The organism is Streptococcus sp. CSL10205-OR2 (assembly GCF_025660655.1).
In the GTDB taxonomy this organism is placed as follows: Bacteria; Bacillota; Bacilli; order Lactobacillales; family Streptococcaceae; genus Streptococcus.
The window spans coordinates 1-57,671 of sequence record NZ_JAOTIN010000002.1; the positions used below are offsets into that span (position 1 = coordinate 1).

Genomic DNA, 57,671 nt, shown 5'->3' on the forward strand with positions numbered 1-57,671 from the left:
TTTTAGCCTTTGGAAAGAGTTGCTTGATGAGTGGGATATAGCTTCCCGACATATCTACAGTCACTACCTTGACTAATTCCCGGACCTTTCTAGAGTATTTGTAGAAATAGTTCTTGATAGTTGTTTGCCTATTGTTTTCAAGAATAGTGACAATTTTTTTAGTGTTATAGTCCTGAGCAATAAAAGCTAGTTTGCCTTTATTTCGAGCAAATTCGTCCCAAGATAAGACTTGAGGCAGATGGTGATATCTTTCTTTGAAAGTAAACTGGTTCAACTTTCTTTGTACAGTAGAGACAGAGATGTGAAGTTGATTAGCGATATCAGAATTGGTTAGTTTTTGGGTATGAGCATGAGTTATTTTTTTCCAGACCGGTTCAGAAATTTGACAGTTTTTCTTAACGAGAGATGTCCTAGCCACTGATACTTTATGACAGTCTTTACATTGAAACCGTCTCTTTTTTAATTTAAGAAGAGTAGGCATTCCTTGGACATCAAGGATAGGGATAGTGGAAACTCTTTGGAAATCATACTTGATAGTCTTTCCATGACAATGAGGACACAAAGGAGGCTTATGATCGAGTTTAGCTCTTATTTCAATATGAGCTTGGTGTTTGAGAACAAGTAAAATAATGATATTTGGGTCTTTTATTCCTAATAAATTTGTGGTATTCTTAAGATGTTCCATATGATTCTTTCTAATGAGTGGTTTTGTCGCTTTTCATTATAAGTCATGTGGGACTTTTTGTCTGCATTGAAAAAGCCCTATAACTTCTGTGGCGGAGTTACCCACTACAGATATTATAGAGCCAAAAAATGATATAAAGAATATAAAAAACAGGATTCCAGAGAATCCTGTTTTTTATATTCTAATAGTTTACTTAACGTGAGACGCGTCTGCGAGCTGCTTTTTTACGATTTTCTTCAATGAAGGCAGCTTTCTTTTCTTCAGGCTCAGTAATCGTTTTTTTAACTGCAAATACTGCACTAGCAACGGTTACTAAAGTACCAACAACACCAGTTGCCAACCCTTTTAAGAAACTATAATTTTTAGACATAGGGATTCTCCTTTTTCTTATGTTATAATATATACTAACGAAAAAAGCCTAAAAATTCAAGGAAAAGGTATGAAAACAAAAATTATTGTTATCCTCGGTCCGACAGCGATTGGAAAAACAGCTCTAGGAATTCATCTTGCTAAAAAATACGATGGTGAAATCATTAGTGGTGATAGCCAACAAGTTTATCGTCATCTTAATATCGGAACAGCAAAAGTTACTAAAGAAGAACAAGAAGAGGCTCCTCATCATCTAATTGATATGGTTGATGTCACAGATAATTATTCTGTTTTTGATTTTGTTTCTGAGGCTAAAAAAGCCATTGATATTATTGTCGAAAAAGGAAAAGTTCCAATCATTGTAGGTGGCACTGGTCTTTATCTTCAAAGTTTATTAGAGGGCTATCATCTTGGTGGAGATATGAATCAAAAAGAAGTTAATGACTATCGTAAGTACTTAGAAGACTTGAGTGATGAGCTTCTCTTTTCATTAGTTGAAAAGGAAAAATTGCAGATTCGTGAATTAAATCGCAGAAGAGCGATTAGAAGTTTAGAAATTGCTAAATTTGGCAAAGATCTAAAAAATCAACCACCTCAATATGATACTTTGATTATTGGTTTAAATGATGATAGAGAAAAACTCTATGAACGTATTAATTATCGCGTTGATAAGATGATGTCAGAAGGAATACTAGAAGAAGCAAGATGGCTTTATGATAACTATCCAAATAGCCAAGCCACAAAAGGAATTGGCTACAAGGAATTTTTTCCTTATTTTGAAGGCAAGATATCACTAGAAGAAGCTATCAATCAATTAAAACAAAACACTCGACGTTTTGCAAAAAGACAGTTAACTTGGTTTAAAAATAGAATGGGTATTACCTTTTTTCAAGTGGATGAAGACAGTGTGTTTGACATTATTGACCAAAACGTTAAAACTTTTCTAAGTCAAAAAGAGGCCAAATAAGGCCTCTTTTTAGTTAGATTTAAACTGTGATTTTATGGTATAATAAAAAGATGATTAAAAGAGAGGAGACAACTAATGTTTGAAACCAAAAAAGAGCAAGAACGGGTTATTTTATTAGGTGTATCCTTGCCAAGTGATGCTAATATTTTAATGTCAATGCTTGAGTTAGAACAATTAGCTCAAACTGCTGGTGCTTTGGTTATTGATAGTCTTTTACAAAACAGAGAAAGATATGACAGTACCACTTTTATCGGAAAAGGTAAACTAGAAGAGATTAAACAACTCATTGATGCGCAAGAAATCGATACTGTCATTGTTAATAATCGTTTAACACCTAGACAAAATATTAATCTTGAAACAAAACTTGGTGTTAAAGTTATTGATCGCATGCAGTTAATTCTTGATATTTTTGCAATGAGAGCAAGAAGTCATGAAGGAAAACTACAAGTACAACTGGCTCAATTAAAGTATCTTTTACCTAGATTAGTTGGACAAGGCATTATGCTAAGCCGCCAAGCTGGTGGTATTGGAAGTCGAGGACCAGGAGAAAGTCAACTCGAATTGAATAGACGTTCCATCAGAAATCAAATTAATGATATTGAAAGAAAATTAAAAATTGTTTCTAAAAATAGAGAAACGATTAGAGAAAAAAGAGTAGCTTCATCTTCATTTAACATAGGACTGATTGGCTATACCAATGCTGGTAAATCCACTATCATGAATCTTTTGACTGACAACAGTCATTATGAAGCCAATGAACTATTTGCAACTCTTGACGCTTCAACAAAACAAATTTATCTAAAAGATAGATTCCAAGCAACACTAACAGATACTGTTGGTTTCATTCAAGATTTACCAACAGAGCTGGTTGCTGCTTTCAAATCAACCCTTGAAGAAAGTCGTCAAGTAGATTTATTACTCCACGTGATTGATGCTAGCGACCCCAATCATCTAGAACAAGAAAAGATTGTACTAGATTTATTAAAAGAGCTTGATATGGCTAAAATACCTCGCTTAGCTGTTTACAACAAAATGGATTTGGTAGAAAATTTTGTACCAAATCTTCATCCAAGAGTGATGATTTCTGCCAAATCACCTAACGCTTCAACTACAATTCGTTCGATTATTATTGATGACATTAAAAAGCAATTTCAATCTTTTGATATGACCATTAAACCAGAAAATAGTTACCAATTATTTGAGTTGAGTCAACTAGCTCTTTTAGAAGAGAAAGATTTAGAAGATGGCACAAAAGCTGTTAAAGGCTATATTTCTCCAAAAAACAAATGGAAACTAGAGGAATTCTATCATGGATTATCTTAAATTGGCAATGACTTATGGTGGTTTTACCAGTCTTGATCGTAATTACTTGACCCATCTTTTTAACACGATAGATGAAAAAGAAGTCATGCGCTTTATTACACCACCTCCGAGTGTTATCAACGCTTACTTTGCTGAGATTTATCAAAAACAATCCCCTAAAGCAGCAACCGATTATTATTTTCAACTGAGTTTAGCGCTTCAATTATTTGATGATAAGCCAAGCTTTGTCGAAAACAATCCCTTTGTTAGATTGAACTTAAAAGGTAAAGCTTATGGGTTTGCCTATGAAAATGACCAAGAAATAGCCCGAGTTTTTAGCGAAAAACCTGCTGAAATTACTGAAAAATTATTATTAGAAATAGCACAACTTTTTCCTCACTATAAAGTATTTGTAGAAAATAATCAGATTAAAATGATGGCAAAAGAATTTGATGAAACAGATCCTGAAATCATCTCTCAAGCAAGGTTTTTAGTGACAGATATTAAACAACTTAAAAACAATATCATCCAAATGTCAAGTTTTAATGAAGATGAATTATTAGAAGCAGCAAATGATTATTTAGGAAAAAAATATTATCAATTTAAGCAAAGACAAGTGATTATTTATATCGAACAAGAATAGTTAGAGATTAGAAAGTATAGAAAACGTATGGAAATTCAATTTTTAGGCACTAGTGCCGGACAACCTTCAAAATCAAGAAATGTATCAAGTCTCGTTTTAAAATTGCTTGATGAAATTAATGAGATTTGGATGTTTGATTGTGGTGAAGGTACCCAAAGACAAATTTTAGAAACAACCATCAAACCTAGAAAAGTGCGAAAAATATTTATTAGTCACCTACATGGTGACCATGTGCTTGGTCTTCCTGGTTTTTTATCAAGTCGATCCTTTCAGGCAAATGATGAACAAACTGATATTGATATTTTTGGTCCTGTTGGAATTAGAAGTTATGTCTTATCTAGTTTACGCGTGACTGGTTCACGCCTACCCTACCGAATTCACTTTCATGAATTAGAAGAAAAGCAACTAGGAAAGATTTTTGAATCTGATAAGTTTATCGTTTTTGCTGAAAAGCTCGATCACAGCATTCTTAGTATTGGCTATCGTGTTATGCAAAAAGATTTAGAAGGGACATTGGATGCTGAAGGTTTAAAAAAAGCAGGGGTTCCTTTTGGTCCCTTGTTTGGTCAATTAAAAAATGGTCAAGATGTCACCTTGTCAGATGGTCGAATAATTCATGCGAAAGACTATTTATCTGCTCCTAAAAAAGGAAAAATTATCACTATTTTAGGAGATACAAGAAAAACAGATGCTAGTGTTCGTTTAGCCTTGGGGGCTGATGTTCTTGTTCATGAGTCAACCTATGGTAAAGGTGATGAAAAAATTGCAAAAAATCATGCTCATTCTACTAATATGCAAGCCGCACAGGTTGCAAAAGAAGCAGGAGCAAAACAATTATTATTGAATCACGTGAGTGCACGATTCTTATCAAAAGATATTCGCCAATTAGAAAAAGATGCCAAAACGATTTTTGAAAACACACATGTGGTGAAAGATTTAGAAGAGATTATTATCAAATGAATACAACAAAAAGAGTGATTGTTATCACAGGTGCCAGTGGTGGTTTGGCACAATCAATCGTTAAACAACTACCAACTAACGATCAGTTGATTTTACTAAGTCGCCAAAAAGGGAAATTACAAACCATTTATGGGTCATCAGAAAATTACTTTTTTAAGTCACTTGATATACGTGACGACAAGGCAATTAGTGATATGGTGGATGACATATACAACCAGTTTGGTCGAATTGATATCATGATAAATAATGCTGGTTTTGGTGAATTTAAGGATTTTACCGATTTTACTGCTGATGAAATGCGTGAAATGTTTGATGTCAATACTTTTGCTACCATTCAATTTTCAAAATTAGTTGGACAAAGAATGGCTCAAAAAAAGCATGGACATATTATTAATATCGCAAGTATGGCAGGGCTTATTGCTTCAAACAAGTCAAGTATTTATTCTGCAACAAAGTTTGCTGTGATTGGTTTTTCAAATGCCCTTCGTCTAGAACTCGCTAAAGACAAAGTTTATGTCACAACGGTTAATCCTGGACCAATTGAAACCAATTTCTTTGATAGAGCAGATCCTTCAGGAAGTTATTTAAAAACAGTAGAAAAATTTACCCTAAAGCCTGATGTGGTTGCTCAAAAAATCATTAAGAACATGGGAAAAAATAAACGTGACATCAATCTCCCTCTACTTTTAAATATAGCCCATAAATGCTATGTTTTATTCCCAAAACTATCTGATATGTTAGCAAGGAAGGTTTTTAATTTTAAATGATTGCACCAAAATATAATTGGCTATTACCCAAAAAAGAGCTTGATTTTGATAATAGTGACCTTCTAAAAAAAGAAGGCATTGATGAGATTACTGGTCAAATTCTTTATCGTAGAGGGATTCAAACGAAAGAACAGCTTGATGATTTTCTATCGACTGATATATCACAATTGCACGATCCCTTTTTATTAAATGATATGAAAAAAGCAGTCGATAGGATTCGACAGGCTGTTGAAATTAATGAAAAAATACTTGTTTACGGAGATTATGATGCCGATGGTATGACTGCGGCTTCTATTTTAAAAGAAACCTTTGAAGCATTGGGAGCAGAGAGTATTATCTATCTGCCAAACCGTTTTGTCGACGGATATGGACCAAATAAAAGTGTTTATCAATATTATATTGAACAAGAAAAGGTTAATCTCATTGTTACGGTTGATAATGGTGTTTCAGGCCATGAGGCAATTACCTATGCTAATGAAATGGGTGTTGACGTCATCGTTACCGATCACCATAGTATGCCACCTGAATTACCAGATGCCTATGCTATTATTCACCCAGAACATCAAGGAGCAGATTATCCCTTTAAATATCTAGCAGGTTGTGGGGTGGCTTTTAAACTAGCCTGTGCTCTTTTAGAAACAATTCCTGCTGAATTACTTGATTTAGTGGCGATTGGTACTATTGCTGATATGGTTAGTTTAACGGGTGAAAATAGAACACTTGTTAAAATGGGATTAAAAGTCTTAAAAGATACCGAGCGTTTAGGCCTATTAGATTTATTAAACCTTGCAAATGTCGAAAAAGAGAGTATCAACGAAGAAACAATTGGTTTTATCTTAGCACCACAACTTAATGCTCTTGGAAGATTAGATGACCCAAATCCAGCTATTGAATTACTAACTGGCTTTGATGAAGAAGAAACTCACCAAATCGCTTTAATGATTCAAGCTAAAAATGAAGAAAGAAAAACATTGGTTCAATCTATCTATGATGAAGCAATGCTTATGGTTGATAACTCTCAACCTATTCAAATTTTGGCTAAAGAAGGATGGCATCCAGGTGTTTTAGGTATTGTTGCTGGTCGCATCTTGGAACAAATTAGTCAGCCTGTTATTGTCTTAACCATTGATGGTGATTATGCAAAAGGTAGTGGTAGAAGTCCAGATAGTTTTAACTTGTTTGAAGCTCTCAATAAAAATCGTGAATTATTTGTTGCTTTTGGAGGACACAGTGGTGCTGCTGGTATGACCATTGAAACAAGTCAAATAGCTACCCTTTCAAAAGCTGTTCGAGATGATATGATTGCCAATCATCTTGAAGGCTCTCAAAAAAACAATCTTTTTATTGATGGCTTTCTTAGTCTTTCTGATATTGATTTTTCACTTTTAAAAAGCTTTGATAAACTGGCTCCTTTTGGGATGGATAATAAGAAACCCTGTTTCATACTAAAAGATTTTGCTGTTAAAACAGCAAGGACAATGGGGGCAACTAATAGTCATCTTAAATTAAGAGTCACTCAAGATGGTGTTGAATGTGATGTCGTCGCTTTTCATTTAGGACATTTAGTTCAAGAATTTCAACAGTTACAAAACATTGAATTAGTGACCACTTTATCTGTTAATAAATGGAATGGCAACACCTCAATTCAACTCATGTTTGTTGATGCTAGAGTAAATGGTGTCCAACTGATTGATATCAGAGCAAAAAATACCTATTTCCCTGAAAATATTCCAACGATTGATGAAGACAAAAAAAGTTCTGTTGTCCTTATTGCTGATATTCCAGAAAATGAAGCAAGATTAAAAACTCTTTTTACTAACAGAGAATTTGAAGCGATATATTTCAAAAATACGATTAAACATCCTTACTATCTAACAGGATTTGGTACAAGAGAGCAGTTTGCCCACCTTTACAAAACGATTTTCCAATTTGAAAGTTTTGATATTCGTCATAAATTAAATCAGCTTTCTGACTACTTAACGATTCCAAAATTACTACTCATTAAGATGATACAAATTTTTGAAGAACTTGGATTTGTCACTATCGATGATGGCGTAATGACTGTCAATAAAACGGCTCAAAAGAGGGATATTTCTGAAAGTCACATTTATCAAGACTTGAAAAAAACAGTAGCATTTCAATCATTGATGGCACTAGGAACTCCGGAAGAAATCTATCACTATTTGAAAGGAGATTAAAATGAGATTATGGCATGAATCCTTGATTGAAAAATTACCACGACAACAACTTTTGGGGCAACATAGAGAATGTGCAGCCTTACGTGGTTCTGGCTGGGGTAAAAAACATGCAACGGTCAATTATGTTTTTAGTCACAGTCCTTACAAATTGTTTCAATACCATCAACTTATCATGAATGAAATGATTAAAAGAGGCTATAAACCTGACAAACTATGGCTTAATCCTCTATACAGAGGTAAGAATACACAAGCGTATAAGAGTTTAGAAGAAGTGCTTCTTACACAACCAATTTATCCTGAGCATGATGACACCTATCTTCATGAATGCTTAACTAACTTAGCAAAGAAAGAAATCATTTTATAAAGTGATAAATTTACCATTTACTTATTTCATGATATAATATAATGTAAACTATTTTTTGGCAGATGCCCTAGAAAGATTAAAAATGAATTTAAAAGATTATATTGCAACGATTAAAGATTACCCTAAAGAAGGAATAGAATTTAGAGATATTAGTCCTCTAATGGCTGACGGAAATGCATATAGCTATGCTATACGTGATATCGTTCAGTATGCGACTGATAAAAAAATCGATATGATTGTTGGTCCAGAAGCACGTGGTTTTATTGTTGGCTGTCCAGTCGCTTTTGAACTTGGTATTGGTTTTGCACCAGTTCGTAAACCAGGTAAATTACCACGCGAAGTTGTTTCTGCAGATTATGAAAAAGAATATGGTATTGATACTCTAACCATGCATGCAGATGCGATTAAACCAGGGCAAAGAGTATTAATTGTTGATGATTTATTAGCCACTGGTGGAACAGTTAAAGCAACTATCGAGTTAATAGAAAAAATGGGTGGTATTGTTGCCGGTTGTGCCTTTTTAATCGAATTAGATGATTTAAAAGGAAGAGAAGCTATTGGCGATTATGATTACAAGGTCTTGATGCATTTTTAATCATCATAACAATATTATTTGCTAATAAGAGTAAAGGATTGAGATATCATGAGTTTTTCAAAAGCCTTTGATTCAGGAATTTTGGTTCTACCAAGTGATTTATTATTTCACTTTCATCACATTTTCGAAAATGTTGATGATTATTTGGTTTGGCAATTTTTCTATCTGCAAAACACATCAAAAATTGAAGAAATAGCTCCAAGTCATATCGCTAAAGCGATTGGTAAAACTGTTGCTGATGTTAATCGGTCTATTTCTAATTTGAAAAAAGCTGAATTATTAGAAATTAGAACCATCGAATTAGCAAGTGATAGCGAGATTATGTTTGATGCAACGCCAGCTTTAAAAAAATTAGATGATCTCTTTCAAACACATGAAAGTTTTTCGAATAAACCTCAAGAACAAGAATCGGTTAACGTTATTAAACCTTTAGTAGAGAGCTTTGAACAAGAACTTGGTCGCTTGCTTAGTCCTTTTGAACTGGAAGATTTAACTAAATTAGTTAATGATGATAATACTGATCCAGACATTATTCTTGCAGCCTTAAAGGAGGCTGTGTTTAATGGTAAAACCAACTGGAAATACATTCAAGCAATTCTTAGAAATTGGCGTAGAGAAGGTATCACAACAGTGCGTCAAGTGGAAGAAAGAAGAAAAGCAAGAGAAGAAGCAGATCCTAAAAACGTTGCCATCTCAGATGATTTTAAGACAGCTTTAAATTTATGGAGTGATTGATGAGAATTGGTAAAGAACGCTTAAAAAAAGTTCTAGCTATTATTGGTGACCTTTTTCCAGATGCCCACGGTGAATTAACCTATAATACACCTTTTCAGTTATTAGTTGCTGTTATTTTATCAGCTCAAACAACTGATAAAGCGGTTAATAAAGTTACACCAAATTTGTGGCAACGCTATCCTCAAATTGAAGATTTAGCTAGTGCTGAGGTTAGTGAGGTTGAAAGTTACATCAAACATATCGGCCTTTATAAAACAAAGGCAAAAAATATTATTAAAACAGCGCAATTGATTCTTGAGAAATTTGATGGTCAACTACCAAAAACTCATAAAGAATTAGAAAGTTTACCCGGTGTAGGTCGAAAAACAGCTAATGTCACCTTGGCAGAAATTTACAAAATACCGGCTATTGCTGTTGATACGCATGTTGCAAGAATAGCAAAAAGGTTAAATATTTCCTCACCAACGGCAGATGTTGTGGAAATTGAACAAGATTTAATGAAAAAAGTTCCTAAAAAAGATTGGATTGTGACTCATCATCGTTTAATCTTCTTTGGTCGCTATCATTGTCTGGCTAAAAATCCTAAATGTGACATTTGTCCTGTTCAAAGTTATTGCAAATATTATAAGGAAACTTATGGAAGAACTTAATCTATCACAACGTTTAAAAGAAGTCGCAAGCTTGGTACCATTAGGTAGCAAGCTTCTTGATGTTGGAAGCGACCATGCTTATCTACCGATTTATCTTTTGCAACATAAAAAAATTAGTAGTGCAATAGCTGGTGAAGTCGTTCATGGTCCATATCAATCAGCCTTATCAAATGTTAAAGCACATCAACTCGACAAACAAATCACTGTTAGATTGGCTGATGGACTTGAAGCCTTAGAAGATAATGATTATGTCTCAGTAATCACCATTTGTGGAATGGGCGGGCGCTTGATTTCAACTATTTTAGAAAATGGGAAAGAAAAATTATCCACTATTTCACAGTTAATATTACAACCTAATAATCGTGAAGAGGAACTTAGAGATTGGTTGGTAGCAAATCAGTTTACGATTACAGCTGAGAAAATTCTTGAAGAAAATGATAAAATTTATGAAATTATTGTTGTAAAACCAGGCATATCAAACATCACACAAAAAGAAAAACAATTTGGCCCTTTTCTTTCTAAGGAAAAATCATCTATTTTTGTAAAAAAATGGCAAAAAGAGCAAAAAAAATTATTAACCGCTTTGAAACAAATTCCAGAAAATTATCAAAATGAAAGAGAACAATTGTCTAGAAAAATAGAAATGATTAAGGAGATTCTAAATGAAAGCTGAAGCTATTATTGAGCGTTATGAAGCGTTTTGTCCTCAAGACTTATCACTTGAAGGAGATATTTCTGGTCTTCAAATTGGTCGTTTAGATAAGGACGTCTCTAAAGTGATGATAGCACTTGATGTCAGAGAAGCTACTGTTAAAGAGGCTATTTCTAAAAATATTGACCTGTTAATTGTAAAACATGCTCCCATTTTTAAACCCTTAGTCAATCTTGTCGCTAATCCAAAAAATAATATTTATCTTGACCTGGTAAAACATGATATTGCCGTGTACGTTAGTCATACTAATATCGATGTGGTTGATGGTGGACTAAATGATTGGTTTTGTGAGTTATTAGACATCCATGAAACAAACTATTTAAGTGAGACCAAAGAAGGATTTGGCATCGGCCGTATTGGCACTATTTCGCCAATGCCTTTTGAGGACTTAGCTAAGAAAATTGCCAGTGTGTTTCATTTAGATAGTGTGCGTTTGATTAGCTATGGCAATGATAATCAAATGATATCTCGCCTTGCCATTTGCGGTGGCAGTGGTCAGAGCTTTTATCCTGAAGCTATTGCTAAGGGTGCTCAAGTTTATATTACTGGTGATATCTATTATCACACAGCACAAGAAATGTTAACAAATGGCCTTTTAGCAATTGATCCGGGACATCATATTGAAGTCTTATTTGTTAAAAAATTACATGAAAAATTTGAAGCTTGGAAGAAAGAAAACGATTGGGAAGTTGATTTTATTGAAAGTCAAGCTAATACTAATCCGTTTTATCATTTGTAGGAGTTCTAAGATGAAAATTGCCATTATTGGTGGTGGCATAGTTGGTTCAACTGCCGCCTATTATTTAGCCAAAGAAAAAGAAATGTCCGTTTTTTTGTTTGACGATGAAAAAGGTCAAGCAACAAAGGCTGCTGCAGGTATTATCAGTCCTTGGTTTTCTAAAAGACGTAATAAAGCTTGGTATAAAATGGCGCGTCTAGGTGCTGATTTCTACCAGAAATTACTTCAAGATTTAGAAAACGATGGGATTAAAAATGACTTCTATGAACAATCGGGAGTCTTTTTATTTAAGAAAAAAGAAGAAAAACTTGGGGAACTTTTTGAGTTGGCTAACATTCGAAAACAAGAAGCGCCTTTAATTGGAGAAATAACCTTAAAATCTTTTGGTGACTTAAAAGAAATCTACCCCAAATTATCAGGTTTCAAAAAAACCTTATTTGCTTCTGGTGGTGCTAGGGTTGATGGAGGAAAATTGGTAAAAACTTTTCAAAATACCCACAAAATTACAATTATCCATCAAAAGGTTAGTCTTGAGACAACAGAAAATCAGCAGTACATGATTAATGGTATCGTTTTTGACAAGGTTATTTTAGCTAGTGGGGCTTGGTTACCTTCTATTCTTGAACCGTTAGGGTATCAGGTTGATGTTAGACCTCAAAAAGGACAACTAAGAGATTATTATTTTTCAAAAAAGTCTTTTTATCATTACCCAGTTTTAATGCCTGAAGGTGAAGCTGATATTATTCCATTTTCTAATGGAAAAGTGAGTGTAGGTGCTAGTCATGAAAATGATATGGGTTATGATTTGTCAGAAAATCCAAGCATTCTTGATACAATCGAAAAAGAAGCTTTAATTTATTTTACAGCATTAAATCAAGCTGATAAAACTGAAATAAGAATTGGAACAAGAGCTTATACCAGTGATTTTTCTCCCTTTTTTGGTCAAGTTCCTCAGCTCCCAAATGTTTTTGCAGCTAGTGGTCTTGGGTCATCGGGGCTAACAACGGGCCCATTAATCGCCTATCAACTTGTTCAATTAATTTTAGAAAAAACTTTAGATCTGGAGCTGATTGATTATCCAATCGAAAAGTACATTCAAAAACAGAAAGAATAATGACAATAATACTAAATAATGGTAGAATATAGAATGAATAAACGACAAAGGAGTCTATTATGAAAGGTATTATCTTAGCAGGTGGATCAGGAACGCGTTTGTATCCACTAACAAGAGCTGCTTCAAAGCAACTCATGCCAATCTATGACAAACCAATGATTTACTATCCGCTATCTACTTTGATGTTAGCTGGAATAAAGGAAATTCTCATTATTTCAACACCAGTAGACCTTCCAAGATTTGAAGAATTATTAGGAGATGGCTCTGAGTTTGGTATCTCATTATCTTATGCTGTTCAGCCTAGTCCAGATGGACTTGCACAAGCCTTTATTATTGGTGAAGAGTTTATTGGTGATGATAATGTTGCCCTTATTTTGGGTGATAATATCTATCATGGAGCTGGTTTAACAAAAATGCTGCAAAGAGCTGCAACAAAAGAGACTGGCGCAACTGTTTTTGGTTATCACGTCAAAGATCCAGAAAGATTTGGTGTTGTTGAATTTGATGACAATATGAATGCCATTTCTATCGAAGAAAAACCAGAGAAACCAAGATCAAATTATGCTGTAACAGGTCTATACTTTTATGATAATGATGTTGTTGAAATTGCTAAAGGCATTAAACCATCTGAAAGAGGTGAGCTAGAAATTACCGATGTTAATAAAGCTTATCTAGAGCGTGGGGATTTGTCTGTGGAACTGATGGGACGTGGTTTTGCTTGGTTAGATACTGGTACTCACGAGAGTCTTTTAGAAGCTGCACAATATATTGAAACTGTACAACGTCTTCAAAATGTTCAAGTGGCTAATCTAGAAGAAATTGCTTATCGTATGGGTTATATTACAAAAGATCAAGTCCGTGAACTTGCTCAACCTCTTAAGAAAAATGAGTATGGCCAATACTTATTACGTTTGATTGGAGAAGCTTAATGTCAGAAAATTTTTTTGGTAAAACGTTATCTGCTCGTAAAATTGAGAGTATTCCAGGTCTTATTGAGTTTGATATTCCTGTACACGGGGATAACAGAGGCTGGTTTAAAGAGAATTTTCAAAAGGAAAAAATGCTACCTTTAGGTTTTCCTGACAGTTTTTTCCAAGAAGGAAAATTACAAAATAATGTTTCTTTTTCTAGAAAACATGTTCTTCGTGGTTTACATGCTGAACCATGGGATAAATACATTTCAGTAGCTGATGATGGAAAAGTTTTAGGCACTTGGGTTGATCTAAGAGAAGGTGATACCTTTGGTCATGTTTATCAGACAGTTATAGATGCTTCAAAAGGTATTTTTGTTCCACGAGGTGTTGCCAATGGTTTCCAAGTTCTATCTGATACCGTTTCTTATAGCTACCTAGTCAATGATTACTGGGCACTTGAATTAAAACCAAAATATGCTTTTGTCAATTACGCTGACCCAAGCCTTGCTATTTCTTGGGAAAATTTAGAAGAAGCAGAAGTGTCAGAAGCTGACAAAAATCATCCAATGCTTAAAGATGTTAAACCTTTGAAAAAAGAAGATTTACTTTAGTACGAAAAAAACCAAGGAGAATTTAAAAACATGTCAGAATTCAAAAATATCATTGTGACAGGTGGCGCAGGATTTATCGGCTCAAACTTTGTTCACTATGTTTATAACAATCATCCAGAGGTTCACATTACCGTTTTAGATAAATTAACTTATGCTGGAAATGAAAACAACATTAAATCGATTCTTGGAGACCGAGTTGAATTAGTTGTCGGAGATATTTCAGATGCCCAATTAGTTGATAAGTTAGCTAGTAAAGCTGATGCTATTGTTCACTATGCAGCTGAAAGCCACAATGACAATTCACTTAATGACCCAAGTCCATTTGTTTATACAAACTTTATTGGTACTTACACTCTTCTTGAAGCAGCTCGTAAATATGATATCCGTTTTCATCATGTGTCAACAGATGAAGTTTATGGTGACTTACCTCTTCGTGAAGACTTACCAGGTCATGGCGAAGGACCAGGTGAAAAATTCACTGCTGAAACCAACTACAATCCAAGTTCACCTTATTCATCAACCAAAGCAGCATCAGATTTGATTGTTAAAGCTTGGGTTCGCTCTTTTGGCGTTAAAGCAACTATTTCAAACTGCTCAAATAACTATGGGCCATACCAACATATTGAGAAATTTATTCCTCGTCAAATCACTAATATTTTAAGTGGCATTAAACCTAAACTATATGGCGAAGGAAAAAATGTTCGTGATTGGATTCATACCAACGACCACTCAACTGGTGTTTGGGCTATTTTAACCAAAGGTCGTATTGGCGAAACTTACTTGATTGGTGCTGACGGTGAAAAAAATAATAAGGAAGTTTTAGAATTAATTCTTGAAAAGATGGGACAACCTAAAGATGCTTATGAGCATGTCACTGACCGTGCAGGACACGACTTACGTTATGCCATTGATTCAACAAAATTACGTGAAGAACTTGGATGGACACCAGAATTTACCAATTTTAGTCAAGGACTAGAAGATACTATTAAGTGGTATACTGATAATGAAGACTGGTGGAAAGCTGAAAAAGAAGCAGTTGAAGCGAAATACGCTAAAACACAAAAAGTGATTAAATAACAAATAACTCATCAATCATTGATTGATGAGTTATTTTCTTTTAAAACTAGTATTTAAATTTTAAATTTTTGTTTTAAAACATAGGTGATTTTTTCTAATAAAAAATTAAAAATTATCATAAAAAAGCTTGACCAAGCTAGTGATTTCAAGTATAATGACTAAGAACGTGAAAATGTTACTTTGAAATTGAGGGGAGTGAAAATAATGTCAAAAACAGTAGTGCGTAAGAATGAATCACTTGACGATGCTCTTCGTCGTTTCAAACGTTCTGTTACTAAAGCTGGTACACTTCAAGAATCACGTAAGCGTGAATTCTATGAGAAACCTTCTGTTAAACGTAAACGTAAATCAGAAGCAGCTCGTAAACGTAAGAAATTCTAATAAATGATTAAGCTTTGCTTACATCAGTAAACAAGATTACTAAGTTACAAAATCCTTAGTAGTCTTTTTTTATCAGAAGACTTACAATTTATAATAATTAGGTTAAAAATGAAATTCACATGGGTGTTAAAATGAATTATAATGAAGCCGTTTCATGGATACATGGTAGACTTAGATTTGGCATTAAACCAGGCATTAAAAGAATGCAATGGGTCTTAAATGAACTGGGAAATCCTCAAAATTCGGTAAAAGGTATTCATGTTGTTGGAACAAATGGTAAAGGGTCAACCGTTAACTATTTAAAAGATATTTTTAGTGATGCTGGCTATAAGGTGGGGACCTTCGTCTCACCTGCCTTAGAACATTTTAGAGAACGTATTAGCATTAATGGCCAAATGATTTCAGAAGAAGATTTTCTAAAGCTTGTCACGATTGCAAAACCTATTATTGAACGCCTTCCTAAAGAAACAGAACTGGAAGAGGCAACTGAATTTGAAGTTATTACGATTTTAATGTTTCTTTATTTTGGTAAAATTAATCCGGTTGATATTGCAATCATTGAAGCAGGACTGGGTGGTTTACATGATTCAACTAACGTTTTTAATCCTTTAGCTGTTATTGCAACCTCTATAGGTTTAGATCATCAAGCTATTTTAGGTCAAACTTATCAAGAAATTGCACAACATAAAGCCGGTGTGTTAAAAGACAAAGTGCCTTTCATTTTTTCTACTGAACGTCAAGACGTTAAAGCTGTTTTTTATCATAAGGCTAAAGAAACAAACAGTCCAGTTTACGAGTTAAATAAAAACTTTAATGCTTTTGGAACCAGTGATGCCTTTGACTTTTCTTGGAAAAATCATTCCCTAACCAATATTTCGTTAGCAATGAATGGTCAACATCAGGTTAGCAATGCTAGTTTAGCTATTATGACTTCTTTATTATTAAAAGACTATTATCCTAATGTCACTGAAAAAAGCATTAAAAAAAGTTTATCAAACAGTAAATGGGCTGGTAGAACAGAATTAATAAAAAATAATATCTTGATTGATGGCGCTCATAACAATGAAAGTGTATCAGCTTTAGTGTCTGTTCTTAAAGAACATTATAAAGATAGAAAAATTCACATCTTGTTTGCTGCAATTGATACGAAACCTGTTGACGGTATGCTTAAACAACTATCTGTTTTTGAAGATATTACTGTGACTAGTTTTAAATTTAACAACGCTCTTACTCTTGATGCTTATCCTTCTGGTTATCAAAGAGTGATAGACTATCAAACTTGGTTGCAACAAATAAAAACAGCTAAAGCAAATGATTTGTTTGTTATTACCGGTTCACTCTATTTTATCTCGCAAGTTAGACATTTTTTAATGACTGGAAATGATAATTTAGAGATTTGAGCTTTAAAAGTCTTCACGACATCTATCGTCAAAGAGAGTAAAGTTTGTTATAATGAGGTTAGTAACAATACTATTAAAAAAATGAAAAAGAGATCATTATGAAAGAAAAAATACAAGAGGCTTTAACAGGTATTGATATTCGCTTTGACGAACCCTTAAAAAAATATACCTATACCAAAGTTGGTGGAGCAGCTGATTACTTAGCTTTTCCAAGAAACCAACTAGAGCTTGAAAAAATAGTTCGTTTTGCAAATAAACACAACATTCCTTATAAGGTGTTGGGTAATGCCAGCAATATCATTGTTCGAGATGGTGGTATTCGTGGATTTGTTATCATGTTTGACCGTTTAAATCTTGTGACGGTTAGCGGTTATGTGATTGAGGCTGAAGCCGGGGCAAACCTTATTGAAACAACGAAAATTGCCAAATTTCATAGTTTAACAGGTTTTGAATTTGCTTGTGGTATTCCAGGAAGCATTGGCGGTGCTGTTTTTATGAATGCCGGTGCCTATGGTGGTGAAATTGCTCATATTTTACTATCTGTTAAGGTATTAACAAAAGAAGGTGAGAAAAAAACGATTCAGGCTTCTGAGTTGAACTTTGGTTATCGTTCTTCAGTAATTCAAGAAAATGGGTTTATCGTTGTTTCTGCTAAGTTTGCTTTGGCTCCAGGTGATTTCAACCAAATCGACAATGAAATGAAACGTCTCACTCATCTTCGTCAATTAAAACAACCTTTGGAATACCCATCGTGTGGTTCTGTTTTCAAACGACCACCAGGTTATTATGCTGGTCAATTAATCATGGAAGCAGGACTTAAAGGACATCGTATCGGTGGTGTTGAAGTTAGTAAAAAACATGCTGGCTTTATGGTTAACGTTTTAGATGGTACAGCAAAAGATTACGAAGATTTAATTCACTATGTTATTAATCGCGTTAAAGAAAATTCAGGTGTCACGCTAGAACCCGAAGTTCGAATTATCGGGGAAAAAGAAACGATTATGGAGGATTTATGACCGTTGACTCATTCAATTATAGAATTCAAAAATGTTAGTAAAACATTCGAAGACAGCCAAACTCAAGTTTTAAAAAATATCAATTTTGAACTTGAGGAAGGAAAATTTTATACTCTTCTTGGTGCATCAGGTAGTGGTAAATCAACTATTTTAAATATTATTGCAGGGTTACTTGATGCCACTAGTGGTGATGTTTACCTAGATGGTGAACGTATCAATGATGTACCAACTAATAAAAGAGATGTTCATACTGTTTTTCAAAACTATGCTTTATTCCCTCATATGTCAGTTTTTGATAATGTGGCCTTTCCTTTAAAAGTTAAAAAAGTAGAAAAAGACGAGATTAAAAAACGTGTTCTTGAAGCTTTAAAGATGGTTCGTTTGGAAGGATTTGAAAATCGTTCTATTAAAAAACTATCCGGTGGTCAAAGACAACGTGTTGCTATTGCAAGAGCTATCATCAATGAACCCAAAGTGGTTTTATTAGATGAGCCTTTATCAGCCCTTGATTTAAAACTTCGTACTGAAATGCAGTATGAATTACGAGAATTACAACAACGCCTAGGAATCACTTTTGTTTTTGTCACACATGATCAAGAAGAAGCGCTTGCAATGAGTGATTGGATTTTTGTTATGAATGATGGTGAAATTATCCAATCAGGAACACCAGTTGACATTTATGATGAACCGATTAATCATTTTGTTGCAACCTTTATTGGTGAATCTAATATTATTCCTGGTACTATGGTTGAGGACTATTTGGTTGAATTTAATGGTAAACGTTTTGAAGCAGTTGATGGTGGTATGAGACCAAATGAGCCTGTTGAAGTTGTTATTCGTCCAGAAGATTTACAAATTACGCTTCCAGAAAATGGTAAACTACAGGTTAAGGTAGACACACAACTCTTTCGGGGTGTTCACTATGAAATTATCGCCTATGATGAATTAGACAATGAGTGGATGATTCACTCTACGAGAAAAGCGATAGAAGGTGAAATTATCGGCTTAGATTTTACACCTGAAGATATTCATATTATGCGTCTCAATGAAACAGAAGAAGAATTTGATGCACGTATTGAAGAATATGTTGAAGTAGAAGACGATGAAGAAGGCCTTATCAAGGCTATTGCAGGAGGAAAAAATGAAGAAAACCTCTAGTTTTTTCTCTGTTCCATACTTTCTTTGGATAGTTCTGTTTGTTATTGCTCCAGTTATACTAATTGTTTACCAATCATTTTTTAACACAGAAGGGCAATTCACTTTAGCAAACTATCAAACATTCTTCTCTAATGCTACTTATCTCAAAATGAGCCTTAATTCATTGTTTTATGCTGGTGTGATTACGCTAATAACTTTTTTAATCAGCTATCCAACTGCCTATGTTTTAACAAAACTAAAACATAAGCAATTGTGGTTGATGCTCATTGTTTTACCAACTTGGATCAATTTATTATTAAAAGCCTATGCCTTTATGGGCATTTTTGGTCAACATGGTGGTATCAATAGTTTTTTAAGTTTCATTGGTATTGGACCACAACAAATTTTATTTACAGATTTTTCATTTATTTTTGTGGCAAGTTATATCGAATTACCATTCATGATTCTACCAATTTTCAATGCCCTTGATGATATTGATCCAAACCTTGTTAATGCCAGTAAAGATTTAGGAGCAAGTAGTGTGCAATCTTTCAGGCAAGTCGTTTTCCCACTTTCTATGAGTGGTGTAAGAAGTGGTATTCAAGCCGTTTTCATTCCAAGTCTTAGCTTATTCATGCTAACTCGTCTTATTGGTGGAAATCGAGTCATCACTCTTGGTACCGCTATTGAACAACATTTCTTAACAACTGATAACTGGGGAATGGGTTCAACTATAGGTGTGATACTTATCTTAGCTATGTTAGCAACAATGTGGGTGACAAAGGAGAGACAAAAATGAAAAAATTTGCAAATCTTTATTTATCTTTTGTCTTTTTAATTCTTTATCTTCCAATAGTTTATTTGATTATCTACTCATTTAATGATGGTGGGGATATGAATGGCTTTAAAGGATTTACACTTGAGCATTATGTTACTATGTTTTCAGATGAGCGTTTAATGATAATCCTTGCCGATACTTTCTTTTTAGCGTTTTTAAGTGCACTGATTGCTACTATCATAGGAACATTTGGTGCTATTATGATTTATCAAAAACGTTTAAAACATCAAAATACTTTCTTATCACTAAACAATGTTTTAATGGTAGCACCTGACGTTATGATTGGTGCAAGTTTCTTGATTTTATTCACTTATCTAGGTTTTAGTCTTAGTATGACATCGGTTCTTTTAAGTCACGTTGCTTTTTCAATTCCGATTGTTGTTTTAATGATTTTACCTAGACTTAAAGAAATGAATCAAGACATGATTAATGCAGCCTATGATCTTGGTGCAACTCCATTTCAAATGATGAAGGAAGTCATGTTTCCTTATTTAACACCAGCTATTATTGCCGGCTACTTCATGGCTTTTACCTATTCACTTGACGATTTTGCAGTTACTTTTTTTGTCACTGGTAATAATTTTTCAACCTTGTCAGTTGAAATTTATTCCAGAGCTAGAAGGGGAATATCACTAGAGATTAATGCTCTTTCAACAATTGTCTTTTTGTTTAGTATCTTATTAGTGATAGGTTATTATATGATTTCACAAGATAAGGGGGAAGACCATGCGTAAACTTTATGTTTTTTTAACAGGTATCCTTGCCATTATTGGTATTCTTTTAGGTCTTTCTCTCATCATGAAACATGAATCTGGTGGTAGTCAAAACGATGATAAACTAGTGATTTATAACTGGGGAGATTATGTTGACCCAGATTTATTAGAAAAATTTACCGAAGAAACTGGTATTAAAGTTGAATATGAAACCTTTGACTCTAATGAAGCCATGTATACCAAAATTAAACAAGGTGGTACTTCTTATGATTTAGCAGTGCCTAGTGATTACATGATTGACAAAATGATTAAAGAAGAGTTAATCGTTCCACTAGACAAATCTAAAATAACAGGGTTTGAAAACATTGGTACTGAATTTTTAGACAAGAGTTTTGACCCTAAAAATAAATACTCTATTCCTTATTTCTGGGGTACAGTTGGTATTGTCTACAATGTTGAAATGGTTGAAGAAGAGCCTAGACACTGGGAAGATTTATGGCGTAAAGAATATCAAAATGATATCATGCTTGTTGATGGTGCCCGTGAAGTCATTGGGTTTGGTTTAAATACTTTTTCTTACAGTCTAAATACTAAAGATATGAAGGAACTCAATCAAGTGGTTGAAAAACTGAATGATTTGACACCTAATATCAAAGCCATTGTTGGTGATGAGATGAAGGGCTATCTTATTCAAGAAGATGCTGCTATCGGGATAACCTTCTCAGGCGAAGCTAGCGAAATGCTTGATGCTAACGAAAATCTTCGTTATGTTGTTCCAAGTGAAGGATCTAATATTTGGTTTGATAATATTGTTATCCCATCATCAGTAGAACACGAAGAAGCTGCTTACGCATTTATCAATTTCATGCTTGAACCTGAAAACGCTGCTCAAAATGCTGATTATATTGGCTATGCCACTCCTAATCAAAAAGCAAAAGAGCTTCTCGATGAAGAAGTTAGAAATGATCAATCTTTCTACCCAAGTCCTGAAACAATCGCGCACTTAGAAGTCTATGATAATCTAGGTCAAAAATGGCTTGGTATTTATAATGATTTATACTTACAATTTAAAATGTATCGTAAATAAAATAGTCTGACTCAGACTATTTTTTTATGTTAATTTTTAGGTGGCTTAGCTATAGTAACCATAGAAAAAGCTTTAAAATTATGATAAAATAAAGATTAAGTGAATCAAAGAGAATAAATAAAAGTTGTTAATATCTGGAGAAAAATATGAAATTATCAGTCATTATTACCTACTATAATGAAGAAAAAATGATACAAAAGACCCATCACGCTATTTCTGATCAACTTAAAAAAATGCAAAATCAGTCTATTTCTGATTATGAATTAATTTATATTGATGACGGTAGCACAGATAAGACTTTTTCATTAATGAAAAGCATTGCTAATTCTGATGATAAAGTGAAGTTTATCCGTTTTAGCCGTAATTTTGGTCGTGAGGGTGGTATTCTTTCAGGATTTCAACATGCAACTGGCGATGCTGCTATGGTTATGGATGGGGATTTACAGCATCCACCTAGTCTGATTCCTTTATTTGTTAATGCCTATAAAGAAGGGTATGATATTGTTAGTGGTCAAAGAAATCGACAAGGGGAATCAGCATTTAGCAGTTTTTTTGCAAAATTATTTTATATGATTTCCAACCGTCTCATGGATGTGCATTTGACTGATGGTAAATCAGAATTAAGACTCTTAAGTAGAAGAGCCTATAAAAAATTTATTTCTCTTCCAGAATATAATCGTTTCAATAAAGGGCTTTACGAATGGATTGGATTTAATGAAAAAGTTATTCCTTATCAAAATCATGTAAGAGAAGAAGGAAAAAGTAAGTTTGGGTTTAGAAAATCTCTTAATTATGCTATTCAAGGAATTATTTCGTTTAATGATAAACCATTAAGAATTTCTATCCAATTTGGTTTATTTAGTATTGCTTTGGCCATTTTGTATCTTTTATTTGAACTATTTAGATATATTCAACACCCAGATACTGCTGTTAGTGGTTATTTTACAACAATTGCAGCTATTATTCTCTTTAGTGGTGTTCAGTTAATTTCGATTGGTATTTTAGGAGAATACATTGGTAAAATTTACTACGAAGTTAAAAAGAGACCACATTATATTATCAGCGACACAAATATTGAAGAAGTAAAGAAGGATTAATCAATGACTCAAACAGCTCATTTGGTGAGTTTTTTCGAAAAATTATATCAACGCCATCTCCCATTTTTAAAAAAGCATAAAAAAGCAGTCACTTATCTTTCAAGTGCCTTATTACCCATTTTTGTTATGCTTATTGTCTGGTTTTTTATGGGCGCCTTTCCTTTTGGCAAGAAAACCTTGATGGCAGTTGACTTTGGACAACAATACATTAGTTTTTACGGTTTTCTCAAAGAAACTATTTTATCAGGGGATTGGTCTGGATTTTTTTATTCCTTTACCAAATCGATTGGTGGGCCAATGATAGGTATTTTAGGGTATTATCTGATTAGTCCCTTTAATATTTTTTATATTTTATTACCACTGTCACAGTTTAAATGGGCAGTATTTCTCACTATCTTATTAAGATATGGTGCCATCTCATTAAGTTTTAGTCATCTTCTCATTAAACGTTATAAGGGATTATCTACCAAGCCTTGGCTAGTTCCTCTTTTATCATTATCATATGCTCTTTCAGGGATGTTAGTGTCTTACCAGATGAACGTGTTATTTTATGATGCCATGTTTATGCTTCCCTTAGTTATTCTTACTCTAGAAGAGACACTAGATGGTAAAAGACCATTTGGTTATATTTTAACCTTGGCTTTAACCATGTTTTTACAATTTTACATGGGCTATATGATCTGTTTATTTGTGGTTTTATACGCTTGTTATTATCTTTCACCCAAGTTAGCAATAAGAGGAACTTTAAAAGATAAAACACTAGCATTCTTTATTCCACTTTTTAAAACAGCCTTTTATTCTATCCTTGCTATTACTAGTGTTTTTTTCCTTTTATATCCTATTTTCTTAAATTTATTGGAAAGTAAAGGAGCAATAGGAGGTGCCTTGTTATTTAGCTGGGATTTCCAAATTAATCCACTTGATATCATATCAAAAGTAATGATAGGTGGTTTTGATGACAATTCTTGGTCAAAAGGCCCAAGTCTTCCAAATATCTATGTTGGCGCCTTGTCTTTGATTAGTTCATTCTTTTATTTCAGACATGTTAAAGACCATCTTTATCAAAAAATTGGTGCAGGGTTAATAATAACCGTTTTCTTTGTGTCATTTGTTAATGAATTTACTAGTAAGATTTGGCATATGGGTCAAAATCCGGCTGGGTTCTTTTATCGTTTTTCATGGATTTTCTCATTCTTTATTGTTTTAACAGCATATAAAGTACTAAAGGCAGCAGTTAAAATAAATAGAAAAGAATTCTTCTTTGGTCTACTGTTGATGTTTGCGTCAGTGACGTATGTCATGACACAATCTTATACTTATATCGCTCCAAAACAGGTCAAAGCAATAACAACCTTTGTTACTGAAAATCCAAAAGTGATTCTATTTTTACTAACGATTATTCCAATTATCAGTAGCTATTTCATCTGGCAAAAAAAAGAATACAGCTTATTACAGCGTAGTTTATTGATAATAATAGTCGTTTTAACAATTCCAGCGGAATACTTTTTACTTGTCAAGGGCTTTTTACTGACGCAAGTAGTTTTTACTTTGTTGACATGGGTACTTATTTTACTATTCTATTTCTTTGGTTCAAGCCGATTTTTATGGGCACTTATCTATGGTATTACCATTTTTGAACTAGGTCTTAATGCTTATCTATCGCAATATACGTTATATTATGCTGATGCAGATAAGTTTACAGATGCAACCCTATCAGTTAAAGAAGTGACAGATAAAATACAAGCAAAAAGCGATGTTGGATTTTACCGTATTGGATCGACCTTTTCCTATTCAAGAACAACACCGAGTTTGATTTCTTATCCAGGACTAAGTAGCTTTAGTTCTAGCTTGGAGCGCTCAACCATGGACTTGTTTTCTTACTTAGGTGATATTGGTGTTAATGCTTCAACCCAATACACTAATGGCACTCTTTTAACAGATGCTTTATTTGGTGTGAGATACTATGTTGATGTGAAAGACCATACACAAGAAGAAGCAGATGAACATCCAGAAAAGATGTTTTTCAACAAAAATTCTAGTCGTTTTGACTTAACGAGTTACTATCATAAAATTGATGAAAATGATCGCTACCTTGTTTATGAAAACCCCAATGTTTTCTCAGTTGCTTTTGGAACCAATAAAGTAACACAAAGTATCTTGTTTGGTTTAAATAATCCTGTTGCCAACCAAAATATTATCTTGAAATCAATGGCTGGAACTGATACTAATTATTTTGAACAATTTAGTTTTTCAGCCATTGAAATAGAAAATATGGAAAAAGTCGATGGTCCAAATGGACAACCGGTCTATAATCGCATTGATAAAAACCAACTGGGTATTATCCGATTTAAAATTATTCCAAAAAGTTCATTTACCTATTATTTCCTAACACCATCAGGATTAGAAACGAAACGTGATCATTTATCAATTTTATTAAACAATAAATGGTTGACCAATCAAAAATCTTATTCACAAAAACAACTATGGCAACTGACACATGGTACTGAAGGGCAAGAAACAGTTCTTGAAATGCGTTTTTCAGATGATGACGTCAATATTGAAAATGCAGGTCTTGTTAGAGCCAATAATATTGAAATCGAAAAAATACTTGCTGACAGATTAAAACAAAGTATGACCGTCACTGAATGGACCAACACATCAATCAAGGGACATGTCGATATCACTGACAATAGCGATGTCATGATGACAAGTATTCCTTATAGTGCTGATTGGACTGTAAGAGTTGACGGAGAAGTCGTTGAAACAACAAAAGCCTGGAATAGTCTCTTATCTTTTCCCATCACCTCAGGAAAACATGATATAGAGATGCATTATTCTCCTAAAGGCTTAAAAACCGGCTTAGCAGTTTCTGCACTATCGATTGTTATGATATCATTCTTATGGTACAAAGATAAAAAAGATAAGGTTTATTAAAATAATGACTTACTGAAAAAGACAACCATTGTATTTTGGTTGTCTTTTACTATGAAATCATTTATAAGTCCACAACATGAATGAAATAGCCCAAGTGTTTTATAAAAGCAAGTAAATCATTCGTTGCAATAAAAATCGTTTTATCATTAGTGTTGGGATGAAAACTCATTTTTTCTTCTGAGAGAATTTCTTGATCAAAATAAACCTTAATATCACGATTAGGATTAAACAATAAACCAAAAGGAGAGACAATCCCAGGCTCCAGTGACATTTTCTCAAAAATAAGTTGCTCAGAAGCTAATTTGATTCTCTTTTCTTTAATAATTTCTTTAAAATGGTCTAAATTTAAACGTTTCTGATCATCCATAACAACTAAATAAAAGGCTGTTTTTTTCTTATTGGTCAAAAAAAGTGTTTTTGTTCGAACGCCCTCAATTCCTTCAATGAATGCATCTGCTTGCTCAGTTGTTAAAGCAGGTTCATGAGAAACGATGTCATAAGGTATTTTTAAGCTTTCAAGCTTACTAATTAATTCCTGATATAATGTCATAGTAACCTCCTTTATTTTTAATTGCTTCTAGTTTCATAGTAGCTTTTTTTTAACCTTTCAGCAAGTTTTAAAAGCTAATCTTACTAGAGAATCTTATGGTATAATAGGTTAAGTTAAGTATTGCATTCAAATGATAATTAACATGATATATCTAGGAGGTCAATTAGCAATGGCTGATGAAAAAATGTTGCGCTATTATTTTAAAATCCAAAATGATAAAAGACAAGCCTACAAAATCGAAAACAGGTGCACTTTAAGATTCCCAGAAGTTATCTTTATTGGTGATTCAATTGTCGAATTTTTTAGATTAGAAGACTATATTAAAACCCAAAAAGTTGTTGCTAATCGAGGCATTTCTGCTTACACGTCAGATATCTTACTAAAGTATTTAGACACCCACATCTTTGGTGATCAATTGAAAACAGTTTTTATTTTAATTGGTACTAATGATATAGGTATCTCTATTAGCAAAGAAAAGACAATAACAAACATGACTCAAATCATTGAAAAAATCAAGGAAAATTACCCGTCTGTTACTATCGTTTTGCTTGAAATTCTTCCTGTAAACACAAGAGTTTTTGATTTAAGCAGATTTGGCATGAGAGATAATAAAACAATCTCAGACTTAAATCGTGCTTATGAAGAGTTAACAAATAAGTTTGATTACGTTTCTCTTTTAGAAACATATGACGCTTTTTTAGATAATAAAGGTGATTTAAAAGTTGACTTTACAAAAGATGGTCTACATTTGTCAGATAAAGGTTATCAAGTCCTTGCAGAGTTGATTAATCAAACTGAGTATCTATAAGAATTGGAGGCTGTATTGAAAAAGAAGTTACTTTTTATCCTTATAGCATTAGTGCTAGTCGGTGGAATATTTATAGCTTTTTGTCTAAATAACAGTAAAATAGAAGAAGATACTTGGATGAGAAAACAAGAAGATCGAGTCGCCTTGTATTTTATTAATCGCTACGAATTAACCAATGGTGATGATATAGAAGAAATTGAGATTGTACAATTTGAAAAAAATTCAATGACTGGCTATTGTAGAGTTGTATTGTCTGCTAACAATAAATACAATATTGCTTTTTCTCTAAATAGTGATAACGACGAAATTAGAACTTCAAACTATCTCCCAGAAAATTTCAAAAAAAAACCTATTGATGATAATTTAACTGAATTACCTATCAAAATGAAATATATAGAGAGGGAGTAGAAATTTCTTTCTACATCTATATGTACTTTAATGAGAATCATAAACAAGGAGGCTGTATTGAAAAAGAAGTTATTTTTTATCCTTATAGCATTAGTGCTAGTCGGTGGAATATTTATAGCTTTTTGTCTAAATAACAGTAAAATAGAAGAAGATACTTGGATGAGAAAACAAGAAGATCGAGTCGCCTTGTATTTTATTAATCGCTACGAATTAACTAATGGTGATGATATAGAAGAAATTGAGATTGTACAATTTGAAGAAAACTCTATGACTGGTTCTTGGAGGATTACACTATTGGTAAACACAAAGTTTTATATTTCGTTTTACGAATATGAATCTACTGGTGAGATATGGACAAGTAACTATTCATCTAAAGAGTTTAATAAGAAGAAAATGATAGACAATTTTTCAGAATTACCATTAAAAATAAAATATTTAGAAGGAAAATAATTTCATCATTTTCTAGAAATAATAATCAGAATTATTAACTATTAACAAGGAGTCTGTTTTGAAAAAGAAATTACTTTTTATCCTTATACCATTAGTGATAATTGGTGGAATATTTATAGCTTTTAGTCTAAACAACACTAAAAAAGAAGAAGACAGTTTGACGAAAAAAGAACAAGATCGCATAGCTTTGTACTTTGTTAATAATTATGATTTAGCTAATGGTAGTGATATTGAAGAAATTGAAGTAATTCAATTTAAAAAAAACGTGACGGCTGGTTATTGGAGAATCACACTTCTTGTTAACAATAAGTTTAAAATTTCATTTGCTATATACACTTCTGATAGTGAAATTATAACATCAAACTATTTGCCAACAGAATTTATAGATAAAACAACTATTGGTACTTTAACTGAATTACCAGTAAAATTGAAATATATAGAGAGGGAGTAGAAATTTCTCTCTATCTATATGTATTTTAACCAGAATTATTAATTATTAACAAGGAGTTTATTTTGAAAAAGAAGTTACTTTTTATCCTTATAGCCTTAGTGTTAGCCGGTGGAATATTTACAGCTTTTAGTCTAAATGACACTAAAAAAGAAGAAGATGCTTGGATGAGAAAACAAGAAGAACGAGTTGCTTTGTATTTTATTAATAATTTTGATTTAGCAGATGGTAGTGACATTGAAAAAATAGAAGTAGTTGATTTTGAAAAAAATTCAATGACGGGTACTTGGTGGATTACTCTTTGTGTAAATAATAAATATAATATGGATTTTTCACTAACCAAATCTAATAATAATCTTCGAACATCACACTATTCACCAATAGATTTTATAGATAAAACAACTATTGGTAGTTTAACTGAATTACCAGTAAAATTGAAATATATAGAAAGGAAGTAGAAATTTTTCTCTTTATCTATATGTACTTTAATGAGAATTATTTACAAGGAGTCTGTTTTGAAAAAGAAGTTACTTTTTATCCTTATAGCATTAGTGTTAGCCGGTGGAATATTTACAGCTTTTAGTCTAAATGACAATAAAAAAGAAGAAGATACTTGGATGAAAGAACAAGAAGATCGAGTTGCCTTGTATTTCATTAATCGCTACGAATTAACCAATGGTGATGATATAGAAGAAATTGAGATTGTACAATTTGAAAAAAATTCAATGACTGGCTATTGGAGAGTTGTATTGTCTGCTAACAATAAATATAATATTGCTTTTTCTCTAAATAGTGATAACGACGAAATTAGAACTTCAAACTATCTCCCAGAAAATTTCAAAAGAAAACCTATTGATGATAATTTAACTGAATTACCTATCAAAATGAAATATATAGAGAGGGAGTAGAAATTTCTCTCTATCTATATGTATTTTAATCAGAATTATTAATTATTAACAAGGAGTTTATTTTGAAAAAGAAGTTACTTTTTATCCTTATAGCCTTAGTGTTAGCAGGTGGAATATTTATAGCTTTTAGTCTAAATGACACTAAAAAAGAAGAAGATGCTTGGATGAAAGAACAAGAAGATCGTGTCGCTTTGTATTTTATTAATAATTTTGATTTAGCAGATAGTAGTGATATTGAAGAAATTGAAGTAATTCAATTTAAAAAAAACGTGACGGCTGGTTATTGGAGAATCACACTTCTTGTTAACAATAAGTTTAAAATTTCATTTGCTATATACACTTCTGATAGTGAAATTATAACATCAAACTATTTGCCAACAGAATTTATAGATAAAACAACTATTGGTACTCTAACGGAACTACCTATTAAAATAAAATACTTGGAAAAATAGAGAAATGATTACTGATAATGATTATAATAAAATTTCTGAAGTAGATAAAAATAAAAAAGCAGTAAAACTCTTATAGTAGAAAGAAGTAAAGTAGTAAAAATTATCTTGATTTATAAGTTTTATTGAGTAGTAATAGTGATCAATGAATGAGTGGTGCTTTTTCTTGCATCACTATTTTTGTGTCATTATGGTATAATATTGTAAAAGAAAATCATCTTACGATGATTATTTTGAAAGGATGTTGTTTTTAAATGGCTGTAAAGCTAATTGCTTGTGATATGGATGGGACCTTGTTAGATAACAAAGGTAGTTATGATCGTTCTCGTTTTGAAAAGATGTTAAATTCACTCAAAGAAAAAGACATCAAATTTTTGGTAGCAACTGGTAATAATATAGGACGTCTCTCTTTAATGTTTAATGGCCTTTTTGATGATTTAAGTTTTGTTGCTGAAAATGGGTCACACTTGTTAGAAAATGGAAAAACATTTGCTCGTAAAGGTATTTCAGATGATCTTGTTTGTGATTTTTTAGACTTTTACCATGATAAATTAGTTGATTACCGTGTGATGATTTCTACTGCCGAATCGTCATATGTTCTTGAAGGTGCAACATTTGATTTTTCAAGATCAGCCATCGAAAAAGAACAACTTGATAAGTTTTTAAGTCGGATAAAATTGCTTAAATCATTTTCAGAGTTACCAAACGAACCTTTTTTGAAAATTAATATGGCAATTCCGGTTAAACATGAAAATGAAATTATTTCATCTTTCAACCATAACTTCAAGGGCCCTTTAACAGCAGTAACCAGTGGTTATGGTGCTGTAGATGTCACACCTAAAGGAATCCACAAAGCTTGGGGAATCGAGCAATTTATGAAAAAATGGCATATCAAGCCAGAAGAAGTGATGGCTTTTGGCGACGCTCCTAATGATATTGAGATGTTAAAACTTGCAAAATATTCATATGCCATGGCAAATGCACCACAAAATGTGAAAGACAGCGCTCGTTTTCTTGCTCCAAGTAATCGTGATAACGGTGTTTTTAAAATCATTGAAAAACAAGTACTTGGGCGTTAAAATGTTGTCTTTTTTACACATCATTTAAGGAGAAAAAATGAAGCTAAACAAAATTTATTTTTACTATGTTATTTTGACCTTTGCACTTTGCTATGCCATTATGACCTATTGGTCAACAGGTGAGGGAATTCTAAGAACTCTTTATCAAGCCTCTACCCCTTTTTTAATGGGTGCAGCAATGGCATTTGTCATTAATATTGTAATGACTGCCTACGAAAGATTATTTTCTATGGTTTTTCCACCTAAAAAACATGAAAAAATCCAAAAAACATTGGCCATGCTTTTGGCTTATGCGACATTTATTATTGTAGCAACCCTTATTTTTACTATTGTTTTACCAGATTTGATTGATAGTTTAAAATCTCTATTATCAATTAATCCTTCAGATGTTCAAAAAATTATCGATGATTTACAAAATAATGAATTAGTCTCTCGACTGCTAAAATTATTTGGAACCGAAACAGAGCTTAGTCAATTGATTAGTCAATACAGCAAACAAGTGTTAGAGCAATTTTTATCTGTCTTAACAGGTGTTTTGTCTTCTGTGACATCAATTGCTTCAACCCTATTATCTGTTTTTGTTAGTCTTGTGTTCTCTATTTATGTTTTAGGGAATAAAAAGAAACTTAAATACCAGTTTAATCTTTTAGTATCTACTTATTTGTCTAAATATGAGGAAAAAATTCATTACGTGACCGATATTTTGAACAAGCGTTTTCATAGTTTCTTTGTTAGTCAAACATTAGAAGCGATGATTCTTGGTAGTTTATCAGCTATTGGTATGATGCTTCTTGGCTTACCTTATGCTCCAACAATAGGCATTCTTATTGCCTTTACTGCCATTATTCCTGTCGTTGGGCCTTATATAGGGGTAACGATTGGTGCTATTCTCATTATGACACAATCTCTTTCCCAAGCTCTAGTCTTTCTCATTTTTGTCGTTATTTTACAACAATTTGAAGGTAATATTATTTATCCAAGAGTAGTGGGTGGCTCAATAGGTCTTCCGTCTATGTGGGTGTTACTGTCAATAGCGATAGGAGCATCATTATATGGTGTATTAGGAATGTTATTATCTGTTCCATTATCAGCCAGCCTTTATCAAATTATTAAGGATAATGTTGCTAAAAAACAGGCTAAAAAAGCTGGAGAAAAAGAAGTTGAAGCTAAAGAACAAACCTCATAAATGATTAACTAAAAAAACCTTATCCATTGGATAAGGTTTTTAATGTCTATAACGAATATTATGATAGAGGTGATTTATGTATAAGATAAAATTTGAAAAAGAAGCTATTTTACCAAGAGAGCGTTTAGTTGTAAAAGGCGCTGAACGTTTAAGTAACCAGGAACTCCTTGCCATTATTTTAAGAACAGGCAATAAAAAAGAGTCTGTTTTAAATATGGCAAATTCTATTTTGACAAAAGTGAAAACAATTGGTGCCTTTAAGCATCTCTCTTTGCAAGAACTCCAAGAAATTTTTGGCATAGGACATATTCGTTCCATTGAGATTAAAGCTATGATTGAATTTGCAACTAGAATCAAAGAAGCTGAGATAAAACAAACTGATCAATTACTCAGTAGTGAAAAGTTGGCTAGACAGATGATGTTAGAACTTGGTGATAAAAAACAAGAAGAACTAAGGGCTATCTATCTTGATACACAAAACAGAATTATTGAACAAAAAACAATATTTATTGGTACAGTGAGACGATCCATTGCAGAGCCAAGAGAAATTTTACATTATGCTTGTAAAGCAATGGCAACCTCACTAATTGTAGTCCACAATCATCCTTCCAATTCTTGTTATCCAAGTGAAAATGATCAACTCTTCACCGATAAAATCAAAAGAACTTGTGAAGACTTGGGAATTATTTTTTTAGACCACATTATTGTTGGTCAAACCAATTATTATAGTTTTCGAGAAGAAAATGATTTCTTTTAAAAAACAGTAGACGTTGTCTACTGTTTTTTAGTCTTCATTATGATTCATAAAGTATAATAGAGTTTGAAGTTCACTGGTTAAGTCGACATACTGAGCAACCACATTTTTTGGCAGTGTCAGATTAACTGGTGAAAAACTTAGAATACCTTTGATACCAGCATCAACTAGAATTTCAGCAACTTCCTGAGCTTTGTTGCTAGGAACAGTTAAAATGGCAGTTTCAATATTAGTTTTTTTGATATATTTTTTAATATCAGAAATGTCATAAATAGGTGTGCCATCAGGAGTGGTAGTACCAACCAAATCATTTTCCTTGACGTCAAATGCCATTGTAATTTTCATTTTATTGCGTTCATGGAAGCGATAATTTAAAAGGGCACCACCAAGTTTACCAACACCAACCAAGAGAACGTTAGTGATAGCATTATCATTTAGGATGTCCGCAAAAAAATTCATTAATTTTTGAACATCATAACCAAACCCACGACGACCAAGTTCACCAAAGTAAGAAAAATCTCTTCTAACAGTTGCTGAGTCAATACCTATTGCTTCGGCAATTTGTTTGGAGTTTGCTTTTCTAATATTGTCAGCATTAAAACGCTTAAAAATACGATAGTATAGTGATAGGCGTTTTGCAGTTGCATTTGGTATCATTTTATCAGAAGCCATTATAAATCTCTCTTTCAATCTTCATAAGACTATTGTAAAAAAAGGTTGTGAAAAATGCAACAAATAAAGCTTAAAATTTAAAATTATTTTTGAAAAAAGAAGCCTTTAAAGACTTCTTTTTATTTTTCAATTTTTTCAAAAATATCTCTTTCAACTAAACTATTCATTAAGAAATAAAATTTTTCTTGTAATATTTTATGATCTTCTGATTTAAAGATATTGACATGGCGTAAACCAGACTTATCTGTAATTGTTAGCTTAAAGCCTGTTAAATCAGAATTAATTGTGATTTTAAGAGGAAATCCTTCTTTTGAGTTGGGAACTTTTTCAAGCAAACGATTAAGCTCATAATGACCAACCTTGTTTTGAATAAAAGTCGTATCACGTAATGTATATTTTTTTACGTTAGGACTAATTCTGTAACTGTATTGACTATCTTCTAAATAAACTTCTTTTTCAAATGCCATTTTATTTACCTATAATTTCTTTTAATTTTGTTGTTAATTGAATGACTTCTTCAGTGGTATTAAATTCTGAAAAACTAATTCTAATGGATTCTTTTAACTTTTCTGAGTCTTTTCCATAAAAAGCTGCAAGAACATGACTCGGTTCTACATTACCAGCTGTACAAGCTGAACCAGTAGAAACTGCAAATCCAGCTAAGTCAAGTTGAGTTAATAAAATACTGTTATTAATTTTTGGAAAACCAATATTAATAATATGAGCAAGACCATCCTTGGGACTGTTGAGGTAGTATGATACGCCATCTATTTGTTTTAAAAAAAGATCTCTTAATGCAACAACATGTTGGTAATTCTCTTTTTGGTGAGACAAACTGTCTTCTAAAGCCTGAGCCATACCAACAAGGCCAACAAGGTTTTCAGTGCCAGCTCTTTTTTTATCTTCTTGATCGCCACCATGAAGCAATTTTATCATGTGTAGAGGTTTCGAATAAAGAATTCCAATACCAGTGGGACCATGAAATTTGTGTGCCGATAAGGACATGAGATCAATACCAAGTTCTTCAGGATAAACAGGAACTTTGCCAATGGCTTGTACAGCATCAACATGAAAAACAGCCTGATGATTTTTCAACAAGTCACCAATTGCTTTAATTGGAAATTGGTGACCCGTTTCATTGTTTGTATGCATAATGCTGACTAAAATGGTGTCGTCTCTTAAAGCCTCTTTTACTTGATTAGCACTGATTGTGCCATTAATTGGAGAGAGGTAGGTGACTTCAAAGCCATGATTTTTTTCCAAATAAGACATGACATCAAAAACAGAGTGATGTTCAACACTAGTAGTAATGAGGTGCTTACCTTTGTTCTCATTTGCTAAAGCATACCCTTTTATAGCAGTGTTGTTACTTTCAGTTGCACCTGAAGTTAAAATAATATTTTTAGCATTAACGTTTAAAAGTCGTGCTATTTTTTCTTTAGCTTCTCTTAATAGTTGATTACTTTTTCTGCCGTAACTATGAATACTAGAAGGGTTAGCAGGTGTAGAATTCATCACTTTAGTCATTTGCTCAATGACTGATGGTGTTAAAAAAGTAGTAGATGCATTGTCAAAATAAGGCATAATTAACCTTCTTCATTCTCAGCATGGTAAGCAAATAAGGGGCTGAGTGGTTGTTTTTCATGAATTCGAATAATAGCATCAGCAATAAGTTCACTTGCTGAAATATAGTGTGCGTTTTTAGGGATACGAACGTTTGAGCATACAGAATCTGTAATAATGATTTCTTTAATAGGAGCCGCTTCTAAAATATCAGCAGCACCACCAGCAAACAATCCGTGACTAGCAACTGCATAAATCTCTGTAACACCACCACGTTCTAAGATTTTTGCAGCTTCGGCAAAAGTTTTTCCAGTATTTAAAATATCATCAATTAAAATAGCCTTTTTGCCAGCAACATCACCAATGATGTATCCTTCTTCACGTTCACTATCATCCATAGAATAATCAATAATAGCTAACGGTGAATCTAAAATTTCAGCAAGGCCACGAGCACGTTTAATGCCAGAGTTTTTAGGACTAACAACGACGACCTCTTCACCAGTTAAGCCTTTTTCAACATAACTTTTAGCAAACAAAGGGATGGTGAAGAGATTATCTACTGGAATGTCAAAAAATCCTTGTACTTGAGAAGCATGAAGATCTAACGTTAAGACACGATCAACGCCAGCTTTTACAAGCATATTTGCGACTAATTTTGCAGTAATTGGTTCTCTAGCAGCAGCAATTCTGTCTTGTCTAGAATAACCAAAATAAGGAATAACAACATTAACAGAATGAGCACTGGCACGTTTACATGCATCAACCATAATTAAAAGTTCCCAAAGATGATCATTAACAGGGTAACTAGTTGATTGGATGATAAAAATATCATCACCGCGAACGCTCTCTTCAATGTTAATCATTATTTCACCATCTGAAAATTGTTTTGATGATAGTTTGCCAAGCGGAATACCAGCCGCATCGGCAATTTTTTCTGCTATTTCAGTATTAGAGGTTAGTGAAAAAAGTTTTAGTTGCTTGTCAGCGTAACGTTGTGTCATTATAGTTTTGCTCCTTTTTATGATAAGTCTATTTTAACAAAAAAGCTAAAATATTTCAGTGATTTTTTAAAAAGACTAAAATTAATTTCCTTGTAAATAGTGATAAACTCTTGCGACTTTACTTTTAGCATATTTAAATTGGATGTGATGGTCTTCTAAAAAGGTATCAAAATCTGATTTTCCCTTTTTGGCATCAGATACTTCTAGTTCTAACTCATAATCAGAGTTGTCTTCATAAGTATTGTGATCTAAGGCTAATAGCCCAATTTCAAGTCTTGTTTCACGTCGTTTTGTGGTTAAAGACCCCCAGACTTTAATTGTTGATAAATCAATTTTAGTATTGTCTAAAATATTTTTAATTTTAGAATCGGGAATTTTAAAATCTGTTATGAGTTCTTTTGCTTGATCTAATGTTAGTGGCAGATTATATTCGTAATTTCCTATTTTTTGAGGCACTTTTAGTGTCATTTCTGCTGAAGTTTGATAGGTTCTAATACGTAGAGACATTTTTTGCTTTTTAATCTCTTGATTAGGATTATCTATGTAATAATTGGTTTGTGTCACGATAGGAATATGGGCAAATAGATTATCAAGTGCCTGAAATTCCTCTTTACTTAGTAGTGTTTTATATTCTATCTCTAAATGATTCATACTCCGATTTCCTTTAACCCTTATTTTTATGGTATAATAAGTTGTTACATTAATTTTATAAAAAAGTTAATACTTTTACAAGAAAGGTGTGCTCTGATGATCGAAAATTGGGAAGAGTTTTTAGATCCTTATATTCAAACAGTTGGAGAACTTAAAATTAAGTTGCGTGGTGTCAGAAAACAGTTTAGAAAACAAAAACTACATTCACCAATAGAATTTGTCACAGGACGAGTTAAATCGGTTGAAAGTATTAAAGAAAAAATGCTTGTGCGTTCTATTAGTGAAGAAAACCTAGCAACTGACATGCAAGATATAGCTGGACTTAGAATTATGGTGCAGTTTGTAGATGATATCTATGAGGTATTAGAATTACTTAGAAACAGAAAAGATATGTCCGTTGTTATTGAACGCGATTACATCAATAACAAAAAAGAAAGTGGTTATCGTTCTTATCATGTGATTGTTGAATATCCGGTTGAGACGATTACTGGTCAAAAAAAGGTTTTAGCAGAAATACAAATTAGAACCTTAGCCATGAATTTTTGGGCAACAATTGAGCATTCTCTTAATTACAAATATAAGGGAGAATTTCCTGATGAAATTAAAGAACGTCTTGAAATTACAGCAAGAATAGCTTTTCAACTAGATGAAGAAATGCGTAAAATTAGAGATGATATTAGAGAAGCTCAGCTTTTATTTGATTCAGAGACTAGAAAATTAAACGATGGTGTAGGAAATAGTGATGACACAGATGAATTATACAGATAAGATAAGAGTGGCAATAATTGCTAATGGTAAATACGAAAGTAAACGTGTAGCCTCAAAATTATTTACCGCTTTTCGCAATGACCCTAAATTTTATTTAAGCAAAAAAAATCCCGATGTTGTCATTACTATTGGTGGTGATGGCATGCTCTTGTCAGCATTTCACATGTATGAAAATGAGTTAGACAAGGTTAGATTTGTTGGTATTCATACAGGACATTTAGGCTTTTATACCGATTACCAAGATTTTGAAGTAGATACACTCTTAAAGCGTTTACGCCTTGATAGTGGTAGTAAGGTGACTTATCCTGTTTTAAAAGTAACCATTACTTTGCTAGATGAAAGAGTGATTAACGCTCTAGCACTTAACGAAGCAACTATTAAACGCGTTGAAAAAACGATGGTTGCTGATGTGATTATTAATCATGTCAAGCTTGAGCGTTTTAGAGGTGATGGTCTTGCTGTATCAACGCCAACTGGTAGCACAGCCTACAATAAATCGCTAGGTGGTGCTATATTACATCCAACCATTGAAGCTCTTCAATTGACAGAAATTGCTAGTTTAAACAATCGTGTATATCGAACACTAGGAAGTTCTATTGTTGTTCCTAAAAAAGACAAGATTGAAATTATTCCTAAAAGAAGAGGCAATTATATCGTTTCAGTAGATAATCGCACTTTTTCTTACAAAAATGTTGCTAAAATTGAGTTTGAAATTGCTGAACAAAAAGCAAACTTTGTTGAGACGGTTAGTCACACTAGTTTCTGGCAACGAGTTAAAGATGCTTTTATTGGAGAAGATGACTCATGAGATTTGAATTTAAAGCAGATCGATCTTGCAAAGTGAAGAGTCTCTTAAAAGAGCATGATATTTCAAGAGGTTTGTTGGCTAAAATCAAATACAAAGGTGGCAATATCTGGGTAAATGGTATTGAGCAAAATGCCATCTATAATCTTAGTGAAGGTGATGTTGTTACCGTTGATATCCCTAACGAAAAAGCTTATGAGAAACTAAAGGCGGTTCCATTTTCCCTTGATATCGTTTATGAAGATGATCATTATCTGGTGATTAATAAACCAGTAGGTTATGCTAGTATCCCAAGTGCTATCCATGATAATACCATTGCTAATTTTGTGAAACACTATATTATCGAACAAGGTTATGACAATAAACAAATTCATATCGTCACTAGACTTGATAGAGATACTAGTGGGTTGATGTTGTTTGCTAAACATGGTTATGCTCATGCAAGACTTGATAAGCAATTACAGACAAAAGCCATCAAAAAACGTTACTATGCACTGGTTGAAGGAGAAGAAGACTTACCACAATTTGGTGAAATAACAGCTCCAATTGCTCGTGATATCGACAGTATTATCACAAGACGTGTTCATGAATCAGGTAAACCGGCTAAAACAAGTTTTCAAGTCGTTAAACAGTACGGTAAAGTGAAGCTTGTTGATATTGAACTTCATACGGGAAGAACGCATCAAATTAGAGTCCATTTCTCGCATCTAGGTCATCCATTATTAGGTGATGATCTTTATGGTGGCACTTTAGATAAGGGTATTAATCGCCAAGCGTTACATTGTCATTATTTATCGTTTGTAGACCCTTTTACAAATCAATTAATGTCCTTTTCAAGTGGCTTGACAGATGACTTTGAAAGAGTTATTCTATATTTAAAAAATCAATAAGGATGGTATAATGAAAACACTATTTGACACATTAACAGAAAAAATTGCTGGTAAAAATCTTAAAATTGTCTTTCCAGAAGGTGATGATGAGCGTGTAATTAGAGCAGCTGGTCGTTTGAAAGCTGAAGGTATTTTAGAACCAATTATTCTTGGTGATGAAGTATTAGTTAAAGCGCTTTTGATTGAACAAGGCTTTCCAATGAAAAACATCACCATCATTGATCCAAATGATTATGTTCACTTTGAATATATGAAGCAAGAATTCTTAGAATTACGTAAAGGCAAAGTCAATGAAGACCAAGCAGATGACATCTTAAAAGATGTTAACTACTTTGGTGTCATGCTTGTTCAAATGGGCTTGGCTGATGGTATGGTTAGTGGGGCTGCTCATTCAACTGCTGATACTGTTCGTCCTGCTCTTCAAATCATTAAGACCAAACCAGGTATTTCAAGAACATCAGGTGTTTTCATCATGAATCGTGAAACCACTAATGAAAAATTAATTTTTGCAGATTGTGCGATTAATATTGATCCAGCTGCAAATGAATTGGCAGAAATTGCAGTGAATACTGCTGAAACAGCTAAAATCTTTGACATCGAACCACGTGTTGCAATGTTGAGCTTTTCATCAAAAGGTAGTGGTAAATCTCCAGCAGTTGATAAGGTAGCTGAGGCCACTCAAATGGCTAAAGAGCTAGCTCCAAATCTTAACATTGATGGTGAATTACAATTTGACGCTGCTTATGTTCCAGCGGCAGCTAAAATTAAAGCACCTGGAAGCCGTGTGGCTGGTTATGCTAATGTTTTTGTTTTTCCAGATCTTCAATCAGGAAATATCGGATACAAAATTGCTGAACGTTTAGGAATGTTTGAAGCAATTGGTCCAATTTTACAAGGGTTAAACAAACCTGTTAATGACCTATCAAGAGGCTCAAACGACGAAGATATTTATAAATTAGCCATTATTACTGCAGCACAAGCTATTGAGAATTAATAATAAACAATGTCACCCAAACTAGATTAGTTTGGGTTTTTAGTCACTAATTTTTTTTTACTTGCATATCTTTATCAATATAATATAATAAAATAATATAAAGTTTTACAAACTTAGAGGAGGACAAAATGAAAAATATTACTAACGATTTTACTGAAAAATTATTTCAGCAGTATGAAGAAAATACAAAGTTTCATGCTGTTGAAAATGCCGTGACTCACAATGGCTTATTAAAATCTCTCGAAACACGTCAAAGCGCCATTGACAATCATTACGCTTTTTCTATCGACTTAACAAAAGACCCAGTAGCCAATCAAAAGGCTTCAGGACGCTGTTGGATGTTTGCTGCACTTAATACTTTCCGTCATAAATTAATTCATGATTATCACCTAGATAATTTTGAATTATCCCAAGCTCACACTTTTTTCTGGGATAAGTATGAAAAATCAAATTGGTTCTTAGAACAAATTATTGCAACAGCTGACCAGGAATTAGGAAGCAGAAAAGTTAAATTTCTTTTAGACAAGCCACAACAAGACGGTGGTCAATGGGATATGGTTGTTTCTCTATTTGAAAAATATGGTGTTGTGCCAAAAGACATTTATCCTGAGTCAATTTCTTCCAGTGCTAGTCGTGAATTAAACGTTTACCTTAATAAATTATTACGCCAATACGCACAAGAATTGAGAGAACTTGTTGGCTCAAAAGCGTCAACTGAAGAAGTTCAATCTAAAAAAGAAGGCTTTCTTCAAGAAATTTTTAACTTCTTAGCAATGAATCTTGGTTTACCACCACGTGAATTTAATTTTTCTTACAGAGATAAGAATGATAACTATGTGACAGAAAAAAACATCACACCTCAAGATTTTTATGACAAATATGTTGGCTTAAAACTGTCTGATTATGTTTCAATCATCAATGCACCAACTGCAGACAAGCCTTATGGTAAGTCCTACACTGTTGAACTCTTAGGTAATGTCGTAGGTAGCCGTGATGTTAAATATCTAAATCTTGAGATGGATCGTTTTAAAGAATTGGCCATTAAACAAATGCAACTTGGAGAAACTGTTTGGTTTGGTTGTGATGTTGGTCAATCAAGCGATCGTAAAAATGGTGTTATGGCCTTAAACACTTATGACTTTTCATCTAGCATGGACATCTCTTTGACTCAAGACAAGGCTGGACGCCTTGATTATAGCGAAAGTTTAATGACACATGCGATGGTTCTTACTGGTGTTGATTTAGACGACAATGGTCAGCCATTAAAATGGAAGATTGAAAATTCTTGGGGAGAAAAAGTGGGCGACAAAGGTTACTTTGTTGCAAGCGATGCTTGGATGGATGAATATACCTACCAGATTGTCGTTAGAAAAGAACTCTTAACTAAAGAAGAATTAGCTGCTTATGAGTCAGATCCTAAAGTTTTAGCACCTTGGGATCCAATGGGAGCTTTAGCCTAATAAAAAATAAGATTACTGAAAATCAGTAATCTTTTTTTATTTAAATTGATTCCAAAATCTTTTTTTAAGATGTAAATGTAAAAACAAAAGCAAAAGAATGATAACAAGAAGATCGACAATACTAACAGCTAAAGGAGATTGTCTTTTACTTAAAACTAGATTAGCAACAATGAGTATTGTCCCAATAATCATATTACCAAAGATTAAACCAATTGTTAACCATTTTCCTTTTCCTCTTGAAAATAATTGAGTGATATTTTGCCAATTAAGCGTTAACAATTTATAGTCTCTTTGATACATCCATTCCGAAAACACAAAAGATGAAAGTAAAAGTCCTATCATAAATGAGAGAAATAAAATGATTGGAATTTCTAAAAAGAAAAAGGCAATAACAGTGTAAATGAGAATTGGAAGTGACAACTGAATAAAAAATAATGACTGGAATTTTTGTTTAATAAAGTGTGAAAAATTGATAGGCAATGTTTTGATAAAATTAAAATTTTCACGCTCCAAAGAGAGTGCAACTCCTAGAAAACTTGACGGGGAAGACATAATACTCCCAAAAACAGTACCAATAAGAAAGGCAACTCCAAAATAAGAATAATCAAAATTCGAAACATTAGTATTATGTGAATTAAAGATAGGACCAAGAAATGAGATAGTCATCATCATTGGCATAATAAAACTCTGAACAATTAAAGTACCATTGTTTATCGTTGAAAGATGATGTTTCAATAACAATTTATTAGTATCTGTAGTGGTCGTTGTTTTTCTTTTAATGATTCTTGAAGTTTTTTGAGAATCAATGCTTTTTAATTGATTAATATAATTTGGTACCACATTTTTTTGGATATAGATAAGTAATCCTGATAGTAACGCTAATCCTAACCAGAAATTAAGGAGACTATCAATGCTAAATGGATTAACAACCACATCATAAAAGCCTCTAAAATATGGAATACTTGGCATCGAGAAACTATTATCTTCTATTGAAATATGAACGCTAACATTTTGTACAAAAATAATCATTCCTACAGAAAGAAGTGTTGAAACAATCATAATAGTTGTTGATATAATTTTTTTGTAAGGACTTTTAACAAGAATATTTCCAATAACATTAACTAGAATTAACCCAATGGCATTAACTAATATCACCAAAATGAGAATTAATATAATCGCAAGCAATATGCCTAGTAAGGACTGGGTTTGTTGAACAAAAGCAATACAAAATAAGATGAAAACTGGCATTAAAAACATTAAAGAAATACCTTGAGAGGATAATAGTTTAGCCAGATAAACTTCTTCTGATTTAAGTGGTAGTGCTAAATAAAGTTGACTATCTTTGCTGTCATAAAAAACGGAAAAGAATGTCGAAAAAGCATAGATAGCTGTAATCAATGAAAAGGTAGCAACTTGAAACGAGAATAGACCTGTCTGTTTCGTATAGTCGATACCTGCAAAAAGGTAAAACAAAATAGCAGTAAAAAAGATTGTTCCTAGTAGTTGTTGCTGCATCATTTTTTTATAGACAGCTATTTTTTTATGGGGATTTTTTTTCTGTTTATTTCTTAAAGCAGTAGCAGCTTGAGGATTGGTGTATAGAATATTAACTTTAATGAGTTCCCAAATGTTTGACCAATTCATTTAAGTTCACCTGCCTCTTGTCTCCCATTTTTTCCAGCCAATTCAAGATAAATAGTCTCAAGATCTTTATCTGGATAATTTTCTTTTAATTCTGATAAGGTCCCTACAAAAATTAGCTGACCTTTTCTTAGGATGCCGATGCGATCACAAAGTTGTTCAGCAACTGATAAGACATGAGTTGAAAAAAGGACAGTATTGCCTTTTTTAGCATGTCTTCTCATCATTTCTTTTAAATCAAAAGAAGCTTGTGGATCAAGCCCTGTTAAAGGTTCATCTAAAATCCAAATATCAGGATTTGGTATTAGTGCACCTATAATCATCGCTTTTTGTCGCATCCCGTGAGAAAAACTATCAATGGTTTCATATTGTTTGTCTGAAATATCAAAGAGACTGGCTAATTCATTAATTCTTTCTTCAGTAGTATCATCAGGAACACCGTAAATTTTTGCAATAAAATGCCAATACTCATTAGCAGATAAGTTGAGAAATATATCTGGGGAATCTGCAACATAGGCTATTTTTTTCTTAATGTCATCACGATTTTCAACAAGAGGTAAGTTATCAACAAATATCTTACCATAGCTTGGTTCAATAATTGATGTTAAAAGACTAATAGTAGTGGTTTTACCAGCACCATTGTGACCAATTAATCCAAAAATTTCACCATCATTAATGGTTAAATTAAGGTCGCTTAGTGCGTCAAAATCACCGTAACGTTTCGTGATGTGATCAAAAGTAATCATATTCTATTTTCCTTTCTCATTATTCAAAATTATTGTATCTAATAACTAATACAATGTCAAGTTTAAATTAAGAAAGGAGATAGTCACAACCATCAAAAAAAGGCTAATAGCCTTCTTTTTATAAATCGAACTCATCACTTTTGATAGATGCGCCTGAAGTCACATCAGACCAGGGTACAATAGCTTGACCTGTTTCATTAAGATAGTTTTCAAGAATTGGTTTTATATCAAGTACACTTTGGCTCATGCCTTTGTATTCATTGTTTATATCCTTCAGTGCCTGATAATGATGGATTAAAATTTTCTCAGAAGACATTGTTGGAATCGTTAGTGAAAATGAATCAGAGGATGATTTACTTAATTCAGTAACGATCCAATTGTCTATTGTTTCATTAGTTTTAGATTCAATAGAAAATTCATTGTCAGGACGATGATTTGTATAAGTTAATTGATTATTTTCATCGTAAATAGAAAGATTAAACGGCAAATAATCTAAAAGATTGTTTTTTAAGCCATTTAGAAATAAATAAAGACCATTACTAATCAAAAGAACATTAGCCACATCGCTAAAAGCTTGTGATACATTAGCAATATATATAGTCTTAAAAATATCTGGTTTTTCACTAAATAAAAGGGTTGGAAGAGAAGTGTTAATTTTTGTGAATGATAAAAGACCTGAGTAGTTCCCTTTATCAATTCTTTCTTCAAGAGAATTCTCACTTAAATCCATCACATCAATCTGACAAACAGTATTGAAAGATTTAGACATTTGTTCAAAGAATTTTTTTATAGTTATTGTTTCAGTTTTACTGTTAAAAACAGCTAATAAATTCACTTTTTTTATCATATCTTTATCATAATCACTTCTTTTAAAAAATGCAATAACAAAGCATCCCAAGTTGATTAACTAGTTAACAAAATATTGTTAAAAATGTAACAAAGTAATTGTTTTTAAAAATATTTTTTGTATAATTAAATTGTAAACGATTTCACAAAATAAACAAATTGAAAAGGAGAATGATATGAAAGCAGTTGTCGTTAATCAATTATCTAATGGTGTTGAAGTGGTTGAACATGACTTACCAAAAATTGGTCATGGTGAAGCTTTAGTCAAAGTTGAATATTGCGGTGTCTGTCATACAGATTTGCACGTGGCAAATGGTGATTTCGGTCAAGTTCCTGGACGTATTTTGGGCCATGAAGGTATTGGTATAGTCACTGAGATTGCTGATGATGTAACTTCTTTAAAAGTTGGTGATCGTGTCTCAATTGCTTGGTTCTTTGAAGGATGTGGTCACTGTGAATATTGTACAACAGGTCGTGAAACCCTTTGTCGAACAGTTAAAAATGCAGGATATAGTGTTGATGGTGGTATGAGTGAGTATGCATTGGTAACAGCTGACTATGCCGTAAAAGTTCCTGAAGGTTTAGATCCAGCTCAAGCAAGTTCCATCACTTGTGCTGGTGTAACAACCTATAAAGCTATCAAAGAAGGCGGTGCTGCTCCAGGTCAATGGATTGCTGTCTATGGGGCAGGTGGACTTGGTAATTTAGCCGTGCAATACGCTAAAAAAGTTTTCAATGCACATGTTGTCGCCATCGATATCAATAATGATAAATTGGAATTGGCAAAACAAGTAGGAGCAGATTTAGTTGTTAACGGCAAAGAAATTGAAGATGTCGCAGGCTTTATTCAAGAAAAAACTGGCGGATGTCATTCTGCTGTTGTTACCGCTGTTTCAAAAGTTGCCTTTAATCAAGCAGTGGATAGTGTTCGTGCTGGTGGTACAGTAGTAGCCGTTGGTTTACCGTCTGAAATGATGGATGTTTCTATTGTTAAAACCGTTTTAGATGGCATTAAAATTGTTGGTTCTCTTGTTGGAACCAGAAAAGATCTTGAAGAAGCTTTCCAATTTGGTGCAGAAGGACTTGTTGTACCAGTCGTTGAAAAATGTCCAGTTGATGATGCTCCTGCCATTTTTGATGAAATGGAAAAAGGGCTTATTCAAGGAAGAAAAGTACTTGACTTTAGCTTATAAGTTAAAAAAATTATATAAAAATGATGGCGATTTGCCATCATTTTTTAATTAAAATAATTGTTGATTTTATCTGTCTATGATAACATAAGAAAATAGGAAAAGTCCTATTTCAAATGAAAGGATGACAAATGATAAAATTTAAAAACATTATTAAAACGTATGATGATAATACAGTTATTAATAATTTATCATTAACGATAGAACAAGGAGAAATCTTTGTTTTGGTTGGTCCAAGCGGTAGTGGGAAAACAACCTTATTAAAAATGATAAATCGTTTGATTGAACCAACTTCAGGAAGTGTCTATTTCCAAGATCAGTTGATTCACGAACTTGTTCCAAGAGAGTTAAGATTGCAAATGGGGTATGTCTTACAACAAATTGCGCTTTTTCCTAATATGACGGTGGCTGAAAATATTGGCCTTATTCCTGAGATGAAAGGCTGGTCAAAAAAAGAACGGCTTGAAAAAACAACACTTTTACTTGATAAAGTTGGTCTTTTAGCCAGTAAGTATTTAAAACGTTACCCGAGTGAACTTTCTGGTGGTGAACAACAACGTATTGGGATTTTAAGAGCCATTATCACCAATCCTAAAGTCTTGCTAATGGACGAGCCTTTTAGTGCCCTAGATCCCATTTCAAGAAAACAACTACAAGATTTAACGCTATCCTTACAAAAAGAATTTGGAATGACGGTTGTTTTTGTAACACATGATATTGATGAAGCGCTTCGTTTGGGTGATCGTATTGCTGTTTTAAATAAGGGAGAAATTGTTCAAGTAGGGGCACCTGAAGAATTGCTTGACTCCCCTAAGAATGACTTTGTCAAAAGTCTTTTTAAAGGAGGAAGATTATAATGCCTTTAATTGACACTTTTAATGAAAGATTTTCTGATTGGACAAATGCCCTAGTCGAGCATCTACAGCTCTCCTTGCTGGCTTTGTTAATCTCTGTTTTCATTGCCGTTCCTTTGGCAGTTTTGCTCGCAAAAAATAAGAAAATTTCAGAAATTGTTTTACACATTGCTGGGATTTTTCAAACTGTTCCGTCATTAGCTCTTTTAGGCTTATTTATTCCTTTTATGGGAATCGGAACAGTTCCTGCTGTGTCAACATTGATTATTTATTCCTTATTTCCCATCCTTCAAAATACAATTACAGCCTTAAGAGGTATTGATCCTAGCTTGAAAGAAGCAGCAACAGCTTTTGGGATGACACGTTGGGAGAAGCTAAAGAAGTTTGAAATTCCATTAAGCATGCCTGTCATTATGTCTGGTATTAGAACTTCCGCCGTTATGATTATTGGAACAGCAACACTTGCGGCTCTTATAGGAGCTGGAGGATTAGGTTCATTTATCCTACTAGGTATTGATAGGAACAATACAAGTCTTATTTTAATCGGTGCATTGTCATCTGCCTTTTTAGCCATTATTTTTAATCTTGTCCTAGGTTATTTAGAAAAAGCAAAATTAAGACGAATAATGACAGTCTTTATGGCTATGATTGTTGGATTAACCATCAGTTTTCTCCCACAATTACACATGATGCCTAATCAAAATCAAAAAGAACTTGTTATTGCTGGTAAATTAGGACCAGAACCAGAAATTCTCATTAATATGTATAAAGAATTGATTGAAGACCAATCAGATATCAAGGTTACCTTAAAACCAAATTTTGGTAAAACAACCTTTTTATATGAAGCTTTAAAATCTGGCGATGTTGATATCTATGTAGAATACACTGGAACTGTGACATCAAGTCTTCTAACAAATCCAGTTGATGTTTCAAATGATCCTCAAGAGGTTTATGAATTAGCAAAAACTAATATCTACAAGCAAGATAAATTAGTTTATTTGAAGCCAATGCTTTTCCAAAACACCTATGCCTTGGCTGTTACAAGAGAACTTGCCAATCAATATAATTTAAAAACTATTTCTGATTTAAGTAAAGTCGCTCCAGAAGTGGTAGCAGGGTTCACATTAGAATTTAACGACCGTGAAGACGGCAATAAAGGGTTACAATCCTTATATGGTCTCAATTTAAACGTTAAAACAATGGAACCTGCTCTTCGTTATCAAGCAATTTCATCAGGAGATATTCAAATCATGGATGCCTACTCAACAGACAGTGAAATCAAAGAGTTTGACCTTGTTCTTTTAGAAGATGACAAGCAACTTTTCCCTCCTTATCAAGGAGCACCACTGATGCGAGAAGATACTCTTAAAAAGTATCCTGAAATTGAAGCCATTCTTGAAGAATTGTCTGGTAAAATAACTGAAGAAGAAATGAGTGAGATGAATTATCAGGTAAAATCTCAAGGAAAAGCTGCAAAAGACGTTGCACATGACTATCTCGTTAGTCATCAACTTATTTCGAAATAAAAAACTAGAGTAAAAACAGTCTCCTTAAAACGATTATAAGTTGACTCTAAAGACTATAAAAATACGAAGCTAAGAAAACTTCTCTTAGCTTTTTTTGTCTTTATTAATGGTTATAAAAATGGTAAACTAGAAAAACAAAAATATAACGTCATCTAGAGAGTAGTGGTAAACAAAAAAATGCTTAAAAAACGTCGAAAAGAGTATTTTAGTTATTTTCTTATGTATAACTTTTATTTTTTAGCCTGGTCTTTATTTTCGACCTTAATCTCAGTTTATCTTTTAAATATTGGTTTTAGACCTAGTCAAGTTTCAATGGTTGTGTCTATGTCTTTTTTGGCATCCATGGTCGGTCAGCCTATTATTGGTTATCTTAATGACCGCTACAATAACAAAAAAGTGATTTTAACCTTGTTTTTCTTGTCAATATTTGGAGGCATAGGCATGCTTTTGACAAAAAATATTTGGTTAATCACTCTTTGTTATAGTTGGGTTTTACTCACTTTAAATGGTAATAGCCCTGCTCTTGAACATATTGCTGCCACAGGTCAGTTTCCTTATGGACGTATTCGAATTTGGGGAACTATTGGTTTTGCGACAGGAGCACAATTAGCTGGTTTTTTATATGATCATATTGCGCCAAAAGCCATTTTTATAGCTTTTCTTATTGGTATTGTTCTTTCTTTTATTGGTGTTCTTGGCATACCCATTTCTGAGAAACACAAGAACGATGATATCTCCAAAAAAGTAAGTCCATTGCTACTTTTTAAGAATCAAACCTTCATCTATTATTTACTTGTTTCTGCCCTCATTTCTGGAGTTATGATGTCTGGCCATACCTTTGTTCCTGCACTTTTACAAAATAGTGGCTTATCTGTTGGTCATGCATCGTCTGTTGTGGCTATTGCAGTGATTTGTGAAGCACCATTAATCTTTTTTTCTTACTCTTTTATGGACAAATATAAAAGTAAAACCCTTCTTTTTCTGCCTGTTCTCTTATTTACGCTGCAGTATACTGTGTATGCCTTTGATAGTAGTATTTTTTTAAAAATTATTGTCACCTTGTTAGCAAAACACACGGGTTCCATGTTGTTTATCATGGTTAATCTTAAAATCATTTCCTCCTTAGTTGATAGAAAAATTATTATTACAGCATTAGCAGTAGCACAAACGATGTTAAGCCTATCATCTATCGTTTTTCAAAATATTATCGGTTTTATTTTAGATCACTTTAGTTATGAAATGATGTCATGGTTTTTAGTAGTCACACTAATTTTAGCCATACTATTGATTAGACTAATCCCCTTACCAGATGGTAAAGAACAACAATTATTTAGTTAAAAAACTCTTAGATTTTTCTGAGAGTTTTTTATTAAGTATATATTTAATTTTAAATAAGTATTGACTTAATATTATTATAATGATATTATTTAGTTAAACAATTGTTTAATGTTTTTATATAATATTAAAGGAGTACTTATGAAAAAAGTTTTTCGTAATTCATTATTCATGTTAAGCTTTCTTTCAGACATGATTTCAAATTTTGGTGATATTCTTTATTACTATGCCCTTATGAATTATGTTCTTTTAATTCCTGAAACAAAAATAGCAGTAGCACTTGTCAGTATTTCAGAAACTTTACCGATAATCACTGGCTTTGTTATGGGGATTTATGCTGATAAAACTAAAAATAAAGTTGATACGATTTTGTACACACTGATTTTTAGATTTTTCTTATATGCAGTAGTTGGTATCTTGATGGGCTTTCAACCTGCTCTTTGGATAGTCATTATTGCTATTCTTATCAATCTTTTTTCAGATGTTTCAGGTCAATATGAAAATGGTTTGTTTACCCCACTTAGTCTAAGAATTGTTTCAGATGATGATAGAGAAGCAGCGATTAGTTTTAGACAGGCAGCAGGTTCTGCTTTATCAATTATTTTACAACCAACAGGTGCAGTATTAATCACTTGGTTGAGTTTCCAACAGTTAGCCTTTGCTAACGCAGGGACCTTTGCCTTAGCTGGACTGATTATCTATAGTATTCGTACAAAATTACAAGGACTGTTAATGGAAAAACCCATAGAAATAACAACTCCTGAATCAAATCAGTCAATTTTTAAAAGCATGAAAGAAAATATTCTTTTAATCTTTCAGGAATTGAAAAAAATTCCTGAAGTTAAATTTTCTATGGTGATTGCACCAATTTTTAACGGTCTATTTAGCATTCTGGGTGTTGTTGTTCTTTTGTTAATCAATCAAGATGCTAATTTTGTCATTCTTAACGTACCAACAACCATTATGGCATTACCTCTTGCCTTTACGTTAGGAACAATTATTGGTAGTTTTTTAGCACCTAATGTGTTTAAAAATATCTCACTAATAAAAATGATTTTCATCATTGCTTTTTTCCCACCAATTATCTTTTTATGTTTGCTTTGGCACAATAGTTATGTCTTTATGACGTTTATATTAATCATGGCGATACTATCAGCTGTCATTAACCCTAAGATGTCCGCAAAATTAATGAATAGTCTTCCTGAAGATAAGATTGCTAGTCTGATGTCAGGGATTGGTTCTTATTTTCAATTAGGAACAATTGCAGCTAGACTCTTAATTTCAGCCTTAGTCATCGTTTTACCTCTTAATCTCATTTTAATAACCTTTTTAGTAGGTTCTATTCTATTACTCATCTATACCATTTATAAAGCAAGGAGTTTAAAATGACAATAAAACAAAGTAACGACCACCAAAGTATGATTTTAGAATTTTTAATAGCACCTGTTTTTTTCAATTCACCTTTTGAAGATTATCTTGTTGATATGACTAGTAAACAAAAAGAAATATTGTTAGACACGTTACCAGATACCGATCAACTAATAGAACTTTTTTCAAAGTATCAAGAACAAATAAAGCAATTTTATCTAGCTATTCCCTATAATAGTTCAATTACTTCGGCCTTTTATTTTTATCTTCTTAATCAAAAGAAAGATCCAAAGACGATAAAAGAAGTAGTGGCTTTATTTAAAAAACTAAGTGAAGAAGAAGTCAAATATGTTTTGTCTTTATTAATTAGTAATGATTTTTCAGAAACAAGTGAAAAAGAATTTAACTATATCACTGCAATTGAAACATCTGATTTAAAAGCCGATGAAAAATGGTATTGGCTGCAAGCCTTTAAGCATCCTAAAGAATTTATGACTGGTCTTTGTGACTTAATCCTTACCTTTCAACCAATCTATCAACCCTTTTATCAAAAATATCAAAAAGAAAGAGAAGAGTTTGCCAAAAGATTTGATGTTAAAAAAACATATTTAAAGATTCCTAATATTTCTAAAGAATTTATTACAAATTTACTTGATTCGCCCTATAAAATTTTCTTTTTAAGTCCTTATTTAATACGATTGTCAATTACTAAGATATCTTCATTAGTTAATGTTCCCTATTTAATCATTGCTTCAAGTAGAATTAATGAGATTTATGACGCCAATGATAAGCTTGATAATGAGGATTTGACTTCAGTTTTAAAAATTATGAGTGATGTTACCAGATACGAGATTTTTGCCGCTTTAACTAAGCCAGATATTAAGATTAAAACCATTGCAGAAAATCTTGGAATAACAAGTTCTGCGGTGACTTTTCACACGCAAAAATTAGTCAATTCGAAACTCTTAACCATCAACAAATCAGATGATAATGTTAAGTATAATCTCAATAAAGAATTATTAAAAGATGTTATTAAGAAACTAGAAAATGACTTATTAAATGACAATTAAAAAGGTTGAGAAGTTGCTCAACCTTTTCGTTTGATTTCACCATGAGGAAAGTAACTTCCCTCAACCATGTCGTTGATAAAGACATGAATATCCTCTTTAGGTGCCTTAGTATGCTTTGAAACAATATCAGCAACATCACGCGCCAAATCAATTTTTTGCTGTTCTGAACGTCCTTCAAATAGATCAATTTTTACAAATGGCATAATGGACTCCTTTATACTTTGATAATGACATTCTAACATAAATAAGAAAAAGAATATAATAAAAATTTGTTTTAAGCGGTTTTAATAACAATTAAAATATGCTAAGATAGAGTAATAAAAATTGATTTCATAGATTTTAAAAATTTTTAAGGAAAAGAAATGTCTAAAAAAACATTATTTGGAGCTAGTTTTGACCAATCAAAAAAAATAGTAACTGAAGATATTTTAACTGAGGATGGTGCCGGTATTGGTGTCTTATCGTCAATGAGTTTTTGGCGAAAATGTTTGGCTTTTGTCGTATTAGCATTAGTCTTTATTGGATATTTTATTGGAATTGCGTTTCCTGAAGGAATGTTAAATGCTCCTAATGAAGATATTAAAATCATTTCACAATCAACCGCTCATTTAATGGGCGTTATCGGAATACCTATGCGTCCAATTATTGAGCTATTTATGTACAGTTTTGTAGCATTAGTTTTTATTAATTTCATTCCAAAATTAAATTATGCCCATCAACTTGTTTATGGTTGGCTGACTATGATTTTTTTTGCTATTTTTGGGCTTTTTTCTGTTCTACCATTGGCAACAGCTCTTACACTTGGTGCCTTTGGTTCTTTAGCATTTATATTACAAGTTCTAATCATTATCTATTTTGGAACATTGAAAATAAGGTCAACAATTTCTAATATCAAAGGTCAACTTTATCACCACAAACAACCCGCTAAGGATTGGATGACATTATTACAAACCCTTATCAAAAAGTATGGTGGTTTTCTGCTCTTATTATCGATTTTAAATCGCTGGTTTTTCCACTTCGGAGACATCAATAAAGGTGGTTTTGAATTATTTAGCTTGATTTATGGTTGGATATTCCTATTCTTTTCAATTGGCTATATTTTAATGTTACAATTTATAATCAAACATATAGTGACAGTTTTTTATTTCTTTAAATACCGAAACGAATATCGCACTTACTTTAAGATTCCCAATGAAATTTGGTATGGTAAATTACGTGGCAAACTAAAAAATAAATTAAAAAACAAAAGGAGAACAAAATGACAGAATTATTACCTCTAGGAACAATTGTTTACTTACAAGACTCAACAACAAAAGTCATGATTATTGGAAGAGGTCCAGAGTTTAATTTAGACGGTGAAGAAGTTTACAGTGATTATGCGGGAGTTGTCTATCCAGAAGGGATTAATCCTGAGGATTCTATCTTTTTTAATCAAGAAAACATTGAAAAAGTCGTTTTTGAAGGTTTTAAAGACGAAGAAGAAGATGAGTATTTAACAGAGTATAAAGAGTGGGAAAATGAACTAACTGTCAAAAAAGCAAAAATGTAAGTATCTAAACCGGTTTATCACCGGTTTTTATTATGATTTCTCAATGCTATTAAAATTTATCTTCGACAATCAAAATTCTTTATAGTTACTAAAGATTTACATGAATAGTTGCTAGAAATATGTTAAAATAGTAAGGACATTAAAAATAGGAGAAGGATATTTTGGCACAGTTATATTATAAATACGGAACAATGAATTCTGGCAAGACCATTGAGATCTTAAAAGTGGCTCATAACTATGAAGAACAAGGGAAACCCGTGGTTATCATGACCAGTGCACTTGATACTAGGGATGGTTTTGGCGTTGTTTCTAGTCGGATTGGCATGAAAAGAACGGCCATTCCTATTTCTGATGATATGGATGTTTTTTCTTATATCGCTAACCTAGAGGTCAAGCCTTACTGTGTTTTGATTGATGAATCTCAATTTTTAACTAAAAGAAATGTTTATGACTTAGCCAAAGTTGTTGATGAACTAGATGTTCCGGTAATGGCATTTGGTCTAAAAAATGATTTTCGAAATGAGCTCTTTGAAGGATCTAAATACTTGCTTTTAATGGCTGATAAGATTGAAGAGATTAAAACCATTTGTCAATTTTGTAGTAAAAAAGCAACCATGGTCTTAAGAACGGTTCAAGGAAAACCTGTCTATCAAGGAGAACAAATCCAAATCGGTGGCAATGAAACCTACATCCCCGTTTGTCGTAAACACTACTTTAACCCAGAACAATAAAAAGGAATCACATATTATGAACATTTATGATCAGTTAGAATCGGTTGAAAACCGCTATGAAGAACTAGGAGAACTCTTGAGTGACCCAGAAGTTGTTAGTAACACTAAACGATTTATGGAACTCTCAAAAGAAGAAGCTAGTTTACGCGACACAGTCGCAACATACAAGGAGTATAAAGACGTTCTCCAAGCCATTACGGATGCTGAAGAGATGATTAAAGACTCTGGAGGCGATGCTGACATTGAAGAAATGGCCAAAGAAGAATTAAAAGAGTCAAAAGCTCAAAAAGAGGAGCTTGAAGAAAGGCTTAAAATTCTTCTTTTACCAAAAGATCCTAATGATGATAAAAATATTATCTTAGAAATTAGAGGAGCTGCTGGTGGTGATGAGGCTGCTTTATTTGCAGGTGATCTTTTAACCATGTACCAAAAGTATGCAGAAGGCCAAGGCTGGCAGTTTGAAGTAATGGAAGCCAGCACCAACGGTGTTGGTGGTTTAAAAGAAGTGATTGCTATGGTATCAGGCCAGTCAGTCTACTCTAAGTTAAAATATGAAAGTGGTGCTCACCGTGTCCAACGTGTTCCTGTGACTGAAAGTCAAGGACGTGTTCATACTTCAACCGCGACGGTTCTTGTTATGCCAGAAGTGGAAGATGTGGAGTATGAAATTGATCCAAATGATCTTCGAATTGATATTTACCATGCCTCAGGTGCTGGTGGACAAAACGTCAATAAGGTAGCCACTGCTGTTCGTATTGTCCATTTACCAACCAATATCAAAATTGAAATGCAAGAAGAGCGTACGCAGCAAAAAAATAGAGACAAAGCGATGAAAATTATTAGAGCAAGAGTGGCTGACCACTTTGCTCAAATTGCTCAAGACGAACAAGATGCTGAACGCAAATCAACCATTGGTACTGGTGATCGCTCTGAACGCATCAGAACCTATAATTTCCCTCAAAATCGTGTGACAGATCATCGTATCGGTTTAACCTTACAAAAACTAGATACTATTTTAGCCGGAAAACTTGATGAAGTGGTAGATGCTCTTGTTTTATATGATCAAACTAAGAAATTAGAAGAGTTAAACAACTAATGAATTACGCTCAAATCTTTTCACAACTCGAAACAGAAATTGAAGAAACAGGTGCCGAAAAAGAAGCCTTAGAATATGTTTTTTTAGTTAAAAAGAATTGGTCAAAAACAGATTTTATTTTAAAACAAAATGAGTCTGTTCCACAAAAAGACTATCAATTATTATTAGAAATTACTAATCAACTAAAAGGCCATTATCCTGCACAATATCTTGTGGGTGAGGTTGATTTTTATGATACTTGTCTTCAAGTTGATGAACGTGTTTTGATTCCAAGACCCGAAACGGAAGAGTTGGTAGACTTGATTTTAAAAGAAAATCTTGAAAATGACTTAAGCGTTCTTGACATTGGAACTGGAAGTGGCGCGATTGCGATTGCACTTGCGAAAAAGAAGCCATCCTGGTCTGTTTCAGCTTCAGATATCTCTCAAGAAGCTCTTGTTTTAGCTAAGGAAAATGCAAAACAAAATCGTGTCAAGATAAATTTTTACTTATCAAATGTTTTTGATGCTATTGATGAAAAATTTGATATTATTATTTCTAATCCACCTTACATTGCAAACTCTGATAGTGACGAAGTTGATAAAAACGTTATTTTATATGAACCCCATAATGCATTATTTGCTGATAATAATGGATTAGCCATCTATGAACAAATCGCTAATGAAAGTAAAAATCATCTCAAGCAAAACGGCAAAATTTACCTAGAAATTGGGTATAAACAAGGGGAGTTGGTAAAAGAACTATTTCAAGCTTCTTTTCCAAACAAAACCACTTGTATTTTAAAGGATGCCTTTGGACTTGATAGAATGGTGGTGATTGCAGATGACTAGTGTATCAGAGATTTTAAAAAATGGTGGGGCAGTTGTTTTACCGACAGAAACAGTTTACGGACTATTTGCTAAAGCATTTGATAAAACAGCTGTAGATAAGGTCTATCAACTCAAACAAAGACCCTTAGACAAAGCTTTAAATCTCAATATTTCTTCTTATGAGGAAATGATTAGCTATTCAAGTAATCAGCCAAAGTATCTTAAAAAATTATACGATTGTTTTTTACCTGGTCCACTAACTATTATTTTAGAAGCTAACGATAAGGTTCCTGAATGGCTTAATTCTGGAATGAAGACCATTGGTTTTCGAGTTCCAAAACACCCTTTAACCCTTCAATTTATTAGAGAACATGGGCCCTTGATTGGTCCGTCCGCAAATATTTCTGGTAAAAAAAGTGGTGTTTATTTTGATGATATTATGGTATCATTTAATGGTAGGGTCTCTGGCATTAAAGATGATGCTTTTTTAACAGGATATGATTCAACGATTCTTGATTTATCCGGTGAAAAAGCAAAAATTTTACGTCAAGGTACTATCACAAAAACAGATATTTTGTCATGTCTACCAGAAATGACATTTGAATAAAAGGAGAAGTTATGATTTTTGATAAAGAAGATTACAAAGCCTTCGACCCTGAGGTCTGGGATGCCGTTGTTAAAGAAGAGGAACGCCAGCAAAACAATATTGAACTGATTGCTTCTGAAAATGTTGTTTCAAAAGCAGTCATGGCAGCACAAGGCACTATTTTAACCAATAAATATGCTGAAGGTTATCCTGACAAACGTTACTATGGTGGTACTGATGTTGTTGATATCATTGAAAACTTAGCGATTGAACGCGCCAAAAAACTATTTGGAGCTTCATTTGCCAATGTTCAACCCCACTCAGGTAGCCAAGCCAATGCAGGTGCTTATATGGCTTTAATTGAACCAGGAGATACTGTTCTTGGAATGGATTTAGCTGCTGGTGGACATTTAACTCATGGGGCTTCAGTAAGCTTCTCTGGAAAAACCTATCATTTTGTTCCTTACACGCTTAA

At 32.9% G+C, this 57,671-nt stretch carries 65 protein-coding genes (1 of these 65 running past the window's edge); 53 read left to right on the forward strand and 12 right to left on the reverse strand.

Features of this window, described 5'->3' with window-relative positions; all coding sequences use genetic code 11:
* The coding region (locus N7659_RS01270; protein ID WP_263275439.1) for a transposase family protein at positions 1-685 on the reverse strand (685 nt) is incomplete at its 3' end.
* A gap of 193 nt (positions 686-878) precedes the next feature.
* A complete protein-coding gene (locus N7659_RS01275) occupies positions 879-1,055 on the reverse strand; it encodes a DUF3042 family protein (protein WP_263275440.1) in 177 nt (58 codons plus the stop codon).
* A 69-nt stretch (positions 1,056-1,124) separates the two neighbouring features.
* On the opposite strand from N7659_RS01275, the gene miaA reads away from it, so the two are divergent.
* The 25 genes from miaA to pgfM1 all read left to right on the forward strand — a co-directional run bounded on the left by miaA (position 1,125) and on the right by pgfM1 (position 26,005).
* The gene (gene miaA, locus N7659_RS01280) at positions 1,125-2,021 is read left to right on the forward strand and encodes a tRNA (adenosine(37)-N6)-dimethylallyltransferase MiaA (protein ID WP_263275441.1); all 897 of its coding nucleotides are present in this window, start codon (positions 1,125-1,127) and stop codon (positions 2,019-2,021) included.
* Between the two features lie 75 nt (positions 2,022-2,096).
* Positions 2,097-3,344 (forward strand): GTPase HflX, encoded by a 1,248-nt coding sequence (hflX, locus tag N7659_RS01285; protein ID WP_263275442.1) that lies wholly within the window; start codon positions 2,097-2,099, stop codon positions 3,342-3,344.
* The gene (locus N7659_RS01290) at positions 3,331-3,966 is read left to right on the forward strand and encodes a cystathionine beta-lyase (protein WP_263275443.1); all 636 of its coding nucleotides are present in this window, start codon (positions 3,331-3,333) and stop codon (positions 3,964-3,966) included. Before hflX ends, N7659_RS01290 begins: the two co-directional genes overlap by 14 nt.
* Positions 3,967-3,993: 27 nt before the next feature.
* Complete coding sequence (rnz, locus tag N7659_RS01295; RefSeq protein WP_258511595.1) at positions 3,994-4,926, forward strand: ribonuclease Z; 933 nt, start codon at positions 3,994-3,996, stop codon at positions 4,924-4,926.
* A complete protein-coding gene (locus tag N7659_RS01300) occupies positions 4,923-5,693 on the forward strand; it encodes an SDR family NAD(P)-dependent oxidoreductase (protein ID WP_263275444.1) in 771 nt (256 codons plus the stop codon). The genes rnz and N7659_RS01300 overlap by 4 nt, the downstream gene beginning before the upstream one ends.
* Positions 5,690-7,891: a single-stranded-DNA-specific exonuclease RecJ gene (recJ, locus tag N7659_RS01305; protein ID WP_263275445.1), complete on the forward strand. Its 2,202-nt coding sequence runs from the start codon at positions 5,690-5,692 to the stop codon at positions 7,889-7,891. The genes N7659_RS01300 and recJ overlap by 4 nt, the downstream gene beginning before the upstream one ends.
* Before the next feature lies 1 nt (position 7,892).
* Positions 7,893-8,255, forward strand: a complete 363-nt coding sequence (locus N7659_RS01310) for a TIGR02328 family protein (protein WP_199567319.1) — start codon at positions 7,893-7,895, stop codon at positions 8,253-8,255.
* A gap of 82 nt (positions 8,256-8,337) precedes the next feature.
* Positions 8,338-8,850, forward strand: a complete 513-nt coding sequence (locus tag N7659_RS01315) for an adenine phosphoribosyltransferase (protein WP_199567320.1) — start codon at positions 8,338-8,340, stop codon at positions 8,848-8,850.
* Between the two features lie 48 nt (positions 8,851-8,898).
* Positions 8,899-9,585, forward strand: a complete 687-nt coding sequence (locus tag N7659_RS01320) for a DnaD domain-containing protein (RefSeq protein WP_263275446.1) — start codon at positions 8,899-8,901, stop codon at positions 9,583-9,585.
* Positions 9,585-10,235, forward strand: coding sequence for an endonuclease III (gene nth, locus N7659_RS01325; protein WP_258511590.1), 651 nt, complete (start codon positions 9,585-9,587; stop codon positions 10,233-10,235). The genes N7659_RS01320 and nth overlap by 1 nt, the downstream gene beginning before the upstream one ends.
* A complete protein-coding gene (locus N7659_RS01330) occupies positions 10,222-10,908 on the forward strand; it encodes a tRNA (adenine(22)-N(1))-methyltransferase (RefSeq protein WP_263275447.1) in 687 nt (228 codons plus the stop codon). Before nth ends, N7659_RS01330 begins: the two co-directional genes overlap by 14 nt.
* Positions 10,898-11,686 carry a Nif3-like dinuclear metal center hexameric protein gene (locus N7659_RS01335; protein WP_263275448.1) on the forward strand — a complete coding sequence of 263 codons (789 nt, stop codon included), beginning with the start codon at positions 10,898-10,900 and terminating at the stop codon, positions 11,684-11,686. The genes N7659_RS01330 and N7659_RS01335 overlap by 11 nt, the downstream gene beginning before the upstream one ends.
* Before the next feature lie 10 nt (positions 11,687-11,696).
* A complete protein-coding gene (locus tag N7659_RS01340) occupies positions 11,697-12,800 on the forward strand; it encodes an NAD(P)/FAD-dependent oxidoreductase (RefSeq protein WP_263275449.1) in 1,104 nt (367 codons plus the stop codon).
* Between the two features lie 59 nt (positions 12,801-12,859).
* Positions 12,860-13,729, forward strand: a complete 870-nt coding sequence (gene rfbA / locus N7659_RS01345; RefSeq protein WP_199567326.1) for a glucose-1-phosphate thymidylyltransferase RfbA — start codon at positions 12,860-12,862, stop codon at positions 13,727-13,729.
* On the forward strand, positions 13,729-14,325 hold the full coding sequence (locus N7659_RS01350) for a dTDP-4-dehydrorhamnose 3,5-epimerase family protein (protein WP_263275450.1): 597 nt from the start codon (positions 13,729-13,731) through the stop codon (positions 14,323-14,325). Before rfbA ends, N7659_RS01350 begins: the two co-directional genes overlap by 1 nt.
* A 30-nt stretch (positions 14,326-14,355) precedes the next feature.
* Entirely contained in the window at positions 14,356-15,402 is a 1,047-nt protein-coding gene (rfbB, locus tag N7659_RS01355) for a dTDP-glucose 4,6-dehydratase (protein WP_263275451.1), read from the forward strand.
* A 204-nt stretch (positions 15,403-15,606) separates the two neighbouring features.
* Entirely contained in the window at positions 15,607-15,783 is a 177-nt protein-coding gene (rpsU, locus tag N7659_RS01360; protein ID WP_000048058.1) for a 30S ribosomal protein S21, read from the forward strand.
* 131 nt (positions 15,784-15,914) lie between these two features.
* Entirely contained in the window at positions 15,915-17,183 is a 1,269-nt protein-coding gene (locus tag N7659_RS01365) for a bifunctional folylpolyglutamate synthase/dihydrofolate synthase (RefSeq protein ID WP_263275452.1), read from the forward strand.
* Positions 17,184-17,281: 98 nt separating this feature from the next.
* Complete coding sequence (murB, locus tag N7659_RS01370; RefSeq protein ID WP_263275453.1) at positions 17,282-18,199, forward strand: UDP-N-acetylmuramate dehydrogenase; 918 nt, start codon at positions 17,282-17,284, stop codon at positions 18,197-18,199.
* A gap of 3 nt (positions 18,200-18,202) precedes the next feature.
* Positions 18,203-19,357 carry an ABC transporter ATP-binding protein gene (locus tag N7659_RS01375; protein WP_263275454.1) on the forward strand — a complete coding sequence of 385 codons (1,155 nt, stop codon included), beginning with the start codon at positions 18,203-18,205 and terminating at the stop codon, positions 19,355-19,357.
* The gene (locus N7659_RS01380; protein WP_199567332.1) at positions 19,341-20,135 is read left to right on the forward strand and encodes an ABC transporter permease; all 795 of its coding nucleotides are present in this window, start codon (positions 19,341-19,343) and stop codon (positions 20,133-20,135) included. Before N7659_RS01375 ends, N7659_RS01380 begins: the two co-directional genes overlap by 17 nt.
* Positions 20,132-20,908, forward strand: a complete 777-nt coding sequence (locus tag N7659_RS01385) for an ABC transporter permease (protein WP_263275455.1) — start codon at positions 20,132-20,134, stop codon at positions 20,906-20,908. The genes N7659_RS01380 and N7659_RS01385 overlap by 4 nt, the downstream gene beginning before the upstream one ends.
* Positions 20,901-21,974, forward strand: coding sequence for a PotD/PotF family extracellular solute-binding protein (locus tag N7659_RS01390; RefSeq protein WP_263275456.1), 1,074 nt, complete (start codon positions 20,901-20,903; stop codon positions 21,972-21,974). The genes N7659_RS01385 and N7659_RS01390 overlap by 8 nt, the downstream gene beginning before the upstream one ends.
* Before the next feature lie 146 nt (positions 21,975-22,120).
* Entirely contained in the window at positions 22,121-23,071 is a 951-nt protein-coding gene (gene pgfS, locus N7659_RS01395; protein WP_263275457.1) for a glycosyltransferase PgfS, read from the forward strand.
* Between the two features lie 3 nt (positions 23,072-23,074).
* Positions 23,075-26,005, forward strand: a complete 2,931-nt coding sequence (gene pgfM1 / locus N7659_RS01400; RefSeq protein ID WP_263275458.1) for a glycosyltransferase PgfM1 — start codon at positions 23,075-23,077, stop codon at positions 26,003-26,005.
* Positions 26,006-26,066: 61 nt separating this feature from the next.
* Here the strand turns inward: pgfM1 and N7659_RS01405 are convergent, their stop codons facing one another.
* A complete protein-coding gene (locus tag N7659_RS01405; protein WP_263275459.1) occupies positions 26,067-26,555 on the reverse strand; it encodes a prolyl-tRNA synthetase associated domain-containing protein in 489 nt (162 codons plus the stop codon).
* A gap of 169 nt (positions 26,556-26,724) precedes the next feature.
* Here N7659_RS01405 and N7659_RS01410 point away from each other — a divergent pair, with 169 nt between their 5' ends.
* The 10 genes from N7659_RS01410 (at position 26,725) to radC (ending at position 33,048) form a co-directional block, all read left to right on the forward strand.
* A complete protein-coding gene (locus N7659_RS01410) occupies positions 26,725-27,363 on the forward strand; it encodes a GDSL-type esterase/lipase family protein (RefSeq protein ID WP_263275460.1) in 639 nt (212 codons plus the stop codon).
* Between the two features lie 15 nt (positions 27,364-27,378).
* Positions 27,379-27,771, forward strand: coding sequence for a hypothetical protein (locus tag N7659_RS01415; protein WP_263275461.1), 393 nt, complete (start codon positions 27,379-27,381; stop codon positions 27,769-27,771).
* Positions 27,772-27,828: 57 nt separating this feature from the next.
* Positions 27,829-28,221: a hypothetical protein gene (locus tag N7659_RS01420; protein WP_263275462.1), complete on the forward strand. Its 393-nt coding sequence runs from the start codon at positions 27,829-27,831 to the stop codon at positions 28,219-28,221.
* Positions 28,222-28,279: 58 nt separating this feature from the next.
* The gene (locus tag N7659_RS01425; protein ID WP_263275463.1) at positions 28,280-28,672 is read left to right on the forward strand and encodes a hypothetical protein; all 393 of its coding nucleotides are present in this window, start codon (positions 28,280-28,282) and stop codon (positions 28,670-28,672) included.
* A gap of 62 nt (positions 28,673-28,734) precedes the next feature.
* Positions 28,735-29,127 carry a hypothetical protein gene (locus tag N7659_RS01430; protein ID WP_263275464.1) on the forward strand — a complete coding sequence of 131 codons (393 nt, stop codon included), beginning with the start codon at positions 28,735-28,737 and terminating at the stop codon, positions 29,125-29,127.
* Between the two features lie 57 nt (positions 29,128-29,184).
* On the forward strand, positions 29,185-29,577 hold the full coding sequence (locus tag N7659_RS01435; RefSeq protein ID WP_263275465.1) for a hypothetical protein: 393 nt from the start codon (positions 29,185-29,187) through the stop codon (positions 29,575-29,577).
* 62 nt (positions 29,578-29,639) lie between these two features.
* On the forward strand, positions 29,640-30,029 hold the full coding sequence (locus N7659_RS01440) for a hypothetical protein (RefSeq protein WP_263275466.1): 390 nt from the start codon (positions 29,640-29,642) through the stop codon (positions 30,027-30,029).
* Positions 30,030-30,280: 251 nt separating this feature from the next.
* Positions 30,281-31,105 (forward strand): Cof-type HAD-IIB family hydrolase, encoded by an 825-nt coding sequence (locus N7659_RS01445; RefSeq protein WP_263275467.1) that lies wholly within the window; start codon positions 30,281-30,283, stop codon positions 31,103-31,105.
* Between the two features lie 37 nt (positions 31,106-31,142).
* The gene (locus tag N7659_RS01450) at positions 31,143-32,291 is read left to right on the forward strand and encodes an AI-2E family transporter (RefSeq protein ID WP_263275468.1); all 1,149 of its coding nucleotides are present in this window, start codon (positions 31,143-31,145) and stop codon (positions 32,289-32,291) included.
* A 76-nt stretch (positions 32,292-32,367) separates the two neighbouring features.
* Positions 32,368-33,048 (forward strand): RadC family protein, encoded by a 681-nt coding sequence (gene radC, locus N7659_RS01455; RefSeq protein WP_263275469.1) that lies wholly within the window; start codon positions 32,368-32,370, stop codon positions 33,046-33,048.
* A gap of 27 nt (positions 33,049-33,075) precedes the next feature.
* Here radC and N7659_RS01460 read toward each other — a convergent pair whose 3' ends face one another.
* The 5 genes from N7659_RS01460 to N7659_RS01480 form a co-directional block, all read right to left on the reverse strand.
* Positions 33,076-33,717, reverse strand: a complete 642-nt coding sequence (locus N7659_RS01460; RefSeq protein WP_263275470.1) for a redox-sensing transcriptional repressor Rex — start codon at positions 33,715-33,717, stop codon at positions 33,076-33,078.
* 119 nt (positions 33,718-33,836) lie between these two features.
* Positions 33,837-34,184: a DUF1831 domain-containing protein gene (locus tag N7659_RS01465; RefSeq protein ID WP_263275471.1), complete on the reverse strand. Its 348-nt coding sequence runs from the start codon at positions 34,182-34,184 to the stop codon at positions 33,837-33,839.
* 1 nt (position 34,185) lies between these two features.
* Positions 34,186-35,301, reverse strand: coding sequence for a cysteine desulfurase family protein (locus tag N7659_RS01470; RefSeq protein WP_263275472.1), 1,116 nt, complete (start codon positions 35,299-35,301; stop codon positions 34,186-34,188).
* Positions 35,302-35,303: 2 nt separating this feature from the next.
* A complete protein-coding gene (locus N7659_RS01475; protein ID WP_263275473.1) occupies positions 35,304-36,281 on the reverse strand; it encodes a ribose-phosphate diphosphokinase in 978 nt (325 codons plus the stop codon).
* Between the two features lie 81 nt (positions 36,282-36,362).
* A complete protein-coding gene (locus N7659_RS01480; RefSeq protein ID WP_263275474.1) occupies positions 36,363-36,932 on the reverse strand; it encodes a CYTH domain-containing protein in 570 nt (189 codons plus the stop codon).
* 96 nt (positions 36,933-37,028) lie between these two features.
* On the opposite strand from N7659_RS01480, the gene N7659_RS01485 reads away from it, so the two are divergent.
* The 5 genes from N7659_RS01485 (at position 37,029) to pepC (ending at position 41,849) form a co-directional block, all read left to right on the forward strand.
* Positions 37,029-37,700 (forward strand): GTP pyrophosphokinase family protein, encoded by a 672-nt coding sequence (locus tag N7659_RS01485; RefSeq protein WP_263275475.1) that lies wholly within the window; start codon positions 37,029-37,031, stop codon positions 37,698-37,700.
* Positions 37,675-38,508, forward strand: a complete 834-nt coding sequence (locus tag N7659_RS01490; protein WP_263275476.1) for an NAD kinase — start codon at positions 37,675-37,677, stop codon at positions 38,506-38,508. Before N7659_RS01485 ends, N7659_RS01490 begins: the two co-directional genes overlap by 26 nt.
* Positions 38,505-39,395: an RluA family pseudouridine synthase gene (locus tag N7659_RS01495; RefSeq protein ID WP_263275477.1), complete on the forward strand. Its 891-nt coding sequence runs from the start codon at positions 38,505-38,507 to the stop codon at positions 39,393-39,395. Before N7659_RS01490 ends, N7659_RS01495 begins: the two co-directional genes overlap by 4 nt.
* 10 nt (positions 39,396-39,405) lie before the next feature.
* Entirely contained in the window at positions 39,406-40,389 is a 984-nt protein-coding gene (pta, locus tag N7659_RS01500; RefSeq protein WP_263275478.1) for a phosphate acetyltransferase, read from the forward strand.
* A gap of 128 nt (positions 40,390-40,517) precedes the next feature.
* Positions 40,518-41,849 (forward strand): aminopeptidase C, encoded by a 1,332-nt coding sequence (gene pepC / locus N7659_RS01505; protein WP_263275479.1) that lies wholly within the window; start codon positions 40,518-40,520, stop codon positions 41,847-41,849.
* 36 nt (positions 41,850-41,885) lie between these two features.
* Here the strand turns inward: pepC and N7659_RS01510 are convergent, their stop codons facing one another.
* The 3 genes from N7659_RS01510 to N7659_RS01520 all read right to left on the reverse strand — a co-directional run bounded on the left by N7659_RS01510 (position 41,886) and on the right by N7659_RS01520 (position 45,083).
* Complete coding sequence (locus N7659_RS01510; protein WP_263275480.1) at positions 41,886-43,493, reverse strand: ABC transporter permease; 1,608 nt, start codon at positions 43,491-43,493, stop codon at positions 41,886-41,888.
* Positions 43,490-44,236: an ABC transporter ATP-binding protein gene (locus N7659_RS01515; RefSeq protein ID WP_263275481.1), complete on the reverse strand. Its 747-nt coding sequence runs from the start codon at positions 44,234-44,236 to the stop codon at positions 43,490-43,492. Before N7659_RS01515 ends, N7659_RS01510 begins: the two co-directional genes overlap by 4 nt.
* 118 nt (positions 44,237-44,354) lie before the next feature.
* Entirely contained in the window at positions 44,355-45,083 is a 729-nt protein-coding gene (locus N7659_RS01520; protein WP_263275482.1) for a hypothetical protein, read from the reverse strand.
* 175 nt (positions 45,084-45,258) lie between these two features.
* Between N7659_RS01520 and adhP the strand changes: the two genes are divergently transcribed.
* From adhP to N7659_RS01550, 6 genes are all read left to right on the forward strand, one after another.
* Positions 45,259-46,275, forward strand: a complete 1,017-nt coding sequence (gene adhP / locus N7659_RS01525; RefSeq protein ID WP_263275483.1) for an alcohol dehydrogenase AdhP — start codon at positions 45,259-45,261, stop codon at positions 46,273-46,275.
* A gap of 128 nt (positions 46,276-46,403) precedes the next feature.
* The gene (locus N7659_RS01530; RefSeq protein WP_263275484.1) at positions 46,404-47,129 is read left to right on the forward strand and encodes an ABC transporter ATP-binding protein; all 726 of its coding nucleotides are present in this window, start codon (positions 46,404-46,406) and stop codon (positions 47,127-47,129) included.
* On the forward strand, positions 47,126-48,652 hold the full coding sequence (locus tag N7659_RS01535) for an ABC transporter permease/substrate-binding protein (protein WP_263275626.1): 1,527 nt from the start codon (positions 47,126-47,128) through the stop codon (positions 48,650-48,652). Before N7659_RS01530 ends, N7659_RS01535 begins: the two co-directional genes overlap by 4 nt.
* Positions 48,653-48,829: 177 nt before the next feature.
* Positions 48,830-49,990: an MFS transporter gene (locus N7659_RS01540; RefSeq protein WP_263275485.1), complete on the forward strand. Its 1,161-nt coding sequence runs from the start codon at positions 48,830-48,832 to the stop codon at positions 49,988-49,990.
* A 138-nt stretch (positions 49,991-50,128) separates the two neighbouring features.
* Complete coding sequence (locus N7659_RS01545) at positions 50,129-51,376, forward strand: MFS transporter (RefSeq protein ID WP_263275486.1); 1,248 nt, start codon at positions 50,129-50,131, stop codon at positions 51,374-51,376.
* A complete protein-coding gene (locus tag N7659_RS01550; RefSeq protein WP_263275487.1) occupies positions 51,373-52,425 on the forward strand; it encodes an ArsR/SmtB family transcription factor in 1,053 nt (350 codons plus the stop codon). The genes N7659_RS01545 and N7659_RS01550 overlap by 4 nt, the downstream gene beginning before the upstream one ends.
* A gap of 17 nt (positions 52,426-52,442) precedes the next feature.
* Here N7659_RS01550 and N7659_RS01555 read toward each other — a convergent pair whose 3' ends face one another.
* Positions 52,443-52,628, reverse strand: coding sequence for a 4-oxalocrotonate tautomerase (locus N7659_RS01555; RefSeq protein ID WP_263275488.1), 186 nt, complete (start codon positions 52,626-52,628; stop codon positions 52,443-52,445).
* 159 nt (positions 52,629-52,787) lie between these two features.
* On the opposite strand from N7659_RS01555, the gene N7659_RS01560 reads away from it, so the two are divergent.
* The 7 genes from N7659_RS01560 to glyA form a co-directional block, all read left to right on the forward strand.
* On the forward strand, positions 52,788-53,687 hold the full coding sequence (locus N7659_RS01560; RefSeq protein ID WP_263275489.1) for a hypothetical protein: 900 nt from the start codon (positions 52,788-52,790) through the stop codon (positions 53,685-53,687).
* The gene (locus N7659_RS01565; protein ID WP_263275490.1) at positions 53,684-53,974 is read left to right on the forward strand and encodes a DUF4176 domain-containing protein; all 291 of its coding nucleotides are present in this window, start codon (positions 53,684-53,686) and stop codon (positions 53,972-53,974) included. Before N7659_RS01560 ends, N7659_RS01565 begins: the two co-directional genes overlap by 4 nt.
* A 161-nt stretch (positions 53,975-54,135) precedes the next feature.
* Positions 54,136-54,705 carry a thymidine kinase gene (locus N7659_RS01570; RefSeq protein WP_263275491.1) on the forward strand — a complete coding sequence of 190 codons (570 nt, stop codon included), beginning with the start codon at positions 54,136-54,138 and terminating at the stop codon, positions 54,703-54,705.
* Positions 54,706-54,721: 16 nt separating this feature from the next.
* A complete protein-coding gene (gene prfA / locus N7659_RS01575) occupies positions 54,722-55,801 on the forward strand; it encodes a peptide chain release factor 1 (protein WP_263275492.1) in 1,080 nt (359 codons plus the stop codon).
* Entirely contained in the window at positions 55,801-56,631 is an 831-nt protein-coding gene (gene prmC / locus N7659_RS01580) for a peptide chain release factor N(5)-glutamine methyltransferase (RefSeq protein ID WP_263275493.1), read from the forward strand. The genes prfA and prmC overlap by 1 nt, the downstream gene beginning before the upstream one ends.
* A complete protein-coding gene (locus N7659_RS01585; protein WP_263275494.1) occupies positions 56,624-57,217 on the forward strand; it encodes an L-threonylcarbamoyladenylate synthase in 594 nt (197 codons plus the stop codon). Before prmC ends, N7659_RS01585 begins: the two co-directional genes overlap by 8 nt.
* An 11-nt stretch (positions 57,218-57,228) precedes the next feature.
* A protein-coding gene (glyA, locus tag N7659_RS01590; RefSeq protein ID WP_263275495.1) for a serine hydroxymethyltransferase crosses the window boundary here: on the forward strand, positions 57,229-57,671 show its 5' portion. Its footprint extends 808 nt past the window's final position; the window shows 443 of its 1,251 coding nt (coding positions 1-443); the start codon lies at positions 57,229-57,231; the stop codon falls past the right edge of the window.

What these genes read in the sequence shown, in the direction of transcription:
- N7659_RS01275 (WP_263275440.1), bottom strand. Translation starts at nt 1,055, where the DNA reads ATGTCTAAAAATTATAGTTTCTTAAAAGGGTTGGCAACTGGTGTTGTT.
- miaA (WP_263275441.1), top strand. Translation starts at nt 1,125, where the DNA reads ATGAAAACAAAAATTATTGTTATCCTCGGTCCGACAGCGATTGGAAAA.
- hflX (WP_263275442.1), top strand. Translation starts at nt 2,097, where the DNA reads ATGTTTGAAACCAAAAAAGAGCAAGAACGGGTTATTTTATTAGGTGTA.
- N7659_RS01290 (WP_263275443.1), top strand. Translation starts at nt 3,331, where the DNA reads ATGGATTATCTTAAATTGGCAATGACTTATGGTGGTTTTACCAGTCTT.
- rnz (WP_258511595.1), top strand. Translation starts at nt 3,994, where the DNA reads ATGGAAATTCAATTTTTAGGCACTAGTGCCGGACAACCTTCAAAATCA.
- N7659_RS01300 (WP_263275444.1), top strand. Translation starts at nt 4,923, where the DNA reads ATGAATACAACAAAAAGAGTGATTGTTATCACAGGTGCCAGTGGTGGT.
- recJ (WP_263275445.1), top strand. Translation starts at nt 5,690, where the DNA reads ATGATTGCACCAAAATATAATTGGCTATTACCCAAAAAAGAGCTTGAT.
- N7659_RS01310 (WP_199567319.1), top strand. Translation starts at nt 7,893, where the DNA reads ATGAGATTATGGCATGAATCCTTGATTGAAAAATTACCACGACAACAA.
- N7659_RS01315 (WP_199567320.1), top strand. Translation starts at nt 8,338, where the DNA reads ATGAATTTAAAAGATTATATTGCAACGATTAAAGATTACCCTAAAGAA.
- N7659_RS01320 (WP_263275446.1), top strand. Translation starts at nt 8,899, where the DNA reads ATGAGTTTTTCAAAAGCCTTTGATTCAGGAATTTTGGTTCTACCAAGT.
- nth (WP_258511590.1), top strand. Translation starts at nt 9,585, where the DNA reads ATGAGAATTGGTAAAGAACGCTTAAAAAAAGTTCTAGCTATTATTGGT.
- N7659_RS01330 (WP_263275447.1), top strand. Translation starts at nt 10,222, where the DNA reads ATGGAAGAACTTAATCTATCACAACGTTTAAAAGAAGTCGCAAGCTTG.
- N7659_RS01335 (WP_263275448.1), top strand. Translation starts at nt 10,898, where the DNA reads ATGAAAGCTGAAGCTATTATTGAGCGTTATGAAGCGTTTTGTCCTCAA.
- N7659_RS01340 (WP_263275449.1), top strand. Translation starts at nt 11,697, where the DNA reads ATGAAAATTGCCATTATTGGTGGTGGCATAGTTGGTTCAACTGCCGCC.
- rfbA (WP_199567326.1), top strand. Translation starts at nt 12,860, where the DNA reads ATGAAAGGTATTATCTTAGCAGGTGGATCAGGAACGCGTTTGTATCCA.
- N7659_RS01350 (WP_263275450.1), top strand. Translation starts at nt 13,729, where the DNA reads ATGTCAGAAAATTTTTTTGGTAAAACGTTATCTGCTCGTAAAATTGAG.
- rfbB (WP_263275451.1), top strand. Translation starts at nt 14,356, where the DNA reads ATGTCAGAATTCAAAAATATCATTGTGACAGGTGGCGCAGGATTTATC.
- rpsU (WP_000048058.1), top strand. Translation starts at nt 15,607, where the DNA reads ATGTCAAAAACAGTAGTGCGTAAGAATGAATCACTTGACGATGCTCTT.
- N7659_RS01365 (WP_263275452.1), top strand. Translation starts at nt 15,915, where the DNA reads ATGAATTATAATGAAGCCGTTTCATGGATACATGGTAGACTTAGATTT.
- murB (WP_263275453.1), top strand. Translation starts at nt 17,282, where the DNA reads ATGAAAGAAAAAATACAAGAGGCTTTAACAGGTATTGATATTCGCTTT.
- N7659_RS01380 (WP_199567332.1), top strand. Translation starts at nt 19,341, where the DNA reads ATGAAGAAAACCTCTAGTTTTTTCTCTGTTCCATACTTTCTTTGGATA.
- N7659_RS01385 (WP_263275455.1), top strand. Translation starts at nt 20,132, where the DNA reads ATGAAAAAATTTGCAAATCTTTATTTATCTTTTGTCTTTTTAATTCTT.
- N7659_RS01390 (WP_263275456.1), top strand. Translation starts at nt 20,901, where the DNA reads ATGCGTAAACTTTATGTTTTTTTAACAGGTATCCTTGCCATTATTGGT.
- pgfS (WP_263275457.1), top strand. Translation starts at nt 22,121, where the DNA reads ATGAAATTATCAGTCATTATTACCTACTATAATGAAGAAAAAATGATA.
- pgfM1 (WP_263275458.1), top strand. Translation starts at nt 23,075, where the DNA reads ATGACTCAAACAGCTCATTTGGTGAGTTTTTTCGAAAAATTATATCAA.
- N7659_RS01405 (WP_263275459.1), bottom strand. Translation starts at nt 26,555, where the DNA reads ATGACATTATATCAGGAATTAATTAGTAAGCTTGAAAGCTTAAAAATA.
- N7659_RS01410 (WP_263275460.1), top strand. Translation starts at nt 26,725, where the DNA reads ATGGCTGATGAAAAAATGTTGCGCTATTATTTTAAAATCCAAAATGAT.
- N7659_RS01445 (WP_263275467.1), top strand. Translation starts at nt 30,281, where the DNA reads ATGGCTGTAAAGCTAATTGCTTGTGATATGGATGGGACCTTGTTAGAT.
- N7659_RS01450 (WP_263275468.1), top strand. Translation starts at nt 31,143, where the DNA reads ATGAAGCTAAACAAAATTTATTTTTACTATGTTATTTTGACCTTTGCA.
- radC (WP_263275469.1), top strand. Translation starts at nt 32,368, where the DNA reads ATGTATAAGATAAAATTTGAAAAAGAAGCTATTTTACCAAGAGAGCGT.
- N7659_RS01460 (WP_263275470.1), bottom strand. Translation starts at nt 33,717, where the DNA reads ATGGCTTCTGATAAAATGATACCAAATGCAACTGCAAAACGCCTATCA.
- N7659_RS01465 (WP_263275471.1), bottom strand. Translation starts at nt 34,184, where the DNA reads ATGGCATTTGAAAAAGAAGTTTATTTAGAAGATAGTCAATACAGTTAC.
- N7659_RS01470 (WP_263275472.1), bottom strand. Translation starts at nt 35,301, where the DNA reads ATGCCTTATTTTGACAATGCATCTACTACTTTTTTAACACCATCAGTC.
- N7659_RS01475 (WP_263275473.1), bottom strand. Translation starts at nt 36,281, where the DNA reads ATGACACAACGTTACGCTGACAAGCAACTAAAACTTTTTTCACTAACC.
- N7659_RS01480 (WP_263275474.1), bottom strand. Translation starts at nt 36,932, where the DNA reads ATGAATCATTTAGAGATAGAATATAAAACACTACTAAGTAAAGAGGAA.
- N7659_RS01485 (WP_263275475.1), top strand. Translation starts at nt 37,029, where the DNA reads ATGATCGAAAATTGGGAAGAGTTTTTAGATCCTTATATTCAAACAGTT.
- N7659_RS01490 (WP_263275476.1), top strand. Translation starts at nt 37,675, where the DNA reads ATGACACAGATGAATTATACAGATAAGATAAGAGTGGCAATAATTGCT.
- N7659_RS01495 (WP_263275477.1), top strand. Translation starts at nt 38,505, where the DNA reads ATGAGATTTGAATTTAAAGCAGATCGATCTTGCAAAGTGAAGAGTCTC.
- pta (WP_263275478.1), top strand. Translation starts at nt 39,406, where the DNA reads ATGAAAACACTATTTGACACATTAACAGAAAAAATTGCTGGTAAAAAT.
- pepC (WP_263275479.1), top strand. Translation starts at nt 40,518, where the DNA reads ATGAAAAATATTACTAACGATTTTACTGAAAAATTATTTCAGCAGTAT.
- N7659_RS01510 (WP_263275480.1), bottom strand. Translation starts at nt 43,493, where the DNA reads ATGAATTGGTCAAACATTTGGGAACTCATTAAAGTTAATATTCTATAC.
- N7659_RS01515 (WP_263275481.1), bottom strand. Translation starts at nt 44,236, where the DNA reads ATGATTACTTTTGATCACATCACGAAACGTTACGGTGATTTTGACGCA.
- N7659_RS01520 (WP_263275482.1), bottom strand. Translation starts at nt 45,083, where the DNA reads ATGATAAAAAAAGTGAATTTATTAGCTGTTTTTAACAGTAAAACTGAA.
- adhP (WP_263275483.1), top strand. Translation starts at nt 45,259, where the DNA reads ATGAAAGCAGTTGTCGTTAATCAATTATCTAATGGTGTTGAAGTGGTT.
- N7659_RS01530 (WP_263275484.1), top strand. Translation starts at nt 46,404, where the DNA reads ATGATAAAATTTAAAAACATTATTAAAACGTATGATGATAATACAGTT.
- N7659_RS01540 (WP_263275485.1), top strand. Translation starts at nt 48,830, where the DNA reads ATGCTTAAAAAACGTCGAAAAGAGTATTTTAGTTATTTTCTTATGTAT.
- N7659_RS01545 (WP_263275486.1), top strand. Translation starts at nt 50,129, where the DNA reads ATGAAAAAAGTTTTTCGTAATTCATTATTCATGTTAAGCTTTCTTTCA.
- N7659_RS01550 (WP_263275487.1), top strand. Translation starts at nt 51,373, where the DNA reads ATGACAATAAAACAAAGTAACGACCACCAAAGTATGATTTTAGAATTT.
- N7659_RS01555 (WP_263275488.1), bottom strand. Translation starts at nt 52,628, where the DNA reads ATGCCATTTGTAAAAATTGATCTATTTGAAGGACGTTCAGAACAGCAA.
- N7659_RS01560 (WP_263275489.1), top strand. Translation starts at nt 52,788, where the DNA reads ATGTCTAAAAAAACATTATTTGGAGCTAGTTTTGACCAATCAAAAAAA.
- N7659_RS01565 (WP_263275490.1), top strand. Translation starts at nt 53,684, where the DNA reads ATGACAGAATTATTACCTCTAGGAACAATTGTTTACTTACAAGACTCA.
- prfA (WP_263275492.1), top strand. Translation starts at nt 54,722, where the DNA reads ATGAACATTTATGATCAGTTAGAATCGGTTGAAAACCGCTATGAAGAA.
- prmC (WP_263275493.1), top strand. Translation starts at nt 55,801, where the DNA reads ATGAATTACGCTCAAATCTTTTCACAACTCGAAACAGAAATTGAAGAA.
- N7659_RS01585 (WP_263275494.1), top strand. Translation starts at nt 56,624, where the DNA reads ATGACTAGTGTATCAGAGATTTTAAAAAATGGTGGGGCAGTTGTTTTA.